This is a genomic window from Marinobacter shunpengi, assembly GCF_045449715.1.
GTDB lineage: Bacteria > Pseudomonadota > Gammaproteobacteria > Pseudomonadales > Oleiphilaceae > Marinobacter.
In genome coordinates this window covers 1-57421 of sequence record NZ_JBJJLA010000008.1, presented here as the reverse complement: position 1 = coordinate 57421, position 57421 = coordinate 1, and the positions used below count along the sequence as shown (strand labels likewise).

The 57421-nt window shown below is 61.4% G+C and carries 48 protein-coding genes, 3 tRNA genes and 3 rRNA genes (1 of these 54 cut by a window edge); 25 read left to right on the top strand and 29 right to left on the bottom strand.

The annotated features are described in order from the left end of the window. From lnt to ACJO3T_RS02915, 3 genes are all read left to right on the top strand, one after another. A protein-coding gene (lnt, locus tag ACJO3T_RS02925) for an apolipoprotein N-acyltransferase (RefSeq protein ID WP_406977723.1) crosses the window boundary here: on the top strand, positions 1–1564 show its 3' portion. The gene continues 29 nt to the left of window position 1, outside the view; 1564 of the gene's 1593 nt are visible here — the last part of the coding sequence; its start codon lies beyond the left edge, outside the window; its stop codon occupies positions 1562–1564. A 212-nt stretch (positions 1565–1776) separates the two neighbouring features. Further along, positions 1777–2445 carry an SGNH/GDSL hydrolase family protein gene (locus tag ACJO3T_RS02920; protein ID WP_406977722.1) on the top strand — a complete coding sequence of 223 codons (669 nt, stop codon included), beginning with the start codon at positions 1777–1779 and terminating at the stop codon, positions 2443–2445. Positions 2446–2571: 126 nt separating this feature from the next. Then, positions 2572–3354, top strand: a complete 783-nt coding sequence (locus ACJO3T_RS02915; protein ID WP_406962437.1) for a formylglycine-generating enzyme family protein — start codon at positions 2572–2574, stop codon at positions 3352–3354. On the opposite strand, the gene ACJO3T_RS02910 is transcribed toward ACJO3T_RS02915, so the two are convergent. Next, positions 3355–4419, bottom strand: coding sequence for a lipase secretion chaperone (locus tag ACJO3T_RS02910; protein ID WP_406977721.1), 1065 nt, complete (start codon positions 4417–4419; stop codon positions 3355–3357). Between the two features lie 260 nt (positions 4420–4679). Here ACJO3T_RS02910 and ACJO3T_RS02905 point away from each other — a divergent pair, with 260 nt between their 5' ends. Next, the gene (locus tag ACJO3T_RS02905) at positions 4680–5402 is read left to right on the top strand and encodes a glutamine amidotransferase (RefSeq protein WP_406977720.1); all 723 of its coding nucleotides are present in this window, start codon (positions 4680–4682) and stop codon (positions 5400–5402) included. Between the two features lie 212 nt (positions 5403–5614). On the opposite strand, the gene ACJO3T_RS02900 is transcribed toward ACJO3T_RS02905, so the two are convergent. Then, positions 5615–6361 (bottom strand): outer membrane protein, encoded by a 747-nt coding sequence (locus tag ACJO3T_RS02900; RefSeq protein WP_406977719.1) that lies wholly within the window; start codon positions 6359–6361, stop codon positions 5615–5617. A 191-nt stretch (positions 6362–6552) separates the two neighbouring features. After that, positions 6553–7470: a siderophore-interacting protein gene (locus ACJO3T_RS02895; RefSeq protein WP_406977718.1), complete on the bottom strand. Its 918-nt coding sequence runs from the start codon at positions 7468–7470 to the stop codon at positions 6553–6555. Between the two features lie 138 nt (positions 7471–7608). On the opposite strand from ACJO3T_RS02895, the gene ACJO3T_RS02890 reads away from it, so the two are divergent. After that, positions 7609–8388 carry a type IIL restriction-modification enzyme MmeI gene (locus ACJO3T_RS02890; RefSeq protein ID WP_406977717.1) on the top strand — a complete coding sequence of 260 codons (780 nt, stop codon included), beginning with the start codon at positions 7609–7611 and terminating at the stop codon, positions 8386–8388. 102 nt (positions 8389–8490) lie between these two features. Here the strand turns inward: ACJO3T_RS02890 and ACJO3T_RS02885 are convergent, their stop codons facing one another. From ACJO3T_RS02885 to rpsU, 5 genes are all read right to left on the bottom strand, one after another. Next, positions 8491–9603: an integrase gene (locus ACJO3T_RS02885; protein ID WP_406977716.1), complete on the bottom strand. Its 1113-nt coding sequence runs from the start codon at positions 9601–9603 to the stop codon at positions 8491–8493. A gap of 138 nt (positions 9604–9741) precedes the next feature. Continuing rightward, a tRNA-Ile gene (locus tag ACJO3T_RS02880) sits at positions 9742–9818 on the bottom strand. Between the two features lie 265 nt (positions 9819–10083). Next, complete coding sequence (gene rpoD, locus ACJO3T_RS02875) at positions 10084–11928, bottom strand: RNA polymerase sigma factor RpoD (RefSeq protein ID WP_406977715.1); 1845 nt, start codon at positions 11926–11928, stop codon at positions 10084–10086. Positions 11929–12112: 184 nt separating this feature from the next. Then, positions 12113–13870: a DNA primase gene (dnaG, locus tag ACJO3T_RS02870; protein ID WP_406977714.1), complete on the bottom strand. Its 1758-nt coding sequence runs from the start codon at positions 13868–13870 to the stop codon at positions 12113–12115. A gap of 195 nt (positions 13871–14065) precedes the next feature. Continuing rightward, positions 14066–14281, bottom strand: a complete 216-nt coding sequence (rpsU, locus tag ACJO3T_RS02865; protein WP_007153483.1) for a 30S ribosomal protein S21 — start codon at positions 14279–14281, stop codon at positions 14066–14068. Between the two features lie 260 nt (positions 14282–14541). Between rpsU and tsaD the strand changes: the two genes are divergently transcribed. Then, positions 14542–15594, top strand: a complete 1053-nt coding sequence (gene tsaD, locus ACJO3T_RS02860; protein ID WP_406962451.1) for a tRNA (adenosine(37)-N6)-threonylcarbamoyltransferase complex transferase subunit TsaD — start codon at positions 14542–14544, stop codon at positions 15592–15594. Positions 15595–15610: 16 nt separating this feature from the next. Here the strand turns inward: tsaD and plsY are convergent, their stop codons facing one another. Beyond that, the gene (gene plsY, locus ACJO3T_RS02855; RefSeq protein WP_406977713.1) at positions 15611–16204 is read right to left on the bottom strand and encodes a glycerol-3-phosphate 1-O-acyltransferase PlsY; all 594 of its coding nucleotides are present in this window, start codon (positions 16202–16204) and stop codon (positions 15611–15613) included. Between the two features lie 85 nt (positions 16205–16289). Between plsY and folB the strand changes: the two genes are divergently transcribed. Together folB and folK (ACJO3T_RS02845) are read left to right on the top strand one after the other, a co-directional pair. Further along, the gene (gene folB / locus ACJO3T_RS02850) at positions 16290–16646 is read left to right on the top strand and encodes a dihydroneopterin aldolase (RefSeq protein ID WP_406977712.1); all 357 of its coding nucleotides are present in this window, start codon (positions 16290–16292) and stop codon (positions 16644–16646) included. After that, positions 16646–17143 carry a 2-amino-4-hydroxy-6-hydroxymethyldihydropteridine diphosphokinase gene (folK, locus tag ACJO3T_RS02845; RefSeq protein WP_406977711.1) on the top strand — a complete coding sequence of 166 codons (498 nt, stop codon included), beginning with the start codon at positions 16646–16648 and terminating at the stop codon, positions 17141–17143. Before folB ends, folK (ACJO3T_RS02845) begins: the two co-directional genes overlap by 1 nt. A 15-nt stretch (positions 17144–17158) precedes the next feature. On the opposite strand, the gene pgi is transcribed toward folK (ACJO3T_RS02845), so the two are convergent. The 10 genes from pgi to dksA form a co-directional block, all read right to left on the bottom strand. Then, complete coding sequence (pgi, locus tag ACJO3T_RS02840; protein WP_406977710.1) at positions 17159–18808, bottom strand: glucose-6-phosphate isomerase; 1650 nt, start codon at positions 18806–18808, stop codon at positions 17159–17161. Positions 18809–18832: 24 nt separating this feature from the next. Beyond that, a complete protein-coding gene (panC, locus tag ACJO3T_RS02835; RefSeq protein WP_406977709.1) occupies positions 18833–19681 on the bottom strand; it encodes a pantoate--beta-alanine ligase in 849 nt (282 codons plus the stop codon). Further along, on the bottom strand, positions 19681–20472 hold the full coding sequence (gene panB / locus ACJO3T_RS02830; RefSeq protein WP_406977708.1) for a 3-methyl-2-oxobutanoate hydroxymethyltransferase: 792 nt from the start codon (positions 20470–20472) through the stop codon (positions 19681–19683). Before panB ends, panC begins: the two co-directional genes overlap by 1 nt. 98 nt (positions 20473–20570) lie before the next feature. Next, positions 20571–21101, bottom strand: a complete 531-nt coding sequence (folK, locus tag ACJO3T_RS02825; RefSeq protein WP_406962465.1) for a 2-amino-4-hydroxy-6-hydroxymethyldihydropteridine diphosphokinase — start codon at positions 21099–21101, stop codon at positions 20571–20573. Beyond that, on the bottom strand, positions 21098–22405 hold the full coding sequence (gene pcnB / locus ACJO3T_RS02820; RefSeq protein WP_406962515.1) for a polynucleotide adenylyltransferase PcnB: 1308 nt from the start codon (positions 22403–22405) through the stop codon (positions 21098–21100). Before pcnB ends, folK (ACJO3T_RS02825) begins: the two co-directional genes overlap by 4 nt. A gap of 884 nt (positions 22406–23289) precedes the next feature. Then, positions 23290–24690 carry a sigma-54-dependent transcriptional regulator gene (locus ACJO3T_RS02815; protein ID WP_406962517.1) on the bottom strand — a complete coding sequence of 467 codons (1401 nt, stop codon included), beginning with the start codon at positions 24688–24690 and terminating at the stop codon, positions 23290–23292. Between the two features lie 8 nt (positions 24691–24698). Then, positions 24699–27668: an ATP-binding protein gene (locus ACJO3T_RS02810; protein ID WP_406962467.1), complete on the bottom strand. Its 2970-nt coding sequence runs from the start codon at positions 27666–27668 to the stop codon at positions 24699–24701. Next, positions 27658–27834: a hypothetical protein gene (locus ACJO3T_RS02805; RefSeq protein WP_328188831.1), complete on the bottom strand. Its 177-nt coding sequence runs from the start codon at positions 27832–27834 to the stop codon at positions 27658–27660. The genes ACJO3T_RS02810 and ACJO3T_RS02805 overlap by 11 nt, the downstream gene beginning before the upstream one ends. Positions 27835–27926: 92 nt before the next feature. Beyond that, positions 27927–28808: a tRNA glutamyl-Q(34) synthetase GluQRS gene (gene gluQRS / locus ACJO3T_RS02800; protein WP_406977707.1), complete on the bottom strand. Its 882-nt coding sequence runs from the start codon at positions 28806–28808 to the stop codon at positions 27927–27929. 57 nt (positions 28809–28865) lie between these two features. Further along, positions 28866–29306, bottom strand: coding sequence for an RNA polymerase-binding protein DksA (gene dksA, locus ACJO3T_RS02795; RefSeq protein ID WP_406962471.1), 441 nt, complete (start codon positions 29304–29306; stop codon positions 28866–28868). 181 nt (positions 29307–29487) lie between these two features. Here dksA and sfsA point away from each other — a divergent pair, with 181 nt between their 5' ends. Beyond that, on the top strand, positions 29488–30222 hold the full coding sequence (gene sfsA / locus ACJO3T_RS02790; RefSeq protein ID WP_406977706.1) for a DNA/RNA nuclease SfsA: 735 nt from the start codon (positions 29488–29490) through the stop codon (positions 30220–30222). Here the strand turns inward: sfsA and ACJO3T_RS02785 are convergent. After that, positions 30219–30563, bottom strand: coding sequence for a Rieske (2Fe-2S) protein (locus ACJO3T_RS02785; protein WP_406977705.1), 345 nt, complete (start codon positions 30561–30563; stop codon positions 30219–30221). The two genes, sfsA and ACJO3T_RS02785, sit on opposite strands and share 4 nt — an antisense overlap. Beyond that, on the bottom strand, positions 30563–32146 hold the full coding sequence (locus tag ACJO3T_RS02780) for a bifunctional aminoglycoside phosphotransferase/ATP-binding protein (RefSeq protein WP_406962477.1): 1584 nt from the start codon (positions 32144–32146) through the stop codon (positions 30563–30565). The genes ACJO3T_RS02785 and ACJO3T_RS02780 overlap by 1 nt, the downstream gene beginning before the upstream one ends. A gap of 123 nt (positions 32147–32269) precedes the next feature. On the opposite strand from ACJO3T_RS02780, the gene mrcB reads away from it, so the two are divergent. Beyond that, positions 32270–34591: a penicillin-binding protein 1B gene (gene mrcB / locus ACJO3T_RS02775; RefSeq protein WP_406962479.1), complete on the top strand. Its 2322-nt coding sequence runs from the start codon at positions 32270–32272 to the stop codon at positions 34589–34591. After that, positions 34591–35148: a tetratricopeptide repeat protein gene (locus ACJO3T_RS02770; protein WP_406962481.1), complete on the top strand. Its 558-nt coding sequence runs from the start codon at positions 34591–34593 to the stop codon at positions 35146–35148. The genes mrcB and ACJO3T_RS02770 overlap by 1 nt, the downstream gene beginning before the upstream one ends. Before the next feature lie 53 nt (positions 35149–35201). On the opposite strand, the gene ACJO3T_RS02765 is transcribed toward ACJO3T_RS02770, so the two are convergent. Continuing rightward, on the bottom strand, positions 35202–36125 hold the full coding sequence (locus tag ACJO3T_RS02765) for a DUF4382 domain-containing protein (RefSeq protein WP_406962483.1): 924 nt from the start codon (positions 36123–36125) through the stop codon (positions 35202–35204). Between the two features lie 248 nt (positions 36126–36373). Here ACJO3T_RS02765 and ACJO3T_RS02760 point away from each other — a divergent pair, with 248 nt between their 5' ends. The 4 genes from ACJO3T_RS02760 to ACJO3T_RS02745 all read left to right on the top strand — a co-directional run bounded on the left by ACJO3T_RS02760 (position 36374) and on the right by ACJO3T_RS02745 (position 39491). Continuing rightward, positions 36374–36952, top strand: coding sequence for an RNA polymerase sigma factor (locus tag ACJO3T_RS02760; RefSeq protein ID WP_406962519.1), 579 nt, complete (start codon positions 36374–36376; stop codon positions 36950–36952). A 14-nt stretch (positions 36953–36966) separates the two neighbouring features. After that, positions 36967–37650, top strand: a complete 684-nt coding sequence (locus tag ACJO3T_RS02755; protein ID WP_406977704.1) for an anti-sigma factor family protein — start codon at positions 36967–36969, stop codon at positions 37648–37650. Continuing rightward, positions 37647–38099: a hypothetical protein gene (locus tag ACJO3T_RS02750; RefSeq protein ID WP_406977702.1), complete on the top strand. Its 453-nt coding sequence runs from the start codon at positions 37647–37649 to the stop codon at positions 38097–38099. The genes ACJO3T_RS02755 and ACJO3T_RS02750 overlap by 4 nt, the downstream gene beginning before the upstream one ends. A 162-nt stretch (positions 38100–38261) precedes the next feature. Then, a complete protein-coding gene (locus ACJO3T_RS02745) occupies positions 38262–39491 on the top strand; it encodes a tetratricopeptide repeat protein (RefSeq protein ID WP_406977700.1) in 1230 nt (409 codons plus the stop codon). A 21-nt stretch (positions 39492–39512) separates the two neighbouring features. Here ACJO3T_RS02745 and hemL read toward each other — a convergent pair whose 3' ends face one another. From hemL to ACJO3T_RS02720, 5 genes are all read right to left on the bottom strand, one after another. Continuing rightward, on the bottom strand, positions 39513–40793 hold the full coding sequence (hemL, locus tag ACJO3T_RS02740) for a glutamate-1-semialdehyde 2,1-aminomutase (protein WP_406977699.1): 1281 nt from the start codon (positions 40791–40793) through the stop codon (positions 39513–39515). Between the two features lie 72 nt (positions 40794–40865). Then, positions 40866–41534 carry a thiamine phosphate synthase gene (thiE, locus tag ACJO3T_RS02735; RefSeq protein WP_406977698.1) on the bottom strand — a complete coding sequence of 223 codons (669 nt, stop codon included), beginning with the start codon at positions 41532–41534 and terminating at the stop codon, positions 40866–40868. Beyond that, complete coding sequence (thiD, locus tag ACJO3T_RS02730; RefSeq protein WP_406977734.1) at positions 41531–42298, bottom strand: bifunctional hydroxymethylpyrimidine kinase/phosphomethylpyrimidine kinase; 768 nt, start codon at positions 42296–42298, stop codon at positions 41531–41533. Before thiD ends, thiE begins: the two co-directional genes overlap by 4 nt. 47 nt (positions 42299–42345) lie before the next feature. Then, positions 42346–42774, bottom strand: a complete 429-nt coding sequence (gene hemJ, locus ACJO3T_RS02725) for a protoporphyrinogen oxidase HemJ (RefSeq protein ID WP_406977697.1) — start codon at positions 42772–42774, stop codon at positions 42346–42348. Continuing rightward, positions 42771–44546, bottom strand: coding sequence for a chloride channel protein (locus tag ACJO3T_RS02720; protein WP_406962497.1), 1776 nt, complete (start codon positions 44544–44546; stop codon positions 42771–42773). Before ACJO3T_RS02720 ends, hemJ begins: the two co-directional genes overlap by 4 nt. A 227-nt stretch (positions 44547–44773) precedes the next feature. On the opposite strand from ACJO3T_RS02720, the gene argC reads away from it, so the two are divergent. The 4 genes from argC to erpA all read left to right on the top strand — a co-directional run bounded on the left by argC (position 44774) and on the right by erpA (position 47557). Then, the gene (gene argC / locus ACJO3T_RS02715) at positions 44774–45811 is read left to right on the top strand and encodes an N-acetyl-gamma-glutamyl-phosphate reductase (protein ID WP_406962499.1); all 1038 of its coding nucleotides are present in this window, start codon (positions 44774–44776) and stop codon (positions 45809–45811) included. Positions 45812–45841: 30 nt separating this feature from the next. Continuing rightward, positions 45842–46582: a DUF6776 family protein gene (locus ACJO3T_RS02710; protein WP_406962501.1), complete on the top strand. Its 741-nt coding sequence runs from the start codon at positions 45842–45844 to the stop codon at positions 46580–46582. Positions 46583–46584: 2 nt separating this feature from the next. Then, entirely contained in the window at positions 46585–47103 is a 519-nt protein-coding gene (locus ACJO3T_RS02705) for a bactofilin family protein (protein WP_406962503.1), read from the top strand. Between the two features lie 100 nt (positions 47104–47203). After that, positions 47204–47557: an iron-sulfur cluster insertion protein ErpA gene (erpA, locus tag ACJO3T_RS02700; RefSeq protein ID WP_406962505.1), complete on the top strand. Its 354-nt coding sequence runs from the start codon at positions 47204–47206 to the stop codon at positions 47555–47557. 7 nt (positions 47558–47564) lie between these two features. On the opposite strand, the gene ACJO3T_RS02695 is transcribed toward erpA, so the two are convergent. Then, on the bottom strand, positions 47565–48665 hold the full coding sequence (locus ACJO3T_RS02695) for an anhydro-N-acetylmuramic acid kinase (protein WP_406962507.1): 1101 nt from the start codon (positions 48663–48665) through the stop codon (positions 47565–47567). 8 nt (positions 48666–48673) lie between these two features. After that, the gene (locus ACJO3T_RS02690) at positions 48674–50110 is read right to left on the bottom strand and encodes an OapA family protein (protein WP_406962509.1); all 1437 of its coding nucleotides are present in this window, start codon (positions 50108–50110) and stop codon (positions 48674–48676) included. A gap of 286 nt (positions 50111–50396) precedes the next feature. On the opposite strand from ACJO3T_RS02690, the gene tyrS reads away from it, so the two are divergent. The 6 genes from tyrS to rrf all read left to right on the top strand — a co-directional run bounded on the left by tyrS (position 50397) and on the right by rrf (position 57349). Continuing rightward, complete coding sequence (gene tyrS, locus ACJO3T_RS02685; protein WP_406977696.1) at positions 50397–51602, top strand: tyrosine--tRNA ligase; 1206 nt, start codon at positions 50397–50399, stop codon at positions 51600–51602. Positions 51603–51990: 388 nt separating this feature from the next. Continuing rightward, positions 51991–53531 (top strand): 16S ribosomal RNA (locus tag ACJO3T_RS02680). A gap of 107 nt (positions 53532–53638) precedes the next feature. Next, positions 53639–53715, top strand: a tRNA-Ile gene (locus ACJO3T_RS02675). A gap of 133 nt (positions 53716–53848) precedes the next feature. Then, positions 53849–53924: transfer RNA gene (locus ACJO3T_RS02670), tRNA-Ala, on the top strand. A gap of 338 nt (positions 53925–54262) precedes the next feature. Then, positions 54263–57157, top strand: a 23S ribosomal RNA gene (locus tag ACJO3T_RS02665). Between the two features lie 77 nt (positions 57158–57234). Beyond that, positions 57235–57349 (top strand): 5S ribosomal RNA (rrf, locus tag ACJO3T_RS02660). Together the 16S, 23S and 5S rRNA genes with 2 tRNA genes alongside form the textbook arrangement of a ribosomal RNA operon. Positions 57350–57421 lie beyond the last annotated feature (72 nt).

Here is a 57421-nt window from a genome sequence, read left to right as displayed (position 1 = left end):
GCTGGCGCCACTGCTGGGAGCGTTGGCCACTGGTATCATGTTGGCCGTGCCCTACAATTACGCGGGGTTCTACTTCCTGACCTGGGTGGCGTTCGTGCCGTTGCTGCTGGCGGCCCATGGTCGTGGCTACCGGGCCCATTACCTGCTGGGGCTGGCCACCGGCCTGGGCATGTACCTGGTGGCCACGCCCTGGATGGCGGAATTCCTGCAGCGCCTGAAGGACTATCCCCTGGCACCCGCCCTGGCCGGCGCCACCCTGTTCTGGCTGCTGACCTCGCAACTTCCGGCGCTGCTGATGGTCAGTTACCTCTGGCTGCAACGCCGGCTGGACCACCATGCGTTATGGGCCTTCCCCATACTGCTGATGCTGTTCTACGGCTGGTTCCCGGTACTGTTTCCCCTGCAGTTGGGGGAAAGCCAGAGTGCCTTCCTGCCCGCGATCCAGGGGGCGTCCCTTACCGGTGTCTACGGCCTTGATTTCATGATTGGTGTAAGCAACGCCCTGGTGACCGCCGCGATACTACTGCGTCTGGGAAGAGAGCCCGCGCTGGGAAGTCGCGGTAGCGTCCTGGCGGCCACTGCCGGGGTACTGGCACTTATGGTGTGGCTGGGCTTTGGCTGGTGGTCCCTGGCGCACTGGGATGGCCGTGTCGCCCAGTGGCCGAGGCTGCCGGTGGGCCTGGTACAGCCCAACGAAACGCCCAGTGCCTCGGTGCCGGATCCGGAGGCTGGCTATGCCCGGGCCTGGCCCCCGGAAATGGAGGTGAGCGAGCAACTGGTGGCTGCCGGGGCGGAGGTGGTGCTCTGGCCGGAAACCCGCTACAAGGGCTATTTCGAAGTGGACCACCTGCCTGACGCCTACCAGCGCAATGTATCCGCGCTTGGAGTGCCCCTGATCTTCCATGATGCGGAGCAGCAGCACCAGGAGGGGGATTTCCGGGAGTACAACACTGCGTTGTTCCTTGGCGGTAACGGTGAGTTGGCGGCACGATACCGGAAGCACCGTCTGGTGGCCTTCGGGGAAACCCTGCCGCTGTCCCGGGAGTTTCCCTGGCTGGTGAACTGGGCTGAGGACTACCTGGGGGACTTCTTTGCCAACCTGACCCCGGGAACGGAGCGGGTGACCTTCCCGGTTAATGGCGCCCACCTGGTGCCGGCCATCTGTTATGAGAGTGCCTTTCCCGGTCATATCGCCCGCTCGGTGGCAGCGGCCCCGGCCAGTCCGCTGCTGGTGGTGCTGTCCAACAACGGCTGGTTCGGTGACTCGCGCCAGCCCTACCAGCATGCCGGTGCTACGGTCCTGCGGGCCGTGGAAAACAGGGTGTCCCTGGTCCATGCCATCAACAATGGCCCCTCCACCGTCGTGTCCCCCTCCGGCCGGATCCTGGCGGCCACGCCCTTCCGGCAACGGTCCGGTCTGGTCAGTGATGTGCCCTATACCCCGCCGGCAGAGCGTTTCAGCTCCTGGTTTACCCGCTGGCCTGAGTGGTTTGTGGTGGCGTCCCTGGGCTTGCTTGTGACGGGGAGCACGGTCCTTCGCCTGCGCCGGCGGTCCCGGGGCTGAGCACGGATTGCCTGTGCTGTGAAACAGGTCCCGTTACCCGATGGCCAGCAGGCCCCGGGCCCGTCGGGGCTGGGTATATTGCCGGTCACGTTATAGCCACTCCAGCGTGCGCACCCATACACTTTTCCTGCCTGAAGCAGTAAGCAACCAGCTTCCCCACCCGACGGTGAAGCGACACTGAGACAAAAAATACAAGCAGGAGATTCGTCGTTATGTTCAAGAACAGCCTAAAGCGGTTCGGCCTTGTGGCCGTTGCCTCATGCGTGGCATTCAATGCCTGGGCGATTGGCGGTGGTGGCGGTTCCAGCGCCGACAAGATGATTATTGGTGACTCCATTTTCGCGTTGTCCGGGGATATCCACAGTTACCTGGAAGAGGACCTGGACGAGAACATTGACACCCATGCTCGTAGTGGATGCCAGGTGAACGGTGGCAGCCTGATCTGCAGCAGCCGCTATACCATTCCCAACCAGTACGACGATGCCGACAAGGATGGTATCGAAACCGTGATCATGAACGGCGGTGGTAACGACTTCCTGCTCGGTGACGGTGCTGACTGCGAAACCCAGGCCTGTATCGAGGAAGTGCTGGCCGGCATCGAGCAGACCCTGGCTGGCCTGTTCAACGACATGCAGAACGATGGTATCCAGGAGATTATCTTCCTGGGCTATTACGATACTGAGGATGAAAATAACGTCGCCATCAACACCATGTCCATGGCTTACAAGGCTGAAAACTATCCCCAGATGGGGGTTGATTTCATCGACACCCGTCCGGCCTTTGCGGGCAATGAGAGCCAGTACATCAGTTCCGACGGCATTCACCCGACTGCCGCTGGCTCCCGCGTATTGGCTGACCTGATCCTGCAGGAACTCGACTGATCCGCCAGGGTATTGACGCAGGAAAACACACAAACGCCGGGGTCGGTAACGACCACCGGCGTTTGTGCTACTGTCCCCTGTAAACATGTCGACCTTTCCAGAGTGAATCCAGCCCGGGATCGATCCATGCCAAAGTTCTTCGCGCCGTTCGTACTGGCAGTCCTGTTATGGTCGGGCCAGGGCGCCTGTTCCGAGCTGGAACAGGTGACCAATTATCTGGGTATGACGTTCAACAAGGTGCCGGCGGGTATCTTCATGATGGGCAGTGCACCGGATGCCCCGGGACATGAGCCGGACGAGGTGCGCCGTCAGGTCACTCTCACCGAGCCCTTCTACCTCCAGACCACCCCGGTCACCCGTGGCCAGTGGCTGGCGCTTGTCGATGGTGTGCCCTCCGCCTTTCCCGAGTGTGGTGAGGAGTGTCCGGTGGACGGTCTCAGACCTGAATGGGTGGACTGGTACATCAATGCCCTGAGCGAGCAGGATCCGAAGTGGGATTACCGCCTGCCCACCGAAGCGGAGTGGGAGTATGCTGCCAGGGCTGGCACCGACGGGCCCTACTACACCGGGGGGTGTCTCACCAACCGGCAGGCCAACATTTCCGGCAAGTCCGTACTGGCGGGATGCGAGAGCTTCCCTGGCTCCGATGGACCCGGACCCGTGGGGCAGTATGCCCCCAACCCCTGGGGGTTCCATGACATGCTGGGTAATGCCTGGGAGCTGTGCGCAGACTGGTACGGGCCCTACGAGAAGGGGCCAGTGACGGACCCCAGGGGGCCGGAGGAGGGCCAGCACCGGGTAATCCGTGGCGGGAGTTGGCACTTCCAGGCCGTCCATGCCCGGGCCGCCAACCGCTTCCGGGCCATCAGTGACATCGCGGGGTTTCGACTGGTGGCGGTTCCCGAGTAATCACTCGCGGTTGATTTCGGCCTTCAGGTACTGGGGCAACCAGTTATGGGCGGCTTCCAGCTCCTCATCCGTGAAGTAGGTCGCCATCAATCCCTCAACCTGCCGGGCCTTCTCATCCTCGGTCAGCCCGGCGCTGAGGATGGCATTCCGCTGTCGGGCAAACTGGTCATAGCGGTTCTGCCAGTCCTGCCGGTCACTGTCAGCCAGGTCCCGTGCGGCGACCAGCCCCAGGGTCTGCTGCTCCAGGTAGTTGCGGGTGTCCTCGCTCAGTCCCATGGATTGCCAGTCCTGGCGCTCCGACCGCAGATTTTCGACCGCGTCAGTGCCCTCACTATTGACCAGCAGGGCACCAGAGCGCAGGTCGTCCTGCAAGCGGGTTAGTGCCTCCTGGCGCTGCTCCCGGCTGAGGTCCGGGTTGGCACGTACTTCCTCCATGGCGATCAGGTAGCGCTGGTGGGCGTCTTCGCCGGCAAACAGTTGGCTGGCGGTGAGTGGCCCCATGTGCTCCCGGCGCAGTTCAATGCTGCGTTCCAGTTTCTCCCGGGGGCCAAGGTCCTCCAGCTCAGCCCACTCGGTCTCCGCCGCCGCCAGGGCCTTGCGGTAGCGGATATAGTCGCCCAGGATTCTCGCGGCCTGGGCCCCGGTGTCGCCCGCCAGGCCCGCCTCCACATAGAGTGTCAGTTCCTCGAGGGTCTCCGGGCCAGCGTCCTCCAGGCCCCGGAAGGCCTGTCGCAGGGACGCCAGGGCTATCTCGTCCAGTACCAGGTTGCCGTTCTCGTCAATGGCTATGTTGGCGAGGGCGTCCTGGAGCCGATCCAGGCTGATCTCGGGTTCGGCGGGGGCGGCCTGTTCCGGGGCCGGTGCCGTACTATCCGCGGGTGTGCCGGCAGAGGTTTCCGCTGTCTGCCACTGGCTGGCGATGGTCCGGTCGGGGCGGGCGGCGTCCTCCGGCGAGGTCCAGGCAGGTGTGGATCTGGGAGGATCAGGCCAGAGCATCCACGCCCCCAGCAGGAGCAATGGTGAAATCACGGCTGCCAGCCACCATCCATCACGATTTCGTGCCACATCCCTCTCCCGTTACTTTTGTTATGTCCACTGCCATTGTGGTGCCATGTCCGGACTGCTAGACCCATTTTACCTCCAGATTCCCGATGGTAGGAGGTCCCTTTCCGGGTGGCTATGACATGAGTGGCAGTTAAGTCATTAAATGGGGGCAACCAACTGGTGGCCATTGCGACAGATAGGGAAGGGATGGGACCGGAGGCGCATGTTATATTGAGGCTTTTCCACACCCTGCCACTATTAGCGAGGAGCCCAGTCAGTCCATGGCCAGCCTTCTGATTCTCAAGACCGGATCCACCTACCCGACCATCCGCCAGACGTTTGGCGATTTCGAGGACTGGTTCCTGCGGCATCTGGAGGGCGCGGCGAATCTGGTGGTCAGGGATGTCACCCGGGAGAGGCCCCCGGATTCCGTAACCGACTGGCTGGGAGTGGTCGTTACCGGCTCTCCCGCCATGGTGACCGAGCAGGCGGCCTGGAGTGAACAGACCGCTGCGTGGCTGAGGGAGGCAATCGGACAGGGCGTGCCCGTGCTTGGCGTGTGCTACGGTCACCAGCTCCTGGCCCATGCCTTTGGCGGTCGGGTGGGTTTCCGGGAGCAGGGCAGGGAGTCCGGTACCTTTCAGATAGGACTGAATACCGATGGCGAACGGGACCCGTTGCTGGGCCAGTTGCCTGCCGAGTTTTCCGCCCACCTGACCCATGCCCAATCGGTGTTGGAATTACCCACAGAGGCCAGCCTGCTGGCCCGATCCGACGGAGAGCCCCATCAGGCTTTCCGTATCGGCCAGCACGCCTGGGGTGTGCAGTTCCATCCGGAGTTTGATGAACGCATCATGAAGGGTTACCTGGAAACCCAGGCCAGGGACCTGGAAGGGGAAGGGCAGGACCCCGTCGCGCTACTGGCCAATGTCAGGCAGACCCCACAGGCCACCAGCCTGTTGCGACGGTTTGCGGACTACGCCTGCTCCCGGGACAGCGCCTGAGAAAGCTCCTGTCCGGTCGTGGTGCGGGTATCCGCATCGTTGTAGGTACTTATTGATCCGAAATTGGTTAGCTACGTATATTACTTCCATACAGTCATTGCGGCGATCTGCATGTGATTGTTGGACGATAGTTTCTGGCCGGCACCTTGCCGGCCTTTTTTATGGGTGGGAATCGCCGTAACCGCACGGCACACTGGTGTCGAAAGGTCGGTCTACCAATGTATGCCGATGCCCAGGTAGGGGCCGGCGTTGGTCATGTCGTATTCGAAATCGCTGTCTTCGTAGTCGTTGTCGATGTGCCGGTAGCCCAGCTTGGCGATGAAGCGATCATTGATGGCGTAGTTGGCGCCTATCAGCAACTGCCAGCTCATATTGGAGCCCGGGTCAAACCCGCCCATGTCGGCGTAGCCCGTCAGGGTCCAGCGGGGGTGAACAGGCGCAATAATGCGAGCGCCCAGGTAGGGCAGGAACCAGTCTTCCCTGTGATCGAAATCCCGGTCGATCTGCCCCCCAATCGGCAGGCTGGCATCACCATCGATAGACACATCCCAGGACACGGCGTTGTAGCGCAGACCGCCGACCACATCGAGGGTCTGTGGTGATTCCGTGAATCGGTAGGTGACCGCTGCGGCGTACTGCTCCTGCGTCACTTCGGCTTTGCCGCCCACACTGGCAACGCCTTCTACTTTCAGGATGTTGCCACTTTCCTCAACCTGGAAGTAGATCGCATCGAGCATCAGGCCCCAGTTCCCCCTCCGCACCTCGAAAGCGCCCATAAACGCGGCTTCCAGGTTTCTCCAGATATCAGAGAAAGTCTGTTCCACCTCGGCGCCCTCGGTGGGCCGGTCCTGGATCCGCATGTCGCCGTCCAGGCCAGCGGCCCAGAAATAGGGTGTGAACTCGTAGTGGTAGTCGTCCGAAGACTCAGACGCAAACGTAGTGCTGAGTGGAACGCCCATGGCCAGGACAGCGGCGGATGCGAGTCGAGCTGGGAGAGTCGTTGCCGGACACGTCCTCATATCTGTCTCCTTCCCCATTGATAGGTCCTGTGTCAGTTCCCGCCCAGACATCGGTCACACCGGGTCGTGCAGTATCTATCTCAGAGTAGAAGGAATCTGGCAGCTTGCCATTTGGAGACGGTTCGCGGGTGTCAGCTCTGAGTCCAGTAAGTTGCGGCCACGAATTCGCCCTTGGCGAGACCACGATCCATCAGGATTGAGCGGGCGGATAGCGCTTCGGCTTTCTCCGCGGCAAAGAACACATGCCGACTGGTCTGCGGAAGCGTCATTGCCGAGAGTGCGTCGAGCGGGGTTTCACCGCTGCTCCGTAGCAGCCAGTGGACATTTACGCCCTTTGGGTGGGAAAGCGACCGGATGTCCGCTTGTTCAGGTACGAAAATCACCGCTTCTCCCTGCAACGAATCCGGTGCCGCGGCCAGCATCCGGGCGATGGCGGGCAGGGCGGTTTCGTCCCCGACAAACGCTCGCCACTGGGCGTCTCTCTGCCCGTTTTCTCCGCCCGGCCCGGTCAGCGCAATCTCATCCCCCGGCTGCACCTGATTCGTCCATTCGGTCACACGACCGCCTTCATGGAGGAAGACATCAAAGCTCAGCGTTGCGGCTTCTCCCCTGCAGACGATGTCCCGCGTGGTGTAAACGGGTCTGTGCCAGCTACCAGGGCCGCCGGGCCACTGGGTCACGCCCCGCTCATTCACCTCGGGCCACCCCGCGCCTTCCGGACCAAACAGCAGCCGGAAATGAAGCCCGCCATGGGCGAAACGGGCAAGATCCGGCCCATCCAGGACAACCCGCCGATAGGAAGGGGACAGGTCCAGGATTTCCACCACCCGCGCAATGGACAGGTTTGCCGGCTGCCGGCCAGCGGATGCACCTTCCCACGACGGAGAGAGACCGTGGGCGCCAAGCTGCTCGGTGAGCAGGTCACGAAGCATCTGCAGGTCGCCCGCATCCGCCGACGCGATCCGAACACTCGTGCCCGACTTCTCGGGGCCCACGCGAATCTCGCCGTGGTCAAGGGTGACCAGAAGTGTGCCATCGTCATCAGACACGGGGAGTTCCCAGGCGGTCGCCATCTGCCGGAAAGCAGGGATGGCCTGATCTGCGGGAAAGGCAAGAAAGGTGGAAGTGCTGTTCATGGACGCGTCGCTATATCGGGAGGATGTCTGGAGCCCAGCGGGATCGCTTTATTGCCATGGGATGATACGCAAGAAATTACGCAAATGACAATCAATGCTATTGACTGCTTGGGCGGTGAGGTAACAGCAAGCGGACGGAAGACTCTAATCAACGGTGCAACTAAAACAGGGATGTTTACACGTAGAAGAGTTGATGCGGTTCGGGCTTGGCGTCAAAAAAGAGATAGGGCAGCCACGAGAGAACTTGCTAACACACCAAGCACATTCGCAGAGGTCCGTCAGCCAACTTCAGATTATTTGGCATTACCAACTGTTTCGTCAATTCGACGTCGTTATATACCGGTGGCGATGCTATCATCGGACGTAATTGCGTCAAATCAAGTCTATGTTTTTCCGAATGCAACCTTGTACGATTTCGGCATTGTTTCATCTGAAATGCACATGGCTTGGGTTAGAAGTGTTGGTGGTCGCTTGAAGAGTGATTACCGATATTCAGCCGGTATTGTGTACAATAATTTTCCTTGGCCTATAGATGCGACAGGCAAAGATAAAGCCGCAATAGCAGCTGCTGCCCAAGAGGTATTAAGGGTTAGAGGACAGTTTTCTGATTCTTCATTGGCTGATTTATATGATCCCCTGAGTATGCCCCAAGCGCTTCTAAAAGCACACCATAAGCTTGATAAAGCAGTGGACAAGGCATATATATCGAGTGGTGGAAAACGCAGTTGGCCGACGGAGGCTCAGCGTGTCGCCTTCCTCTTCGCATTGCACCAAAAGATTGCGTCGATGCTGCCGCCGAAAAAAGTTTCCCGTAAGGTTGGGCTCATATAGAGGAAGTTAGTAGCGACCAGTTACCTTCTCTGTAATGCTTAGCAAAATTGTGGATATATGGACGAGCGTCTCGGAGCAGGATGAACGATCGCTGGACATGGGTCAATGCGATGATTGTGTGCTGGCTCTAACACGACGACCTTCGATGGCATCGAGTTCATTCACTAGATCTTCAGCTCTCAGGTGTGTATAGCGGCGTAGCATCTGCATTGACTTATGGCCACTGATTGCTGCTACCTGCTGGTCGCTCAAGCCCCCCTCCACGAACCGACTAACGGCCTCATGTCGCAGGTCGTGAAATCTCAGGTCCTTTAGACCGACCTCGGCCTTAACGCTCAGCCATACCTTGTTGAAGTTGTATGGTCGACGCTGGCCATCTTTGCCGGGTTCTCCGAAAAATACCAGGTCGGTATCAATAGGGCGGACTGGATTGGAAAGCGCTTGCCGGAATAGTTCAGCAGCTCGATTGCTGAGTGGCACTGTGCGGGGCTGGGTGTTCTTGGTCTCCAGGAGCCTGACAATGCGTCTGCCAAGGTCTACCTGGGTTCGGCGTAGGGTGGTTATCTCAGACGAGCGCATACCGGTTTCCAGGGCGATACGCACGATCCAGCCGAGCATCGGATTGGAGTGTGCGTCCACGGCGGAGAGAAGGCGGTTTTCCTCTTCAGCGGTAATTCGACGGTCTCTACCTGGCGATGGGGCAGGGCGGCGAATATTCTGGACAGGGTTACTAGGCAGTCCGATGCCCCATTCTTTGATGGCAATATTGAACATATGACCCAGCAACGCCAGGTCCAGGCGGACGGTGTTCGTTGATCGAGGCCTTGGGTCTGGCTTGCCCCTGGCGTTCTTTCGGTCCAGGCCTGCCAGCCGTTGGTCACGAAACTTGGCAATGATCTCCGGCGTCAGGGCAGCAAGCGAGTACTTGCCCAGGGCCTTGATCAAGGGCTTGGAATGTTTCAGGTCACTCGCAGCAGAGGCTGGACGTTTGGTCGGCGAGACTTCTGCCAGGTAGCGTTCGAGAGCCTCTGCTACTGTCATTCGCTCTGCAGGTGCGCGCTGGATATAGACTCCCCGGACCATCTCGTCTTCAGTCCGACGTGCCCAGTCTTCCGCGTCTCGTTTGGTTCGAAAGGTTTTTGCTGTAGTGGGGAAGCCTGTCTTTCTGATGACGGCTTTCCAGGTCTTCGAGGGGGTCTTTACGATGGTTGCCATGATGCCTTCCTAGACGGTCCTTGTACTGTGACTGTACCGGAAATGTACCGAATCACAATCCAATGGATCGCAGGAGGAGCCCATGACGCGCCTTCTAATCGTATTATTTTGATCTAAAAGGACTTTATTGCTTGGTAATGGTGGGCCCAGCTGGACTCGAACCAGCGACCAAGGGATTATGAGTCCCCTGCTCTAACCAACTGAGCTATAGGCCCTAATTCTGATCTTGCGATTGCCTGCGGGCAGGCTGTCTCTCGGGCCTTGCGCCCTCAAGACAGCGGGATTATGCCTTCCTTCGGAAGGTCCGGGGCGCAAGCGCCCGTTCACCCCGCTGCGATGTGCCACTGGCACATCGGTCGGGCCTCACCCCCAGCTCTAACCAACTGAGCTATAGGCCCTTTCTGTGATTTTGCCTTGCCGGAAACAAAGCGGGCGCCATTATACCGTTGAGGCATGGCGCCCGCTACTGTGTTGGCCGGTTTAACCGTTGCCCTGGTCGTCGATAAAGCCGCGCAGGTGGTCAGAGCGTGACGGGTGGCGCAGCTTGCGCAGGGCCTTGGCTTCGATCTGACGGATCCGCTCCCGGGTGACGTCAAACTGCTTGCCGACTTCTTCCAGGGTGTGGTCGGTGTTCATCTCGATACCGAAGCGCATGCGCAGTACCTTGGACTCCCGGGCGGTGAGGCCGGCGAGGACCGAGCGGGTGGCTTCCCGCAGGCCTTCGGCGGTGGCGGAATCCACCGGTGAGAGGGCCTGGATGTCCTCGATGAAATCCCCCAGGTGGCTGTCTTCGTCGTCGCCGATGGGGGTTTCCATGGAGATCGGTTCCTTGGCGATCTTCAGCACCTTGCGGATCTTGTCCTCGGGCATTTCCATGCGCTCGCCCAGCTCTTCCGGGGTCGGCTCGCGGCCCATCTCCTGCAGCATCTGGCGGGAGATGCGGTTGAGCTTGTTGATGGTCTCGATCATGTGCACCGGAATCCGGATGGTGCGGGCCTGGTCCGCGATGGAGCGGGTGATGGCCTGCCGAATCCACCAGGTGGCGTAGGTGGAGAACTTGTAGCCGCGACGGTATTCGAACTTGTCCACCGCCTTCATCAGGCCGATGTTGCCCTCCTGGATCAGGTCCAGGAACTGCAGGCCGCGGTTGGTGTACTTCTTGGCGATGGAGATAACCAGACGCAGGTTGGCCTCCACCATTTCCTTCTTGGCGCGACGGGCCTTGGCTTCACCGATGGACACGCGGCGGTTGATTTCCTTGATGTCCGGGATGGCCAGGTCCACTTCGCTCTGCACGTTGGCAATGCGCTTCTGCAGACGGACGATCTCGTCCAGGCGCTCGCTGATGGCGGCGGCATAAGGCTTGCGGGAGCGGGCGATCTTCTCGGCCCAGTCCAGGTTGGTCTCGTTGCCGGGGAAGGTTTTGATGAACTCCTTCCGGTCCATGCGGCACTCGCGCACGCAGATCTTCATGATGGCGCGTTCATTCTCACGCACCAGCTCGTTGGTGGAGCGAACGACGTTAACCAGTTCTTCAAACGCCTTGTTGCCCAGCTTGAAGGGGGCGAATACCTGACCGAGTTCGTTCAGGGCCTCCTGGGTCTTCTTGTGGGCGCGACCGTGCTTCTCAAGATTCTTTTCGGCAGCGGCCAGCTTTTCCCGGAGCAGTTCGAAACGCAGGCGGGTTTCCTCGGGGTCCGGGCCGCTTTCCTTCTCTTCTTCGGAATCGTCGTCATCGTCGTCGCTGGACGAGGTGTCATCATCGGAAGAGGTGTCGGTGGTGTCCTCGCCCATGAACGGCTCGGCATCGTCCGGATCAAGAAAGCCGGATACGATGTCGCTGATACGGCCTTCATTCTCGATAATGCGATCATAGGCCTGGATCACGGTGCCAGCGGTGCCGGGGAAGTGGGCGATAGCGGCCATCACGTCGCGGATGCCTTCCTCGATGCGCTTGGCGATAACGATCTCGCCTTCCCGGGTCAGCAGTTCCACGGTGCCCATTTCGCGCATGTACATGCGCACCGGGTCGGTGGTGCGACCGGCATCGGATTCAACGGCGGCGAGGGCAGCGGCGGCTTCGGCGGCAGCGGCTTCGTCGGCGGTGGAGTCGCCCTCGGTCATGAGCAGGGTGTCAGCGTCAGGGGTTTCCTCGCTGACCTGGATGCCCATGTCATTAATCATGCGGATAATGTCTTCTACCTGATCCGGATCCGCGATATCCTCAGGCAGATGGTCATTGACCTCGGCGTAAGTCAGGTAACCTTGCTCCTTTCCTCGGGCAATGAGGTCTTTCAAACGGGATTTCTGAGAATTGCCTGACATAGACACCCTGTGAACTTGATGGTAAAAAGGAAAAAAGTTAAACAACCATTATAGCTGTCGCGAGAAACGACTGCCACCGGATGGTTAGATGGTGACCAGTGGTTTCGGTTTCAAGTCGTGGCTGAAAAAAATCCTTTGCTTCCAACCTTCTTTGCTCAATCACTCTGATTTCACTGGCACTTTTTCAATTAATGTCAGTGTTTTTGCTGATGCGCTGAAAATGCGCCTTGAACTGCTGGCGCTCCTCCTCTGTTAGCTCAGAAGCCTTAACGAGATTTTTTCCTCTCAATGCACCTGAGTGACGCTTTTTGCGGTTCTCGTCGTTAGGCGAGAGCATTGCGCGAGCACTATCTATTGCGTCGTGGCGAGTAGGCAGGTGCTCGATGCCGTCGAATAACGACTGGAATCGTTGCTGTTCCTCCGGTGACCGGGCCAGGTGCTGGTACACCTGGCGGCGCGTTTTCAGGCCGTGGCGGCTGAGCCAGTCGGCAAAGTTGGCGGCCTTGTCCAGTTGCCGGTCCTGGCGGCACAACTCCGCCAGCTCAGGGGCCATTTCCGGGGCTTCCAGCATGGCCAGGCACAGCATGTGGTTCTTGCTCAGCCGTACCGGTACCCGTTCCTGGGGCGTGGCTGGCGCACTGTTCCGGCCCTGCCGGTAGCCATCACGGCCTTTGCCGTTGTTCTGCCAGGCGTTCGGCGGCCGGCAAAGCCGCATCATCTCCTGCCACATGGCATTGCGCAGACTGCCCATGGGCATGCGGCTCAGCAGCGGTTCCACCCGGGAACGCAGCTCCCCCTGGTTCTCCGGCAGGGACAGGTCGAGACCTTCCTTCATCCGGTCGAACAGGTACCGGGACAGGGGCTTGGCCTGGCCGATGCGTTTTTCGAAGGCCTCGGCCCCCTCCTTGCGGATCAGGGTGTCCGGGTCTTCCTTGTCCGGCAGCATCAGGAACTGCAGGTGGATGCCGTCGGCCAGCAACTCCAGGGCATTCTCCATGGCCCGGTCAGCGGCCCGGTAGCCGGCGGTGTCGCCATCAAAGCAGAACACCAGGTGCCGGGTCTGCTTCAGCAGTGCCGCCAGGCTGTCCTGGTTGGTGGCGGTGCCCATGGCGGCCACCGCGTAGTGGATGCCGAACTGGGCCAGGGCGATGACATCCATGTAGCCTTCCACCACCAGCAGTTTGTCGATGCGACGCAGTGCCTGGCGGGCCTCGAACAGGCCGTAGATCTCCCGGCTCTTGTGGAACGCGTCCGACTCCGGGGAGTTGATGTACTTGGCCTTGTCGTCCCCCAGGGTGCGGCCACCGAAGGCTACGGTCCGGCCCCGGGTGTTACGGATCGGGAACATCACCCGGTTGCGGAACAGGTCCCGTGGACGGCCGTACTTGTCCGATACCGTGCCGGTCTCGATCAGCGGTTTGCGCAGTTCGTCGCTGGCGGCGTTGTACAGGGCCGTGCCGGCGCCGGGGGCGAACCCGATCTGGTACATCTCGATGACCTGCGGGTCCAGGCCCCGTTCGGTCAGGTAATCCCGCGCCAGTGAGCCTTCCGGGCTGGCCAGGCGGTTGCGGTAGAACTGGTTGGCGAAGTCCAGTGCATCGGTCAGGGTCTTCGCCTGTTTGATCTGTTCGCTGGCGACCCGGTCATAGGGTACTTCCAGGCCGGCGCGGCGGGCCAGTTCCTCCACCGCGGCAGTAAAGTCCAGGCCCTCGAATTCCCGCACGAAGCTGATGGCATCGCCATGGGCCCCGCACCCGAAACAGTGATAGAAGCCCTTGTCCGGCCGGACATTGAACGAAGGGGTCTTCTCATCGTGGAAAGGGCAGCGGGCCTTGTAGTTGGCGCCGGCCTTCTTGAGGGTGATGCGGGAACCAATGAGTTCGGCAAGATCCGTCCTGTCCAGCAGGTCTTCGATAAAACGCTGGGGGATCAGTCCGCTCATGCCTACTCCGTCTTGGATCTGAAAGGCTGTTGCTGTGCCAGTTACTTATATCGGGCACAGCGCAAAATGCCGTCGGAGCCATGCCCCGACGGCATTTCAATGTGCGCTCATCTCTCGGTTTTCCCAGTATGGAGTCGACAGATGTGTCGCGCCATGAACGGGTTCAAAACCCTGCGGTGCAGGGGCTGACCGTTCTCAGTACAGGCGCTCGAACTTGCGCTGTTCCCGCTGAAGCTTCTTGAGATGACGCTTGACGGCAGCGGCAGCCTTGCGCTTGCGAACAGCGGTCGGCTTCTCGTAGTGCTCGCGACGACGCACTTCGGAGAGCACACCTGCTTTCTCGCAGGAACGCTTGAAACGACGCAGCGCTACGTCAAACGGTTCATTCTCTTTCACTTTAACAGCTGGCATTAACAATCACCTACCTTGAATTCGGTTAGAAATATTGGACAAAAATCGGCCAGTCCTATTTAAGGCCGGCAATGATAGCGCCTGGACTACACCACCGTCAATTACCTGGTGAAATTATCGGCAGGCTTTTATTGGACAGGGGAGCCTCCGGAAAGGTCCGGATCTACTGATGTATCCGGGCCGGCATTCAGGACTTTTCCGGGGGTTCCCTGCTAGAATGCCGCCAATTTCACCACCAAGTTACCCGAGGTACCGGCCCCATGCTGATTCTGGGCATCGAAACTTCCTGCGACGAGACTGGCGTGGCCCTCTATCACAGCGAGCGCGGCCTGTTGGCGGATGCGCTGTTCAGCCAGACCGATATGCACGCCGACTATGGCGGCGTGGTGCCGGAACTGGCCTCCCGGGACCACGTCCGCAAGCTGTTGCCCCTGTGCGATGAGGTCCTGGATAAGGCCGGCTGCCAGCGACAGGACATTGCGGGAATTGCCTACACCGCCGGGCCGGGCCTGGTGGGGGCGCTGATGGTGGGCGGTTCCGTGGCCCATGCCCTTGGACTCGCCCTGGATGTGCCGGTGCTGGGGGTCCATCACATGGAGGGCCACCTGCTGGCGCCGATGCTGGAGGACAACCCGCCGGCGTTCCCATTTGTGGCATTGCTGGTGTCCGGCGGTCATACCCAGTTGGTGAAGGTGGCGGGGATCGGCGAATACCGCTTGCTGGGCGAGTCCGTGGACGACGCTGCCGGAGAGGCCTTCGACAAGGCGGCCAAGATGCTGGATCTGGACTACCCCGGCGGCCCCCGCGTCGCCTCCCTGGCGGAACAGGGCCGGGAAGGCGTTTACCGGTTCCCCCGCCCGATGACCGATCGCCCGGGGCTGGAGTTCAGTTTCAGTGGCCTGAAGACCTTTACCCTGAATACCGTTACCGCCGAGAAGAAAGCCGGTAACTGGAACGACCAGACCCGGGCCGATATCGCCCTGGCGTTCGAGAGTGCGGTGGTGGATACCCTGGTGATCAAGTGCCGCCGGGCCCTGGAGGCGGCGGATTGCGACCGCCTGGTGATGGCTGGCGGCGTCAGCGCCAACCGGCGACTACGGGCGGCACTGGAGGCCATGGCTCGCAAGCGGCAGGCAACGGTCTTCTACGCCCGGCCGGAATTCTGTACCGACAACGGTGCCATGATCGCCTATGCCGGTTGCCAGCGACTGCTGGCCGGCCAGCGGGACGGCGACCGTATCGTGGCGAAACCCCGCTGGCCAATGGATACCTTGCCCGGGCTTGCGGAAGAGCGTTTGGAGGGTTTGGGTTAATTAACCAGGCGGCACACTAGAAGCGGCTTTCCCGCCCCTGGGCCAGGCGGATCAGGTTGTTGCGGTGGCGTATCACGATAACGATGGCAAGCAGGCCGAACATGGGCAGGGTTTCAGGTTCCAGCAGGGCGCTGATCACCGGCCCGGAGCCCAGGGCAATGATGGAGGCCAGGGCGGAAATCCGCCAGCGCCACACCACCAGCAGCCAGATCAGGGCCAGCAGGATGGTGGTAACTGGTGCCAGCACCAGGCCACAGCCCAGGGCCGTGGCCACGCCCTTGCCGCCCTGGAAGCGGTACCAGAGGGGTACCATATGACCGGTGACGGCACACAGGGCCACCATGGCCTGGGCGAACACCGAGAAGTCGAAATATTGGGCCAGCCATACCGGCAGGGCGCCCTTGAGGGCGTCCAGCAACAGGGTGAGGGCCGCCGGCAGCGGGCCGCCGCTGCGGTAGACATTGGTGGCGCCGGGGTTGCGGGAGCCAAGCACCCGCGGGTCCGTCAGCCCGGACAGCCGGCAGATGGGAATGGCAAACAGTACCGACCCCGCCAGGTAGGCGAGGGCGCAGATGGCAATAAGCAGGAGTGGCTGGTTGGCTACGTCCATGGTCTGTGGGGCTGCTGAAGTCCGAAACCCACGACCTTATCCCGTTGGCGACGGCGGTTCAATCGGATTCTGGAGAGACAAGGGTTTGACCGACAGTGTATTGATCGAAGGCCTGGCCGTGGAGACGGTGATTGGCGTCTACGACTGGGAGCGGGAGGTGCGCCAGGAGCTGCGCCTCGACCTGGAAATGGCCTGGGACAACCGCCCGGCGGCGGCCTCCGATGACGTGGGGCAGGCGCTGGACTATGCTGCCGTGAGTGACCATGTGCAGCGCTTCTTCGAACAGTGCCAGCCGGCGTTGCTGGAGACCGCGGCCGAGAAGCTGGCCGGCGACCTGATGGCCACCTTTGCCATTCCGGCAATCCGCCTGACCCTCTGGAAACCGGGGGCAGTGCCCGCGGCCCGTCAGGTGGGTGTACGGATCCAGCGGGGTGACTGGTGATGAGTGACACCGTGGAAGTGTTTATCGGTGTGGGCAGCAACGTGGACCGGGAGCGCCATATCCGTGCCGGCCTGGATGCCCTGGCCCGTACGTTCGGCGAGTTGCGGGTGTCGCCGGTCTACGAGAGCGAGGCGGTCGGGTTCGACGGTTCGCCCTTCTTCAACCTGGTGGTGGGGCTGACTACCGACAAGACGGTGGCGGAGCTGAGCCAGTGCCTCAAGGCCATTGAGGTGGACCACGGGCGCAGGCCCGACGCCAAGCGCTTCAGTCCCCGCACCCTGGACCTGGACATCCTCACCTACGGCGACCTGGATCGGCCCAGGGATGGTGTTGATATTCCCCGGGCGGAAATCCTCGAAAATGCCTTTGTACTCAGGCCCCTGGCGGACCTGGCGGGGGACCGCACCCATCCGCTGGATGGGCGCAGCTACCGGGAACTGTGGAACGCCTATCGCGGTGGCCAGAAACTATGGCCAGCGGATTTTCGCTGGCGCTAGCGCAGGGCGGCCCTGTCACTCGCCCCGGAAAAGGCGCATCAGGCCGGCGGTTGAGCTGTCCAGGCCGTTGTCGCTGATCCCTTCATTGAGCTGCTGCAGGATGGGCTTGCCCAGCTGCTTGCCCAGCTCCACCCCCCACTGGTCAAAGGAATTCAGGTTCCAGATCACCCCCTGCACAAAGGTGCGGTGCTCGTAGAGGGCCACCAGGGCGCCGATGGTTTCCGGCGTGGCCTTGTCGAATACCAGGGTATTGGAGGGCTTGTTGCCAGGGATCACCTTGTGGGGCACCAGCCGCTCCACCTCCTCCGGTGGCAGTCCCTGGTCCTGCAGTTCCGCCCGGGCCTCGGCTTCGGTCTTGCCCTGCATCAGCGCCTGGCTCTGGGACAGGCAGTTGGCGAACAGGGTGGCGTGGTGGTTGGCTACCGGGTTGTAGCTCTTCAGGGGAATAATGAAATCCGCCGGCGTCAGCACAGTGCCCTGGTGCAGTAGCTGGTGGTAGGCGTGCTGGCCGTTGGCGCCGACGCCGCCCCAGATCACCGGGCCGGTGGCATAGTCTACGGTGTGCCCGTTGCGGTCCACGCGCTTGCCGTTGCTCTCCATATCCAGTTGCTGGAGATGGTTGGGTAACTGCTTAAGGTATTCGTCGTAGGTGAGGATGGCGTGGGTATCCGCACCCCAGAAGTTCACGTACCACACCCCCAGCAGGGCCATGACCACCGGCATGTTGTCCTCGAGTGGCGCCTGGCGGAAATGCTGGTCCATGTCACGGGCGCCGGCCAGCAGGCGGCGGAAGGCGTCCATGCCCAGGGTCAGGGCAATGGGCAGGCCAATGGCGGACCACAGGGAGTAACGACCGCCGACCCAGTCCCACATGGGGAAGATGGCGTGATCCTGTATGCCGAATGCCCTGGCCGCCGCGCCATTGGCGGTCACCGCCACGAAGTGGTGTCCCAGGTCGGCCTCGCTGGCGCCGGCATCCAGCAGCCACTGGCGGGCAAGCTGGCTGTTGGCCAGGGTCTCCTGGGTGCCGAAGGACTTGGACTGCACCAGGACCAGGGTGGTCTCCGGATTGACCTGCCGCAGCACTTCACTGATATCGGTGCCATCGATATTGGCCACGTAATGGCAGTGCACGCCGTTCCGGGTCAGGGGCCGGAGGGCCTCGGTCACCATGCAGGGACCCAGGTAGGAGCCGCCGATACCGATGGACACCACGTCCGTCAGGGCATCGCCCCTGAACCCCGTCAACTGGCCCTGGTGAACCTGCTCCACGAAGGTTTCCATACGATCGAGGGTGGCCTGCACCTCGGGCACGATATTCTCGCCGTTGACACGGATGTCGCTGTCGGCGTCAGCCCGCAGGGCGGTGTGCAGGGCGGGACGGTTTTCGGTGTTGTTGATGGCGGCACCGGAGAACATGGCCTCGGTGGCCTCCGGCAGACCGCAGGCCCGGGCCAGGGCCGTCAGCAGGGGCAGGGTGTCGCCACGGATGCGGTTCTTGGCGTAGTCCAGCCTGAGGCCGGCGGCCTCGATGGAAAAGCGCCGGAATCGCTCCGGGTCCTCCCGGAACAGTGTCCGCATATGGGTTGTCGCGAGTTCGGCCTGGTGCTCACGCAGCGCCAGCCACTCCGGTTTGCGGACCAGGGGTGAACTTTCCTTTGCCATGTCGCTTCCTTTCGCTACAGGGAGTCAGCGTTCAACTGACAGGTTGTCTATCAATCGCGTGGTTCCCAGGAACGCTGCCGCCAGCACGGTAAGCTGGCGGTCTCCGGGTACTGCCGGTTTCAGGGTCAGGCTGTTGACGATGTTGAAGTAGTCCGGGCGGAAGCCTTCGGCGGCCAGGGTGTCGCGGGCGGCCGCTTCCAGGCCGGCAAAGTCGTCGTTGCCATCGGCCAGGGCCCTGCCAGTCTCCGAGAGGACCCGATGCAAGGCCGGTGCCACCTCCCGTTCCGAGGTGGACAGGTAGCCATTGCGGGAGCTCATGGCCAGACCATCGTGCTCCCGGATGGTGGGCAGGCCAATGACATCCACCGGGATGAACAGGTCCCTGACCATCTTGCGGATCACCGCGAGTTGCTGGAAATCCTTCTCGCCGAACACGGCCACGTCCGGCTGCACCATATTGAACAGCATGGAGACCACGGTGGCCACGCCATCGAAGTGGCCGGGGCGGCTTGCACCGCAGTGGCCCTCGCTTACCTCTGGTACCGCCACCTGGGTCTGTCGGGCCAGGCCGTCCGGGTAGACTTCCTCCACCGTGGGGGCAAACAGCAGGGTGTTGCCCTCGGCCTCCAGCCGGCGCTGGTCTTCCGCCAGGGTGCGGGGGTAGGCATCCAGGTCCTCGCCGGCGCCGAACTGCATCGGGTTAACGAAGATGCTGGTGACCACCACATCCGACGCTTCCAGGGCCCGGCGCACCAGGGCCAGGTGCCCCTCGTGGAGGTTGCCCATGGTGGGCACCAGCCCCACCCGCTTGTCCTGGGCCCGATAGCTGCGGATAACGGCACGCAGTTCCTTGATGGTATGTACGGTACGCATTACTTGAACGTATGCTCCTCGCCGGGGAAGGTGCGTTCGCGGACGGCCTTGACGTAGGCCTCGATGGCGCCGGGAATGCTGCCACCTTCGGCCAGGAAGTTCTTGACGAACTTGGCCTTGTGGCCATCGGGAATGCCCAGCATATCGTGGAGGACCAGTACCTGGGCGTCGGTGTCCTTGCCTGCACCAATACCGATCACGGGCGCGGTCACGGCCTGGGTGATGCGGGCGGCCAGGGGCGCCGGCACGCATTCCAGCAGGATGACATCGGCGCCGGCCGCCACCAGGTCGCTGGCGTGCTCGATCATCAGCTCCGCCTGCTTGTCGTCACGGCCCTGTACCTTGTAGCCACCGAACTTGTTGACGAACTGCGGGGTCAGGCCCAGGTGGGCGCATACCGGCACTCCGCGCTCGCTGAGGGCGGTGATGGTGTCCTTCATCCAGTCGGTGCCCTCGAGCTTTACCATGTGGGCGCCGGCCCGCATCAGCTCGGCAGCATTGTCCAGGGCATCCGGGATGGTGCCGTAGGTCATGAACGGCATGTCGGCCATGATCAGGGAGCCACGGTTACCAGCGGCCACGCAGCGGGTGTGGTAGCAGATTTCCTCAAGGGTAACCGGCAGGGTGCTGTCATTGCCCTGCAGCACCATGCCCAGGGAATCGCCGATCAGGATAACGTCCACGCCGGCTTCACTGACGACCTGGGCGAACGCCGCATCGTAGGCGGTGAGGACCGCAAAAGCCTCGCCCTTGTCCTTATAGTCACGCAGGGTATTGATGGTAACAGCCATAAAAGACGCCTTTACTGGAAAGTGGCGGGTTGAGCGTTCTGTCCCGGGACCTTACGGCAAGTTGCTGTGGTCCAGAATTTTTCAGAGGCTCCCTAAGGTTAATGGCGGGGCGGGGGCGAGGCAAGAGGTGCGCCGGCCACCGGCTCCAGTCGCTGCAGATGGTTATCGGTGCATTCGTCAAGTAGTTGCTGGCAGCGGCGCCCGTCGGGCAGGGCGACATCGCGGTCAATGTCCAGCATCGGGCGCAGCACAAAGTCCCGTTCAGTGACGCCGGGGTGGGGCACTGTCAGGCGGTCGGTGGCGATTATCTCTTCGCCATAGAGCAGCAGGTCTAGGTCCAGGGTCCGGGGGCCCCAGTGGCGCAGCCGTACCCGGCCGTGGTCCTGCTCCAGCCGTTGCAGGTGGTCCAGCAGGTCGTGGGGGGACAGGCTGGTTTCCAGGAGCGCCACGCCGTTGACGAAATCCGGCTGGTCCTGTGGGCCCATGGGCCGGCTGCGATAGAAGGGGGACTGGTCGAGCAGGGTGGACCGGGGCAGGGTTGCCAGGCCTGTCACGGCCCGGGCCAGTTGCTGTAGCGGGTCTTCCAGGTTGCTACCCAGACCGACCCAGGCCCTGACCCCGTTGCTCATCCGTCCTGCCTCTGGGGGGCGGGCTTGCGGCGCCGGCGCCGCTTGCGAGGCCCCTGTTGCCCCAACTGGCTGAGCATCCGCTCCCGCTCGCGGTCATCCGCCTCCTGGAAGTCGGTCCACCACTGGCCCAGGCCGGGTTCGATCTCACCAGCGGCCTCGCGGACCAGAAGGAAGTCATAGGCGGCCCGGAACCGGGGGTGCTCCATCAGGGCATAGGCACGCTTGCCCTGGCGCCTGGGCAGGCGCATCTGCAGTTCCCAGATTTCCTTCATGGGACCGGAGAACCGCTTGGGAATGGAGGTAGCCTGCACCTGCCGGCCAATCACCTTGCTGATGGACTGGTGCAGGGCCGGCTGTACCGGCTCGCCATTGTCCTGGCGGCGCTGCCATTCCGACTGTAATGCCGGCCACAGCATGGCGGCATACATGAAGTAGGGAGTGACCGACTTGCCCCTTCGGAGCCGGTCGTCGGTGTTCTGCAGGGCCTTGAGTATCAGGGTGTCCGGCTGGCCCTCATCAATGGCCCGGACGGTTTCCGGGAACAGCGGTGCCAGCAGGCCATACTGTTGCAGCAGGTACCAGGTGGCCTCGCCGTAACCGGCGGAGAACAGCTTGAGGACCTCCTCAAACAGCCGGGCCGGGGGGATGTGGGTCAGCAGCGGTGCCAGTTCGCGGATGGGGGCTTCGGTAACCGGTTCGATGGTGAAGCCCAGCTTGGCGGCGAATCGTACCGCCCGCAGCATACGCACCGGGTCCTCACGGTAGCGGGTCTCCGGGTCGCCGATCAGCCGGAGCTGGCGGTTGTTCAGGTCGTCCATGCCGCCGGCGTAGTCGATGACGGTGAAATCGCGGATGCAGTAGTAGAGGGCGTTGACGGTAAAGTCCCGCCGCAGGGCATCCTCCTCCTGGTTGCCATAGACGTTGTCGCGCAGCAGCAGACCATGCTCGTTGGTCCGGCGATCGTCGTCATCGTCGGCGTCGTCCGTGTTGGCATTGCCACGGAAGGTGGTGACTTCGATAACTTCACGCCCGAACAGCACATGAACGATGCGGAAGCGTCGGCCAATCAGGCGGGAGTTGCGAAACAGCTCGTGTACTTCCTCGGGGGTGGCATCGGTGGCGATGTCGAAATCCTTGGGCTGTTCCCCCAGCAGGATGTCGCGAACGCCACCGCCTACGAGGTAGGCCTCATAGCCGGCCTTGTTGAGCCGGTTGAGCACCTTCTTGGCCGGCTCGCTGATCATTGAGCGCGAGACGTTGTGCTGGTCCCGGGGAATTTCGCGGCGCTCGTAAGCCGGCTCCATCGGGGCTTTGGGAGCAAGCAGGGCGCGAACTTTTTTCTGTATGTTTCTCAGCATTGAAATCCATGAACGGCGTATCGGCAGCCCGGAGCCGGGGCGTGCCATGGTTTGACGTTGCCTGGGCTGGCGCCGGAATGTCGCGGGCACCATCCACGCAGGAGGGAGAGTTTAACGGTTTGCGCAGGATTTGCCCATGTTGGTCTCGGTTTCGGACAGAGGGAGTACGCCGGCCAGATAATCAAAAGGCGGGAACGCTTGCGCGAACCCGCCTTGGAAGAGTAGACGATCTGCATTGTTTTTGTTGTTTGCGGTTTTTTTTATTGGCAGGCCAGTTGCCTGCTTTGACCTCAGGTGAGGCCCGAATCCTGTAAACGGAACGCTTTGAATACAGAGAGCGGTAGTGACTATATGATCACCTTGGGCAGCGGCAGCGACGTCTGGAAGACGTTTCTTCTCTACTACTGCGGTTCTCATAAAGCCAAGGCACCACTAAAAAGCTCAGCACCCAAAACACTCAGTTCACTCACGCCCTGTGCTTGTTTTTGTTACCGGGCGCTTTTTCTGCAGCTTTTTGTTCTTGTTGTTGGCGCTGCCCTGTCACATTGTTTTTGTTGTTGTGCGCTCTAGTTAAAGCAGTGCTTGTGCCAGTTTTTGCAAATCCTTTAAAAACAGCAGTTTGTGATTTTTTAATGGGTTTTAGGAATAAAAAAATACCGCTTAGTGTTACTCATGTCTCGGTTATCCATTATGTCGTGTTTCGTGCGGTAACACCGGGTAACACCCGGGGTGTTACCGGCGAGGTAACACTCGGGAAATTGAGAGGTAACACCTGCGTGGCCATGTAGGGCCCTGGGAACGAGGGAGGGGCGGAGTTAGGGAGGGGGCGGTCAGCTTTTCTTGCGGGGAATACCCAGGCGCTGGCGGCGTTCCCACAGCGACTTGCGGCTGATGCCCAGCTTCTGGGCCAGCTCGGTCTCGCTCATGCGGTCCTGGTTCTCCAGTACGAAATGCTGGAAATAGTCCTCCAGGGACAGGTCGCTGCCGCCATCGGATTCCCGGGAAGGAGGCGGTGTCTGCTCATTGTTACCCTCCACCAGGCTGCTGGGGATGGCGTAGTCATCGCCGGTTTCGATATCCAGGTCGAGCTGGTCCGGGGTGATGACATCGCCGTCCGCGAGGATGGAAGCCCGCTCTATGGCATTCTCGAGTTCCCGCACGTTACCCGGCCATCGGTGCCGTTCCATGGCCTTCATGGCTTCCGGGCTCAGGCTGAGGCCGGGCTTGTTCATCCTGTCCGCCTGCCGTGCCAGGAATCGCCTGGACAGCCCCAGCACATCCCCCTGGCGTTCCCGTAGTGGGGGAATGCGGATCTGCATGACGTTCAGGCGGTAATAGAGATCCTCCCGGAACTCACCGGTGCGGGTCATGGCCTTCAGGTTACGGTGAGTGGCGGCGATCATCCGCACGTCAACCTGGCGGCTCTGGGTGGAGCCCACCTTGCGGATTTCCCCCTCCTGCAGCACCCGTAGCAGCCGGGCCTGGGCTTCCGGGGGCAGTTCACCAATCTCGTCGAGGAACAGGCTGCCGCCGTCGGCGGCTTCGATCAGGCCGGTGCGGCCGGACACGGCACCGGTGAAGGCACCCTTTTCGTGACCGAACAGTTCCGATTCGATCAGGCTCTCGGGAATGGCGGCGCAGTTCACCGAGATCAGCGGATGGTTGGCCCGCGGCGACAACAGGTGCAGGGCGCGGGCGGCCAGTTCCTTGCCGGTGCCGGACTCGCCCTGGATCAGTACCGTGGTTTCCGTGGGAGCGACCTTGCGGATCAGTGTGAATACCCGCTCCATGGCGGAGCACTCACCGTACATGATCTCCGCCGGGTCACCGCTGTTACCGCCGGATGCGCCTGCATCGGCGGTGTCGCTGTCCGGCTGTCCGACGCTTTCCGCGAGGATGCCTTCCACCGCGGACAACATCTCGTCGTGATCGAAGGGTTTGGCAATGTATTCCACTGCCCCTTTCTTCATGGAGTCCACCGCCGAGCGCAGGCTGGCGTAGCTGGTCATGATCAGCACCGGGACGCCGGACGCCTGGCCGATCAGGCTGGTGCCGGCTTCCCCGGGCAGGCGCAGGTCGGAGATGATCAGATCGAAGGCGTTCAGGTCGTACTCGCCGGTGGCGCCTTCCACCGACTCGGCCACGGCCACGTCGTAGCCATTGTGCTGGAGCAGCTTGCGCAGGGCAGCGCGGATAATTTCTTCGTCTTCTACAATCAGTATGCGATGCATCGTATCTGTCATGACCCTTGATAGTCCCCCTCACTGCCGTCGTCGCTTTCGGGCTCGTAGGCGGGCAGTTTCAGCCGCACCAGAGTACCACGCCCGCTCTCCCTGTCGGCGGGACTTTCCACATTAATGGTGCCGTAGTGTTCCTCGACAATGCTGTACACCAGTGACAGGCCAAGGCCGGTGCCCTGGCTGGCGCCCTTGGTGGTATAGAAGGGCTCGAAGATATGATCGAGCTGTTCCGGGGGTATGCCTGACCCTTCGTCGGCGATTTCGATAATAGCGGAGTATTCGTCACGGTTTCCACTGACCCGGATCCGGCCGCCATCCGGTGACGCATCCCGGGCGTTGGCCAGCAGGTTGACGAAGACCTGCACCAGCCGTTGCTCGTCGCCCAGGACCAGCAGATCCTCCGGACACTCGTTGATGTAGTCAAGCCCTCGCCCCTTGTCGCTCAGGGACAGCAGGTTCACGGACTCGTCCACACAGCGGCGGATACCCACGGGTTCGTACCGGTTGGCCTGGGCGTGGTTGCCGGTGCGGGCGAAGTTCATCAGCGACTGCAGGATATTGGAGATGCGCCGGGTCTGCTGCTGGATCTGGTCCGCGGTTTCCAGGATGTCGGGGTTGTCGGTTTCCAGTTTCAGGTTCTGGGCCAGCGAGGAGATGCCGGTGACCGGGTTGCCCACCTCATGGGCCACCCCCGCGGCCAGCCGACCTACCGACGCCAGCCGTTCACTGTGCATCAGTTCGTCTTCCAGCAGCCGGGTTTCGGTCTGGTCTTCCACCAGGATAATGCTGCCGCCCTCGGGGTGGTCCGGCCCCGCCAGGGCGGCCTTGTGCAGGTTTAGCCAGTGGGGGCGACCCCTCAGGTCCAGGCGGTGCTTGTAGCGGCGCAGGTCCGGGCCGTGGACGAATTCTTCCATCAGGTCCCGCCAGTGGGCGGGCAGTGCCTGCAGGCGGGCCCCGACCACCTCGTCGGCGGAAATGCCGGTGAGTTCCGCGATGGCCTGGTTCCACATCAGGATCTCGCCGTCGTCCCCCACCGAGCAGGCCGGTATGGGCAGGTTTTGCAGGGTCTGCCGGTAGTGCCGGCGCAGGTTGTCCAGTTCGCCGGCGAGGCCGGTCAGGCGGTTCTCGTATTCCCCCAGGGCCCGCTCCACATACTGGATATCCTGGGCGGTGCGGCTGCTGGCCGCCATGGGTTTGAAGCCCAGATGGCGCTGTACCAGGTCCTGAGCCACCGAAGGGCCCATCAGCCCGGACAGGTTAATCTCGATCTGGTCCCTGAGCCGGCGGAGTTGGTAGGGGCGGTATTCCACCGGCGGCAGTTCCAGTTGTTCCTGGGCCCGGACCACTTCCCGCTTGGCCACGTTGTAACCCAGGGGTTCGGCCAGGTGCCGCACGAATTCCGATGACGAAGTGGCGATCAGTTCCCGCCGCTGTGGCCGGGACAGGGCGCCGAGGGAGCAGGCCTGGGCCGCGCTGATTTCTTCCGGGCTGGTCCGGCTGACAATGGAGACCAGGGCAAAGGTGACGATGTTCACGCCCAGGCTGATGAAGGTGAAGATGGGCCAGTTGTCGTATTCCGGGGTAACGGGCAGGACCGTGATCCAGTCCAGCGGGTCGGTGGCCCGGGACAGTGGCAGTACCAGGGTGGTGGCCCACAGGGTGAGCCCGGCGACCAGTCCGCTGATCAGGCCCTTGCGGTTGCCTTCCGGCCAGTAGATCACGCCCAGGGCGCCGGGCAGGAGTTGCAGCACCCCCGACAGCGACAGGATGCCCAGGGTGGACAGGTCCAGCTCACGCCCCAGCAGTTCATGGAATAACAACGCCGCGAAGATGATAACGGCAATCAGGAAGCGCTTGGTCCAGCGCAGCCAGCGGTAGATATCGTCCTGGTCCCGGGGCGTGCGCAGGGGCAGTACCAGGTGATTCAGCACCATACCGGCCAGGGCCAGGGTGCTGACGATCATCAGGCCGCTGGCGGCGGACAGGCCGGCCACGTACATCAGGATGGTCAGCCATGGGCTCCCCAGGGCCTGGGCGGTGCTGATGGCGAACATCGCCGGTTCGTTGGTCACCGGCATGGCCATGCCGCCCCAGAGGATCAGGGGCACCGGCAGACCCAGCAGCAGCAGGTACAGCGGCAACCCCCAACTGGCCCGGGACAGGGCACGGGGGCTCGGGTTTTCGCTGAAGATCATATGGTACATGTGGGGCAGTACCAGGGCGCCGGCGAACGACATCAGCATCAGCGCCCGCCAGCTTCCGTCCTCGATCTTCAGCGTGAGGGCGCTGACCCCGGTGGAGGGCAGCGCCAGCCATTGCTCCAGGCCGGCGAGGCCGTCGAACACCGAGAACAGGATGGTGGCCCCCAGCAACAGCATGGCCCCGAGCTTGACCAGCGAGTCGAAGGCGATGGCCACCACCAGGCCCTGATGGCTGCCGGAGGTCTGGTCCCGGCGGGAGCCGAACAGCATGGCGAACAGCACCACGATCAGGCTGAACAGGATGCTGATGGCGTTTGGCGAAGCGTTGGGAGTGAGCAGGCCGGCACTGTCGGATACCGCCTTGATCTGCATGCTGAGCAGGGCCATCAGCGACATGCCGGAGGTGATGGTCACCAGGGTGCCAGCCCACTGGCTGCGGTAGCGGAAGGCAAACAGGTCCGCCAGCGAGGTGAGCTGGTAGGCCCGCCCGATGCGCATGATCGGGTTGAGCAACACCGGTGCCAGCAGGAAGGCGCCACTGATACCCAGGTAGTAGGCGAGGAAACCATAGCCATACTCAGCGGCGACTCCCACCGCACCGTACACGGCCCAGGTGCCGGCATAGACGCCCAGGCTCAGGGTATACACCAGCGGGTGTCGAACCCAGCGGCCGGGCAGCCGGCCACGTTCGGTGGCATGGGCAATGCCGAACAGCGTCAGCAGGTAGGCCAGGCTGATCAGCAGCAAAACCGGCAGGCTAAAACTCATTGGGGTCCCGTTGCCATTCCAGCCACACGCCGACGGCGATCAGGCTGCTCCAGAAAAGGTAGGGGGAGTACCAGGCGTTATCCGGCGAAACCCACCAGTCCAGGATGTTGGGTGAAAAGATGTAAACAGCCAGAACCAGTAGGAAAACCAGGCGATAGATATACATCAGATGTTTATCCGGGCCGTTGATGTCCGGGGTTATACCATGGGCCGGGGGGCACTGTCAGGTTGGTTGCCAATCCCGCGCGGACTCCCGGATCAGGGTACCCGGCTGTGTTCCAGGGGGATGGCATCCAGTGCCCAGTGTTCCGTGGCCCAGGCCAGCACCTGCGAGGGAGTATCGGACGCCAGTGCCCGGGGTGGTCGCTGGCCCAGTGACGCCAGGGCATGCCAGAGGTTGCGGGCCGGCTGGCTGTCATCCACTGCCGGCGCATGGTTCTGTTTGCTGAGCTTCTGGCCCTGCTGGTTGAGGACCACGGGAATATGGGCCCAGCCGGGAAGGGTGCCCGCCAGGGCCCGGAAGATCTGGCGTTGCTGGGCGGTGGTTTCCAGCAGGTCGGAACCACGGACCACATCGGTCACGCCCTGGTCGATATCGTCCACCACCACGGCAAGCTGGTAGGCCACGAACCTTTCCTTGCGGATGATCACCGGATCGTCCACCTCGGCGCGGACGGACTGGTGCTGCCCGCCCAGGATGCGGTCGTGCCAGTGGGCGTGTTCGTCGTCCAGGGCAAAACGGATGGCCAGGGGGCGCTCACCCGGGGTGTTTCCGCCTTTACGGCAGTGGTAGGGGTGGCGGCCGTCGTTGGCCTTCAGTTCCTTGCGGGAGCAGCCGCAATAGTAGGCCCTGCCCCGATCCACCAGCCGGTCTGCCAGTTGTCGGTAGGTCTCCAGCCGTGATGACTGGTAGCGGACATCGCCGTCCCAGTGAAGGCCGTGGGCCGCCAGGCTGTGCAGGATCTGTTCGGTGGCTTCCGGGCTTTCCCTTAGCGGGTCCAGATCCTCGATCCGTACCAGCCACTCACCGTTGCGGGTGCGGGCCTCCAGATAGCTGGCCAGTGCAGTGACCAGTGAGCCGAAATGGAGGGGGCCGGTGGGCGAGGGGGCGAAACGCCCGCGGTACGCCGGAGTGGTCATGTAGGGAATCCCTGCGTGAGGGCCGTTTGACCCTCACGTTGAGTTGCGCTGGCGTGATCAGATGCCGGTCTGGCGCTCGCGGATTTCCGCCAGGGTCTTGCAGTCGATGCACAGGGTGGCCGTGGGGCGGGCCTCCAGGCGACGGATGCCGATTTCCACGCCACACTGGTCGCAGAAGCCGTAGTCGTCCTTGTCGATGCGGTCGATGGTCTTGTCGATTTTCTTGATCAGTTTCCGTTCCCGGTCACGGGTGCGGAGTTCCAGGGAAAATTCTTCTTCCTGGGAGGCGCGATCGCTGGGGTCGGCATAGTTGGCGGCATCTTCCTGCATGTGATGCATGGTGCGGTCGACCTCTTCCATGAGCTCCTGCCGCCACTGCATCAGCAGGTTGCGGAAGTGTTGCAGCATCTCGGGGCTCATGTATTCTTCACCCTTCTTCGCTTCATACGGGGTGAAGTTGGTAAAGCGCTCGCGTGTCTGTTCTGCGGTATTTGCCATGTGACCTGGCCTCTTTATGAAAACTCCAAAGGGACGCAGTGTTATTGCTTGTGTCTGCGCCCGTCTGAATCAGGAACCGCCCGGTTCCTCGGGAATCTGCGGAAAATAGCAGATCTGTTGCGGGGGCGCCAGCCTTCTTGTATCCACAATGTGCATCGTATCAATTGACCATGGAGACGTCATGAATTTCCCCGAAAACCTTGTCGAAGGGCGGCTGCTGAAACGGTACAAGCGGTTTCTTGCGGATATACGACTGGACGATGGCAAACTCGTGACGGCTCACTGCCCCAATACCGGCTCCATGATGGGCTGCCAGCCCGATAATGCCCGGGTCTGGCTGAGCCCGGCCACCAACCCGAAACGCAAGCTGCGCTACACCTGGGAGCTGGTGGAAACCGCGCCGGGCGCACTGGCCTGTATCAACACCGGCCGCCCCAATGCCCAGGCCCGGGCTGCGGTGGAGGCGGGTACCATAGCGGCCCTGTCCGGCTATGGTTCGGTGCGCCCGGAAGTCCGCTATGGCGAGGAGAAAAGCCGTATCGATCTGCACCTGTCCGGGCACCCGGAGCAGGCGGATGCCTGGGTGGAGGTGAAGAACGTCACCCTGTGCGAGGACGGTGTGGGGTACTTCCCCGACGCGGTTACCCTCCGTGGCCAGAAGCACCTGAGGGAACTGATGGCCCAGGTTCGTGCTGGCGATAGGGCGGTGCTGCTGTTCTGCGTCAACCATACCGGGGTGGCAGAGGTGCGTCCGGCGGACCATATTGACGCTGCCTATGGCGATCTGCTCCGGCAGGCAGCCGCCGCCGGGGTGGAGCTGATGGCCTGGCAGGCGGACCTGGTGCGGGACAACAACCCGTCCGGTAGCCTGGCCCTGGTGAGGGAGCTGCCTGTCGTGCTCGGGTCGGAGAACTAGAGCCGGGCCTCAATGGTGCCGTCGGCGATCCGCAGGGGCACCGACATCAGTCGGTCCCCCTGGCAGGGCCCGGCGATGCAGTCACCGGATTCCGGGGTGAACAGGGCGCCGTGGTTGACGCAATGGATAAAGCAGTTGTCCGGGTCCAGGAACCGCTCCGGCATCCAGTTGAGGGGGATGCCCAGGTGGGGGCAACGGTTGCGGTAGGCGAACAGTCGGCCGCGGCGGCGGAACAGGAAGCAGGGTTCCCCGTCCAGCTGGAATTCCTGGAACTGATCATTGGCCACCCCCGACTCCGGGCAGACCGGAGTCCAGCCATCGCCCATGGTTTCTTCCGGCATCAGGCGCTTTCGTCCATCCCGAAATGGGCCCGGATGCGATGGGCCAATTCGCCGGTCGCCAGGGTTTCATCCGTGCGGATATGGACGGTGTGGGACTTCTCCACCTCCGACAGCGGCTCCTCCCATTGCTTCTGCTGCTCCAGCAGCTTCTCGTCTGCTTCCGAGGCGTCGCCCCGGCGCTCCCGGATCCATTCCCGGCGGGTGGCTTCCGGGGCCTCGCAGTGGATCAGGCCGAACGGCACGCCCAGGCCCTCCGCCACGCTGGCCAGCAGCTCCCGCTCGTTTTCCCGCAGGTAGGCGGCATCCACGATCACCCCGAAGCCGCACTGCAGCAGTTGCTTCGACAGGTCCGCCAGTTGGCGATAGGTCTTGCGGTTGGCCTCTTCGGTGTAGAGGTTTTTGCCGATGTCGGAGCGGGAACTGTCCAGGGGGCCAAGACCGAACAGGCGCTTGCGCTCCACATCCGACCGCAGGCGTACCAGGCTCAGCTCGCAGGCCAGGGTATGGCTGACGGTGGACTTGCCGCTGGCGGACAGGCCGGTGGTGGCCAGCAGGTAAGGGTTGGGTATCCGGGTGTAACGCTCTGCCAGGTTGGCGTAGTCCCGGTATTTCTGCAGGAGCCCTTCCTTCTCCTGCTCCGGTAGGCCGTCATTGCCCCGGGTGAACAGGGAGATCTTGGCCCGCACCAGGGCACGGTAGGTCTTGTACAGGGGCAGCAGGGCGAGGCCGTCGAAATCGCCGCGCCACTCCAGATAGGCGTTCAGGGTGTGGCTGGCGAGGGCGAATTCCCGGCGGGACTCCAGGTCCATCAGCAGGAACGCCAGGTCGTTGATCACATCAATCCAGCGGAAAGGCTCGCTGAACTCGATGCAATCGAAGACGGTCACCTTGCCCTCATAAGTGGTGATATTGGCCAGGTGCAGGTCGCCATGACATTCCCGCACGAAGCCGTCCGCCCGGCGTTGGGCAATCAGGTACTGCTGGCGCTCGAAGGTGCTGCGGGTCCAGCCTTCCAGGGCCTCGAGCTGGTCGAGTAGGGCCTTGTCGCCGTCCAGCAGTGGCCGGATCTGGTCGAAGTTTTCCTGCATGGCGGCGAACACGGCCTCCGGCGTTCCCAGGGGCTTGTCTTCCGGCACCGGCGGCAGCGTGTCGTGGAAGCGGGCGGCCTGCTCGGCCAGCTCGCTGAGCAGGTCCGGCGTCAGTTGCCCCCGTTCCTGCAAGCCGTCGAAGAGCTGGTCCTGGCGGAACTGGCGCATGCGGATGGCGTATTCGAAGGGCTCGCCGCTGCCGTTGAGGACCGGTTCCTCCGGCGAGCCGGTAATGGGCACAACGTCCAGGTACAGGGTCGCGGCCAGGCGCTGGTTCAGGCGTACCTCCTCCTCGCAGAAGTGGCGCCGTTTCTCCAGGGTGGAGAAGTCCAGGAAACCGAAGTCCATGGGCTTCTTGATCTTGTAGGCATAGTCACCGGTAAGGATGACCTGTGAGATATGGGTTTCCAGTACCTGGAATTCCTTGACCGGATGGTCATACAGCGCCGGGTCTTGCAGGTTGTCGATCAGGATTGCAGCCGGTGCGTCGCTCACAGTGTGCTCCTTGGTCTGATGTGGGGCCGGGTGTCCGTGACGGCACTATCATAACGACGACATTACACAAATAACACCGACAGCGGATGACGGCCGATGGTGTTGTTTGGTTATAATCCGCGGATGCCCAAGAAATCGCCCCCCAAACGCAGAAAATCCCCCGCCCGCAAGTCACGCCCAACCTTCAGGCAACGCCTGTGGTCTTTAGGCTGGCGTCTGGGCCTTATCCTGCTGGTACTGCTGGCGGGCTGGACCGTCTATCTGGATGCCGTGGTGACCTCCCGCTTCGAGGGGCGCCGGTTTGAGGTGCCGTCCCGGGTCTACGCCCGGCCACTGGAACTCTACGACGGCGCCAGCGTGAGCCGATCTTCACTGCGCCAGGAGCTGGAGCTAGCCGGGTACAGGAGCGGCGATGGACGTCAGTCCGGAACCTGGCAGCAGAACGGCAGCCGCTTCGTTATCGCCACCCGTGGCTTCGACTTTGTGGATAGCGAGGAGCCCCGCCGACGGTTGTCGCTGACCATTTCCGGCAACCGGGTGTCGGGCCTGCGCGTGCTGGAGGGTGATCCATCGCCGGTGGTCCGCCTGGCCCCGGCGGAGATTGGTGGTATCTACCCGGCCCATCGGGAAGACCGGGTGCTGGTAAGCCTCGATGATGCCCCGCCCCTGTTCGAGGAGGCACTGCTGGTCACCGAGGACCGCGATTTCTACGACCACTTCGGGCTCGCCCCCCTGTCCATCGCCCGGGCCATGGTGGCGAACATCAAGGCCGGGCGGGTGGTGCAGGGGGGCAGTACCCTGACCCAGCAGTTGGCCAAGAACTTCTACCTGACCCGGGACCAGACCCTGATCCGCAAGGGCAATGAAGCCATCATGTCGTTGCTGCTGGAGTGGCACTACGACAAGCGGGATATTCTGGAGACCTACCTGAACGAGGTCTACCTGGGACAGGCCGGCAGCCGCAGCATCAACGGCTTCGGGCTTGCCTCCCAGTTCTACTTCCGCAAGCGGTTCCAGGATCTGGCGCTCCACGAATCGGCGTTGCTGGTGGGGATGGTTAAGGGACCCAGTTACTACGACCCCCGCCGCAACCCGGAGCGGGCGCTGTCCCGCCGCAACCTGGTGATTGACCTGTTGGAGGAGCATGGCGGTATTGATGCGGAAACCGCCAGCGAGGCGCGGGCCAGGCCCCTGGGTGTTACCAGCCGACCCTCCTGGTCGGAGAACCGCTACCCGGCCTTTATCGACCTGGTGAAGCGTCACCTGGCCCGGGACTACCGCCAGGAAGACCTGCAGAGTGAAGGCCTGAGAATCTTCACCACGCTGCATCCGGCGATCCAGGAGCAGGCGGAGACCGCCGTCACAGAGACCCTGGACGAACTGGACCGTGGTTCCTCGGACACCCGGCTGGAGGCGGCCATGGTGGTCACCTCCCGGGACAGCGGCGAGGTCCAGGCCCTGGTGGGTGGTCGTGATGCCACCTTCGCCGGTTTCAACCGGGCACTGGATGCGCGCCGGCCCATCGGCTCGCTGGTGAAGCCCTTTGTCTACCTGACGGCGCTGGCGGAGCCGGACCGTTACACCCTGATCACCCCGGTGCGGGATACCGGCCTGGCCCTGGAATTCGAGAATGGCCAGCGCTGGGAACCACGCAACTTTGATCGCAAGCAGCGGGGCGAGGTGCCACTGCACATGGCCCTGTCCCGCTCCTGGAACCTGCCGGTGGTGCGCGTTGGCCTGGATGTGGGCGTGCCGGCGGTCCGGGAAACCCTGCAGGACTTCGGGGTGACCTCCGAGATCAGTCCCTATCCCTCAATGTTGCTGGGGGCGGTGGCCATGGAGCCGGTGACGGTGGCGCAGATCTACCAGGGGCTGGCTACCTCCGGCTTCAATACGCCCCTGCGCACCATCCGCGATGTCACCGACGCCCGGGGCGAGGTGCTTAATCGCTACAACCTGGAGGTGAACCAGGTGGCTGACCCGGCGGCGGTTCACCTGGTGCAGTATGCGATGCAGGAAGTCATGCGGGAGGGAACCGGCCGGTCCGCCTATTACACCATCCCGGAGAGCCTGGGGCTGGCTGGCAAGACCGGCACCACCGATGACGGTCGGGATAGCTGGTTCGCCGGTTTCAGTGGCGACCTGCTGGCCGTAACCTGGGTGGGCCGCGATGACAACGGCCCGACCTCGCTGACCGGCTCCTCCGGTGCCCTGCCGGTCTGGACCCGGTTCATGGCGTCGGTACCGCAACACGGCTTTTCACCGGTGGTGCCGGATGGCGTACAGTATCAGTGGGTCAACAGTGAGAAAGGTGTGCTCACCGACGATCACTGTGAAAATGCGCGGCTGATTCCCTTTATCGTCGGCAGTGAGCCGACGCAGTTCGAGGGGTGTGGCAGTGATTTCTCAAGACGCCTGCGTGGCTGGTTTGAAGGATTGTTCTAATGAATCAGGGGTTACGGAAGTTGATGTTCCTGGGGGCTCTCTCAATGGGGCTGGCCGGTTGTGCGTCCGATATCTATGCACCGCCGGGCGGAGGTGACCGCTCGCCGGAGACTGCACCACAGCCGCCACAGGTGGAACGGGAGGATGACGAGCGGACGGAGCGCCTGTCCGAACAGCCGCAAACGCGGGAAGAGGACCGGGCGCCCAGCCCGGGCTACCAGGAGCAGGGCGACGACCTTTCCCCGGCGGCGGCCAGCCTGATCCGCAAGGCGGATGACCTGATGGCCCAGGGTAACCCCGAAGCCGCGTTGGGCCAGCTTGAGCGGGCCCAGCGTATCTCACCCCGGTCTGCCCAGGTCTACTTCAAGCTGTCCGAGGCCTATGTCCGGACCGGCAACCTGGGGGCGGCGGAGCAGTTCACCCTCAAGGGCCTGTCCCTGTCCGGCTCCGACACCAGCCTGCAAAAAGCCGGCTGGGAACTGCTGGCCGGTATCCGCCGGGAGCGGGGCAATGTGGCCGGTGCCGAGCAGGCGGAACGGCGGGCCCAGCAGCTTTGATAAAAAAAGCCCCCGCGGGGCGGGGGCTTCTCGGAACGGTTGACCTTACCTGATTACTGAATGATCTCAGCCGTTGTCTCCGCATTGGCGGTAACCGTCACATTCTGCGTGCCAACGAATTCGAGTGTCTCGGAGGCTTCGTTGTCATCCGGCTCACAGGTATAGCTGATGGTGTAGTCCCCGGCCGGCAGGAAGGCGGCCTTGTAGCTGTACAGGCTTGCCTGGTCCTCGTTGGATACCGTCACTGCCACCAGCGGGCCGCCTTCCTCGTTCACGTTGAGGTCCGTGGGTTCAACATCCGCGCCCTCGTAGACATAGACCGAGCCATCGTAGCCGTCATCCACCGCGCAACCCAGTTGCTGTTCAATGTTGACAACATCCACCTCACCCACGATGGCCCCTGATTCAGAATTGTCCACCAGGCGATGGGCCGGTTTCAGGATGTACTTGTCGCTGCCGGAGGGTGCATTGCCACCGGCATTGATAATGGACTTCTTGACATCAAAATCGATCGTGAACTCGGCGGTATCGCCGGCTGGAATGACAAATCCGCCCTGCAGTTTCAAGCCGGTCTGGCGACCGGAGGGCAGGAACAGGAAAATGGGGGTCTGGTTTGGATCAGAGGCCTCGATAACGTACGGGTCCTCGCCCAGGTGCAGGCGAATCCATTCATATTCGCCGGCGGGGAGTTCCTCTCCGTCAAAGAGCTGGGCTACCCTGCCACCCTGGAAATCCAGCAGGTTGATGTCGACGGCGGTTTCCAGGTCGATGGTGACACTGTCCGAATCCGCCGGCTTCAACTCCACCGATGTAATGTTCAGCTGTGCTGCGGAAAGGTCGGTAACGGGCGCATCGGTCAGGCTTAGCGAGGCCGTACCGGTCGATGAATCGCTGTCACTGCTGCCACTGCCACCGCAGGCGGCCACTGCCGCAGCCAGGGTTGCGATGCTGATGGTTTTAAGAACCGGATTGTTCATGGGCCTTCCTCCGAGCTGGAATCTAATGTCAGGTGTGTGCGTTCGTTTATCGGTTGTGGGGCGTTGTGGATTCGTCACCCCTGTTGATTTCACGTGGTCAGTTGGTCGGAGGTTCCCGTTTCCATATTACATAATGTAAAGAAAGGAACGGATTGTATCCGGCGAAAGCGGATCACCCTCAATCGGTGGTTTTTCTGGTATAACGCAGGATTGCAGCAACCACTCCAAGAGGCTTCATTGTGGTACTGATGCCTTTCCGGCGATCGAGACGTCAGCGCTTCGAGACTCGTGTACAGCCCCACCTGGGTACGATGTACCGGTTTGCCTATCGCCTGACGGGGCGCCGGGAGGACGCGGAGGACCTGGTCCAGGACGTTGTGGTGAAGCTGTATCCGAAACTGGATGAGCTGGAAACACTGGACAGGCCCGGAACCTGGCTCAATCGTGTTCTGTACCACCACTTTGTCGATATTAACCGTAAGCAGGCCCAGCGGTCGCTGAAGTTCGAAAGTGAATTTGCTGACCCGGATAGCCTGCAGCCCTGGCTCGAGACGGTGCCGGACCCGGGCTTCGGGCCTGACGAGAGGCTGGAGCTGGACCGGCTGGGGCCGGTCGTCAGGGGCCTGCTCGATGCGCTGCCCGCCGATCACCGGACCCTGTTGCTGCTCCACGATGTGGACCGCTGGCGGCTTGAGGATCTCTCCGAGGTGCTGGACCTGCCAGTCGGCACCCTGAAGTCACGGTTACATCGAATTCGTTCGGCCCTGAGACGGAAACTCGAAAGTAACGTGGAACCGTCCGAAGCAGACCAACGTCTTGTGAAGTAGTGGATGCACCCGATATGTCCAAACACACGGATTCCGAGATTGAAATGAACTGTGGCGAACTGCGAGCCAATGTGGACAGGTTGCTGTCCGGGGATTTGTCCCGGGAGGACCGTGTACGCCTGTTCAATCATGCGGCCCGTTGCCGGTCGTGTGGGGAGTATCTGGACTGGGCCCACGAGGTGCAGCGCCTGGTAATCGAGGCTGCGCCGAACGAACCCCCATCGGACGACTTTGAAACACGGGTGTTCGATGCGGCCAGTGGCGGCCGCGGCAAGGTTTCCGTGAAACCTAGGTCTATCGGGTTTGCCGTGGCTGCGGCGGTCGTGTTGGCGGTGGTGCTCTGGCCGATGGCGTCCTGGAAGCCTGGGGATACCGCGAACGGGAACGCCGCTGCCCTTGCGGTCCTGGAGCCGGAGGTCCGCCAGGTTCGCGTGGCGTTTGCCTCCGAGGAGGCGCTGGAGAACGTTCAACTGACCCTGGAACTGCCCGACAATGTCGAACTGGAGCCGTTCCCGGGCCGGCATACCCTGAGCTGGCAGGTGGATCTCAGCCCCGGCGACAACGTGCTGACTTTGCCGTTGAGGGTGCTTTATCCCGCCGAGGGGGAGTTGGTGGCACGGCTGGATGACGGCGGTCGCCGTAAAACCTTTCGGGCCCCGATTCCGGTCGGGCTGGTGGACCCAGGAGCAACCGAATGAATGACAAGGTGAAATTCTGCAATAATGGGTGGAAGGCCTTTCCCCGGACGTTGCTGCTGTTGAACCTGGCGGCCTGTCTGGTGGCTCCGGCCGTGTTTGCCGACAACGACCTGGGCGTTACCATGCGGATGGTGACCGACGATGACGTGACGGAGAAGGTTACCCGTGAGATCAGCCTGCCCCGACCCACGGAAGCGACGGGTAACGACCGGGACAACCCGGGCAACTCAGGTGAGCAACCTGGTGGAGGTAACCCGCTGAACGAGGACGGGCCTCCGGGGCTGGAGCGTAATCGACCGGGCTTCAATCCGGCCGAGATGCGTGGTGACGCCTCGGAACGGGCCCGGGAACGCCGTTCGGATGCCGGCAGGCCCGACGCTCCGGGTAACCCTGACCGACCGGATAACCCGGAGCGCCCGGATCGACCGGACAATGACCGTCGGCCCTGATGGTCCCCGGCGGGACAGTCGATAGCGAACCGACACGGCGTTTTCTTCCATTGGTCGAGGCACGGCTTGCAGATCACCGCAACGATTTTCTCCACATTGTTTCTTCTGGGCTGGGCGGTCGTCTGTCAGGCCCAGGGATCGGTTCCCGCTGACGCGGAGGCTATGCTTGAGAAGGGCGTTCAGGCGTTCCAGTCCGGTGATGCCGAACAGGCCAGGCACTATCTCCTGGAGGCCAGGGCGTCGGGGCTGGAAAGCAATGCCCTGACCTACAACCTCGGTGTGGTGAACTACCGGTTGGCGCGATACGACGCCGCGGCCCGGGAGTTCAGGGCACTGCTGGACACCTCCCACCGGGACCTGGCCCGGTACAACCTGGGCCTGATTGCCCTGGCCACGGACAATCTCACCGATGCCCGTGATATTTTCCTGGCCCTGTCGATGGAGTCGGGGAACGAGAAGATCCGGGGGTTGTCTGCCCGTCAGCTTGAACGTCTCTCTGATACGCCCCCTGCCGGTGAACCGGAAGCGGGCCGATACCCGGTCGGTCTGGTCATGGTGGGTGCCGGCTATGACTCCAATGTCGACCAGTTGCCGGACAATGCGGCTTCCGGGCTGGGAGAGTCCTACTCCGATGTCATGTTCTCACTGGGCTCCGGTAGCGCCTCGACCGGGAATCACTGGATATGGAACGGTCTGGGTTACCACCAGCGCTTTCCCGGTAACCTGGAGTCGAACCTGAGCCTGCTGGAGGGGGACCTGGGCTGGCAGACCCGGGTGGCGGCCACGGATCTCCAGGCAACGATGTTCACCCGGCACTGGTGGCTCGACACCGGCCTTGTGGAATCCTATTACGGGGTACAGGGGTTAATCCGCCAGCAAGGCTGCGGTCCGCTTGATCACTGTTATGCCCGCCTGGAACTGGCGGCGGTATCAGGAGGATCTGGTTACCCGGAGTACGATGGCGGTCAGTATGACCTGGAGGTGGGGGGCTACCAGCATCAGTGGGGAGGGCGTCTGGGTGTGGAGCTGCGGCTCGGGTTGGCAGACCGGGACAATATCCGGGATCCGGACTACGCCGCCAGTGTTTCCCCCTTCCGGCAGGGGCTGGAGCTGAGTTGGCGTAAGGCGCTGGCGGAGAGGCTGGCGCTGACCCTGAAAGGCGCCTACCGGCACAGCGACTACGACGAGGATTACCAGTGGCAGACCTCCGCCGGCCCGGTCTCGGAACAGCGGCAGGACGACCGCTGGTCCGGCGGTATCCTGGTGGACTGGCAGTTGGCGCCTGACTGGTTCGTGAGCAGCGAACTGTCCTACGAGTCGAACGAGAGCTCGCTGGACGGTTACGACTACGATCGTTACAACCTGTGGGTAGGGGTCGGGAAGACCTTCTGAAGGTCTCCCCGAAAAAGTGCCCTACAGGGTCGCCATGACCTTTCCGGCGGCGGCGATGGTCTCGGCGATGTCGTCGTCACTGAGGGCAGCGTTGGTAAAGCCCGCCTCGAACGCTGACGGTGCCAGGTAGATGCCCTCCTTCAGCATGCCCTGGAAGAATGCCTTGAAGCGTTCCACGTCGCAGTTCATTACCTGGTCGAAACGACTGACTTCCGGCTCTTCGGTGAAGAACAGGCCGAACATGGCGCCGGCACTTTGTACCGTCAGCGGGATTCCGGCCTTCTTCGCCTCCTCACGGAAGCCGGCGCACAGGGCCCGGGTCTTTTCGGTCAGTCGGTCGTGGAAGCCATCCTCGGAGATCAGGTTCAGGGTGGTCAGGCCGGCGGTCATGGCCAGCGGGTTACCGGACAGGGTGCCGGCCTGGTAGACCGGCCCCAGGGGCGAAATGTGCTCCATGATTTCCCGCTTGCCGCCAAAGGCGCCCACCGGCAGGCCACCACCGATGACCTTGCCCAGGGCGGTCAGGTCCGGGGTGATGCCATAGTGCCCCTGGGCACCGCCCAGCGATACCCGGAATCCGGTCATCACCTCGTCGAAGATCAGCACCGAGCCGTGCTCGTCACAGACCTCCCGCAGGGTTTCCAGGAAACCGGGTGCCGGCGGGATGCAGTTCATGTTGCCGGCCACCGGTTCCACGATCACCGCAGCCACCTGGTCGCCCAGCTCCTCAAAGGCCTGGCGTACACCCTCGCTGTCGTTGTAGGTGAGGGTGATGGTGTGCTCCGCCAGGCTGGCGGGAATGCCCGGCGAGTTGGGGACGCCCAGGGTCAGGGCGCCGGAGCCGGCCTTCACCAGCAGCGAATCCACATGGCCGTGGTAGCAGCCCTCGAACTTGATGATCTTGTCGCGGCCGGTGTAGCCCCGGGCCAGGCGGATGGAGCTCATGGTGGCCTCGGTGCCGCTGTTCACCATCCGCACCAGTTCGATGGAGGGCACCAGTTCGCACACCTTTTTAGCCATTTCGGTCTCGATAGCGGTGGGCGCACCATAGCCGACCCCCAGGTCGATCTGCTTGTGCAGGGCCTGCTTGATGTGATCGTTGGAGTGGCCGACGATCATCGGTCCCCAGGAACCCACGTAGTCGATGTAGCGCTTATCGTCCTCGTCGTACAGGTAGGCGCCTTCGGCATGCTTGAAGAAAATCGGTGTACCGCCAACGCCGCGGAAGGCCCGCACCGGTGAATTGACACCACCGGGAATGTATTTCTGTGCCTGTTCAAACAGCGTTTCTGATTGTGTCATGTCAGCGGCTCCTCGGTTGTCGACTGAAACGGGTGTCCTGGCGGAACTCGCAGGATCGGGATGGCAATGCTATCAGAGATTGAAAAACGGGTGGTGGTCGGCGAACAGCCGGGTAAAGGCCCGGGCCCGCTCCTCCACCTGTTCCGGCGTGCCGCCGAAAAGGCCACCGACCACAGCCAGCAGGTCGGCCCCGGCGCGGATCAGGGGTTCGCCATTGTCCACCGTGACACCGCCGATGGCGGTGCGAGGCAGCCCCAGGGACGCGGCCTGGCGAAGAATGTCAGGGCTTGCCGGTGACGCCCCGGGTTTTGTGGACGACGGATAGAAGCGGCCGAACGCCAGGTAGTCCGCGCCCTCGTCGCGGGCCCGTTCAGCCAGATCCAGGCGGCCGTGGCAGGTAGCCCCGATGATGACATCGTCGCCGAGCAGGCGGCGGGCATCGGCCACAGAACCGTCCTCCTGCCCCAGGTGCACGCCGGCGGCACCACAGGCCCGGGCCAGCTTGGGATCATCGTTGATGATCAGTGGCACCTGGAAGGCCCGACAGCGTTCGTTCAGGGCGGTCGCCTGTCGCAGGCGGTCGGTGCGGGGCAGGCGCTTCTCCCGGTACTGGACCAGCACGGCCCCGCCCTGCAGGGCGGCCTCCACTGCCGGCAGCAAGGCGTCCTCCGGCAGCAGCGTGCTGTCGGTAATGGCGTAGAGCCCCGGTCGCAGGCCCTTGCCGAAGGTGGACGTGCTCATGATTTCCCGGACCAGGGCACGCCCCGGTCCGGCACTGGCTGGCCGTTGCCGACCCTGAGGGCGTGGTTGATGGCCCCTGCAACAAAGCGCTGGGCCTGCTCGATGGCGTCTTCCAGGGGCAGGCCCTGGGCGCGCCCGGCGGCGATGGCAGCAGCCAGGGTGCAGCCGGTGCCATGGTATTCGCCGCCCACCCGCGCGATCTGCCAGGACCGGACCGGTTGGCTCGGGCGGTACAGGGCGTTGGTGATGCTGGGGCCGGTGCCATGGCCTCCGGTAGCCAGGATGCCGGCGCAGCCCTGCCGGATCAGGGCATTCGCCGCCGTTTCCTCGTCGTCACTGGCGCCCAGCTGGGCCAGTTCGATACCGTTTGGCGTGATGACGTCGGCCCGTGTAAACAGCCGGGTCTTCATGGCTTCCAGCAGGGCCTCGTCGGCCAGGTCGCCACCGCCGGCGGCCTTGATGACCGGGTCCACAACCAGCGGCACATCCGGGTGCTGGTCCAGGAAGTCGGCGAGCACTCCGACCACGTCGGCGTTGCCCATGGCACCGGTCTTGACGGCGTCGATGCGGCAGTCTCCGGCCAGGCATTCCAGTTGCTGGCGGACCAGGTCGGCATCCACCGGGGCGGCGTTGTAGACGTTGCGGGTGTCCTGGACTGTCAGGCAGCTCAGCATCGGCAACGGATGGGCGCCCAGTGCGGTGACCGCCTGGATATCCGCCTGCAGGCCGGCTCCCCCGGACGGGTCCAGTCCTGAAACGATCAGTACCTGGGGGCGTTCATGAAGTTTGATGGCGCATCTCCTCGGAACAGTCAGAAGGGTTTGACCACGGCCAGGATCACGATGGCAACCAGCGCCAGTACCGGCAATTCGTTGAACCAACGGTAGAAGACATGGCTGCGCTGGTTGCGGTCATCCCGGAACACCTTCACCAGATGGCCGCAGTAGAAATGGTAGATGATCAGCAGGGCCACCAGCAGTAACTTGGCGTGGATCCAGCCCTGGCTGAAATAGCCCGACACATTGTAACTCAACAGCCATACCCCGAAGACCACTGTGGCTACCATGGAGGGCGTGCTGATACCTCTATACAGTTTGCGTTCCATGACCTTGAAGCGCTCGCGTCCCGCCTGGTCCTGGCAGGCGGCATGGTAGACGAACAGCCGGGGCAGGTAGAAGATGCCGGCGAACCAGCACACCAGGGCAATAATATGCAGGGCTTTAACCCAGAGCATGGTCAACTCCGTCGGTATTGGTAATAGCTTTCGATATCGGATTTCAGGACGATACCGTAGATTCGCTGGATCATTGGCGCCACATGTCGCTGTACGTACAGGGCTTCCGCCTTGGAGGACTCAAACTGGTCCAGGGCTTCCTCCAGGGTGGCCTGGTACTGGATCGGGGCCACATCCCGGCGGTTGGCCGGCATTTCCATCAGGTCGATGGTCTCCGGCAGGGGCCGGTCTTCCTCGGCTTCCCGGTTCCTGAGGTGTTCCAGGAAACGGACCAGGTCGACGGAAGGCAGCAGGGCGGCCGGGCCGTTGTTGCCTTCCACCACCAGCCACTTGGGTTCGTTCTTGAGCAGCTTGCGGGCATCCTCGTAACTGATCGTCCGGTCGGTGCGGGTCACGCTCCGTTCCATGATGGCACCCACCGACACCCTCCTCAGGGCCTGGATGATGGGAGAGTTGTGGTAGCTGAGGCCCTGGGTCTGGAGCATGGTCAGGAACACGGATTTCTTGCCAAATACCTCGCTGGTGACCAGGGTGGCGGTGGTGATGATCAGCATGGCAGGCAGGATGATATTGGGATTGCGGGTCAGTTCCAGCAGCGCCATCAGAGCGGCCAGTGGCGCCTGCAGAACCGCCCCCATCATGGCCCCCATGCCCAGCATGGCGTAAAAACCCACGGATGACGTGGCCGTCGGTGCTACGGCGGCACCGATCAGCCCCATGGCGCCGCCCAGGGTGGCGCCGATGAAGATGGTCGGACCGATGATGCCGCTGGGCATGCCCAGGCCGATGGTCAGTGCCGTGATCAGCAGTTTGGCGATGCCGGCACCCAGCAGCAGCCAGAATCCGATCTGGCCGTAGATGGTGCCGGTCACCGTGTCGTAACCGATCCCCATGACTTCCGGCACCAGGATCGCAAAGGGCACCATCAGCAGACCGGCGGCGCCCAGCCGCAACAGTATCGAATGGTGCTGGTACCGGCTGGTCCAGGACAGCAGGTGGATGAACCCCGCCGCTGCCACGCCAATCACGATGGCAATGGCGATGATCCAGGGGATCTCCAGTAGCGAGTTCATGGTCAGGGCCGGTACCGAGAAGGCCGGCTCGGTACCATAGACCGCGTGGGTGACAATGGCGGCACTGACGGCGGCCAGGATGATCGGGGTGAAGCCGGCGATGGTGTATTCCATCATCACCACCTCCATGGCGAAGATGACCCCGGCAATGGGTGTATTGAACGATGCCGAGATGGCGGCGGCGCAGCCACAGGCCACCAGGGTTCGGATGCTGTTGTTGGGCAGCCGCATGTACTGGCCCATCAGGCTGGAAAAGGTGGCCCCCAGGTGCACTGCCGGTCCTTCCCGGCCCGCGGACTGCCCGGTGACCACCGTGGTGATGCCGGTCACGAACTGGACCAGGGCACTGCGCAGGGGAATATAGCCCTGGTGATAGTTCAGGCGCTCCATGACATGGACCACGCCCACCTTGCGGTCGCGGGTGGCCAACTGGTTGAGGAACAGTCCCAGCAGCAGGGCCCCCGCCAGGGGCAGGGCGCCACGGGTCATCCAGTCAAGGGCCTCGAAGTTCTCGGCGTTGTCGCCGGGCAGGAAGTGGCTCAGCGGCCACTCAATGGCAAAACGGAACAGCAGGATCACACCGCCGGTGACCACGCCGGACAGCAGGCCAAGCAACGCCAGTTGCGGCAGGGCGTCCACGCCGGCAAGGCGCCGACGGAACCTGGACACCAGGTTGTCGGTCAACAGTTTCCTTAACTTCTCCATGGCGTCGCCATTGGCACTGAGCTCCTTGATTCACCGGACGGCGGATTAATCAATACAGTGGGTTATGTGGCATTGTAACCAGCCCGGTCGCTGCTGCAATAAGACACTGGTTTATCATGATAGACTAGGGGTTTGCCGGGCAATGGGGCGGCAGGCTCCTTAGGGTGACGCAGTGGTCTCCCGTCGGGGTTGGCCCATTCCACAGTTTCAAAGTACAGGAGAGATCGGTGATTAAAGCAGGCATAGTTGGCGGCACGGGGTATACGGGCGTCGAGTTGCTCAGGATTCTGGCTACCCATCCGGAGGTGGAGGTATCGTGCATTACCTCGCGCTCGGAGGCGGGTATGGCTGTTGCCGACATGTACACCAATCTCCGAGGCTACTACGACCTGGTCTTTAGTGAGCCCGACGTCGAAGTGCTGGCCCAGTGTGACCTGGTGTTCTTTGCCACACCCCACGGCGTGGCCATGCGCATGGCGCCGGAATTGCTTGCCCGGGGCGTGCGTGTGGTGGACCTGTCGGCGGACTTCCGCATCAAGGACCTGGAGGTGTGGGCACGCTGGTATGGTATGCCCCACGACACCGCCGAATGGGCGGCAAAGGCGGTTTATGGTTTGCCTGAGGTGGCTCGCCATGCGATCCGCGAGGCGGAGCTGGTGGCCAACCCCGGCTGTTATCCCACGGCGGTCCAGTTAGGCTTCCTGCCGCTGCTGGAGAATGGCCTGGTGCGTACAGGGCACCTGGTGGCGGATGCCAAATCCGGTGCCAGCGGTGGCGGTCGTCAGGGCAAGATCGGCATGCTCCATGGTGAGGTGGGCGAGAGCTTCAAGGCCTACGGCGCCTCCGGTCACCGTCACCTGCCGGAAATCCGTCAGGGCCTGGAGCAGGCCGCCGGCGGCAGGGTGGGGGTCAGCTTCGTGCCCCATCTGGTGCCGATGATTCGCGGTATCGAAGCCACGCTGTATGCCGAACTGGAAAATCCGTCCGATTTCGACCGCTTGCAGGGCCTGTTTGAGGACCGCTTCCGGGACGAGCCGTTCGTGGACGTCATGCCCTTTGGCAGTCACCCGGAAACCCGCAGTGTCCGGGGCGAGAATACCTGCCGCATGTCCCTGCACCGGCAGGAGGACAGCCCGATTGTGATCATCAGCTCGGTCATCGACAACCTGGTCAAGGGTGCCGCCGGTCAGGCGGTCCAGAACATGAACATCATGTTCGGCCTCGACGAGCGCGCGGGCCTTCGGGCCCCGGCGCTGTTGCCATGACCCTGACGTTCATCGTCGGAGGCAGGAACCTTGGCTGAAACCCGGAATGCCCAGGAAGAATTCGTTATTGTGCCCAGGCGGCGGACGTTCCGCCCCTATCGGGTGATCGGCGTGCTTTTGCTCTGCGCACTGTGTGGTCTGGTGGGTTATGGCGTCGGCTGGTCCCAGGGCGGTTACCGGATTGAGGACGTGGCCCAGAGCCGGCCATCACTGGCCAAGGAGCTGGCGGAGGTCAAGGCGGACTATGATCAGGTCCGACAGGAGAAGGTGCGCCTGGAGCGCAGCCAGGCCATTGACGGGGAGGCCCTTAATTCCGCCCGTAATACCATTGCCGACCTGGAGGCCACTATTGCGACCCTGGAGGCGGACCTGACCTTCTACCGGAATATCATGGCGCCATCGGAGGTGAGCAAGGGGCTGCAGGTGGACCAGCTCTCGCTCCGGGATGTCCGTGGCGAGGGCCGTTACGAGTTCAAGCTGGTGTTGACCCAGGTAGGTGACAACAAAAGCTACATTTCGGGCGTGGTGGCAGTGAATATCATAGGGGAGCTGGAAGGTGAACAGGAAGTCATTCCCTTGAGGGACCTGTCAGAGGATGTCGAGGATCTGGGTGTGCGTTTCCGCTTCCGCTATTTCCAGGATGTGGAAGGCACGCTGGCCTTGCCTGACAATTTTGAACCCTATGAAATCCAGGTGGTTGCCAAGGCGGAAGGAAGTAACGCCTCCCAGGCGGAGCGAACCTTCGAATGGCAGCCGCTCGCGGAGAATTAAACATGTTCAGCAACAAGAAGCAGAAAGCCAAGCGTCCCCAGGGCCGTTTCGATACCCTGATTTCGGCCAAGACCCGGGTAGAAGGGGATATCCATTTCACCGGTGGCCTCCACATTGACGGCCGGGTGAAAGGCTGCGTGGTGGCGGAAGAACAGGCGGACAACGCATTGCTCCGTCTGTCGGAGTGCGGTGAAGTAGAGGGCGATATCGTTGCCCCCAATATCGTTATCAATGGTACGGTGAAAGGCGACGTATATGCACTGGCGCACCTTGAACTTGCCGAAAAGGCCGCCATTACCGGTAATGTCTTCTACAACCTGATCGAGATGGAGGCTGGCGCTTCGGTAAACGGCAATATGGTCCACAGTAAGGACACTGTTAACCTGCCGCGTCGGCTGGCCGGTCCCGGTAAACCGGAACTGGTGGGCCGGGACGGCGATGACCTGCCGGAAGACTCCCCCGGCGAGCCCGGCGCCATCCCCATGGATGAGCGGAAGGCCGCGGGGGACAAGGCGGAGTAGCCTGATCCGGGAACCATGGCAGGGCCGGCAGGGTCTATAGTTGATCGGAATACTCGGGAATACCATAATGACATCATCAACGTGATGTCGGGAGGCAGAATTGAGCGCAGTTCAGGAACAGGTAGCAGTACCGCTGTTTTTCAGTGATAACGCGGTCGCCAAGGTGAAGGAACTGGTTGAGGACGAGGGCAACCCCGACCTCAAGCTGCGGGTGTTTGTCACCGGCGGGGGCTGCTCTGGCTTCCAGTATGGTTTTTCCTTCGATGACAGCCAGGAGGAAGACGACACCGCGGTTGACCGTGATGGTGTTACCCTGCTGGTCGATCCCATGAGCTACCAGTACCTGGTCGGCGCTACCGTTGATTACCAGGAAGGTCTGCAGGGTTCCCAGTTCGTGGTCCAGAATCCCAATGCCACATCCACCTGTGGCTGCGGTTCTTCCTTCGCCATCTGATGATCGTCTACGCGGGATAGATCCCGCCAAGCACCCTCGGCCCGCTGGCTCCGGTGACGGCAGGTACGTTGCCGGCCAGTCCTTCCATGGTTTGTCTTGCCAGCCAGGCAAAAGCCGCTGCTTCCACCCATTGGGGGTCGATCCCCAGGTCCGCTGTGGTGTATACCATACCCTGTGGTGCCAGCAACTCGCCGAGCCGCATCATCAACGCCGTATTCAGGGCGCCGCCCCCGCAGACGTAGACGGCCAGTGGGCGTTGTGATGGCAGTGCCCTGGCGATGGTGAGAGCTGTCAACTCCAGCAGGGTCCGTTGTACATCCTGCGGTGCGAATCCCGGTTCCCGGTCCACGCGGGCGTCCAGCCAATCCAGGTTGAAAAGCTCCTTGCCGGTACTCTTGGGGGGCGTCAGGCTGAAGTAGGGCTCCTCCATGAAGCGTTTCAGCAGGACGGGCAGGACTTGCCCCGTCAGTGCCCATTGTCCTTCCGCGTCATAGGTCTTCCCGGTATGCCGGTGGCACCAGGCATCCATCAATCCATTGCCCGGGCCGGTATCGAAGCCTCCGTGGGCGGAAGCGCCACCGGCGGGCAGCCAGGAGAGGTTGGCAATGCCGCCAATGTTTACCAGCACCCGGTTCTCGGAAGGGGATCCGAACACCGCGTGGTGGAAAGCGGGCACCAGCGGCGCCCCCTGGCCACCGGCGGCCATATCCCGCCGACGGAAATCCGCCACGGTGGTAATGCCGGTGCGCTCCGCGATCACATTGGGATCGCCCAGTTGCAGGGTAAAGGGATCGTGCCCGAGTGGCTGGTGACGAATGGTCTGGCCGTGGCTGCCTATGGCGGTCACCGGGCCCTGGTAGCCCGAGGATGCCAGGAGGTTCCGGGCGGCCCGGGCAAAGAGTTCACCCACGGCCCGGTCGCAGTGCCCCAGGTCATCGGGGGTACCGCGATTCTGGCTGAGATCTACAATTGACTGGTAGAGCGGGGCGGGAAAAGGCTCGGTGTGGGTGGCGGATAGTGATGCGCTACCGGCCCCATCCAGTTCCACCAGTGCGGCGTCGATGCCGTCCATGCTGGTGCCTGACATGAGGCCGATGTAGAAGGACACGGGTTACCTTACTGCTGCTCTTCGTCGGCGACGGCTTCCTCGGCCATGGCAACCTGGCGGAAGCCCTCCCCGAGGGTGTTCAGCTGCGCAACCTGCTGCTGGGTGGCGGCCTTGAACCGGGCCATCTCGCTTTCCGGTACCGGGTTGGCTTCCGGCAGATCGACGGTGCGGGAGTTCCTGGCGACACCATTGACCCGGAATTCATAGTGCAGGTGAGCGCCGGTCACCATGCCGGATGCGCCGACATAACCAATGGTCTGGCCCTGCTCGACCCGGGTGCCGTTGCTGATGCCTTTGCCCAGCTTGCTCATATGGGCATACAGGGTGGTGATGTTGTCGCCATGGGACAGCACGACGGTGCGGCCATAGCCGCCCTTCCAGCCAGCGAAGGACACCCGGCCATCGCCGGCCGCCTTGATGGGAGTGCCCGTTGGTGCGGCATAGTCGGTGCCTTCATGGGGGCGTACCACATCCAGTACCGGGTGGCGACGCTGCAAATTGAACGGCGAGGATACCCGGGCGTTGATGGGCGTGCGCAGGAAGGCCTTGCGCATGCTGTCGCCATCGGGAGTGTAATAGTCGCTGTCGCCGTTGCTGTCGGTATAGTGAAGGGCGATGACTTCCCGGCCGCGATTGACAAAGCGGGCGGCGATGATCTTTCCGTTGTCTATCTTTTCATCGTCCAGGTACAGTTCTTCGTAAATCACTTCAAAGGTGTCACCCTTGCGGACATCGTATACAAAATCGATATCCCAGCCGTAGATCCCCGCCAGCTCCATGGTGACCCGATCGTCCAGTCCGGCTTCCTTCCCGGCCAGATACAGGGAACCTTCGATTTCACCGGAGGCGAAGGCAACCCGGGGTTCCGGCTCGCGCAGGACGGTTTCACCCGCATAGCCTTCGTCAGTGCGTTCGATCACCAGGGACTCAAGCCGGTTGCGCTCCAGCCGTACTTCTTCCAGCTCGCCATCGGGAGAAGTACCGAAAGCCAGGGTTTCGCCAACATAGAGGTGCTGGAGCTTCTCGGCGTCACCATCACCATGGATAACGGAAAGCATCAGGCCGTCGTTAAAGCCGGCTTCGTTGAACAGGGTCGACAGGGTGTCGCCGCTTTCAACGTCCACTCTGGTCCACTCAAGGGCGGGTTCCGCAGGCGGGGCGGGTTGTTCGGGGGCGGCTGCTGTGGCCTGGTCAGGACTTGGCGGTGCTTCGGCACCCTCATGGGTAGCTGAGCCCGGCGCGGCGTCAGGTGCTGACCTATCGGTGTTGGCCACCGGTTGTTCAGGACCGTCGGTGGCTTTTCCGGACTCCTGTTGGAGGTCCAGGTCGATGGTCATGCGCTTTGCTTCGACGTCGGCGCTGGGGCTGAGCACCAGGGCTGAACCCACGACGAGGCTGATGCCGGCAACGGCAATCAAATGAATCTTGGGGAACGTTTTAATCACGTCAACAACCTGTTTTTATCGCTACTTCCGCAGCTTGTGTGATCTGGTTCAAGTGATGGCTCAAGTATAGAGCATGCTGATTCGTATAAAAAGCACGCACTTTCACGCCGAAATAAAAGAATCACGGCAGATTTTCCTGATTCGGCTGATATAATCTCCGGCCTGAATTTATACAGCCGGGAAGCCGGTAAAGGTCCAAATGTATCAGGGTTTGCGGTTACGCTCAGCTTACTTTTGTTGAGGACTGTAACGGGCCCGCCTGATTTTGCTATGGGGTTCAAGGTTTATGGCATCTGTTGAAGAGGCGCTGGCGGTCATCAAGCGTGGGGTGGACGAGCTGATTCCGGAGGAGTCCCTGTTGGAAAAGCTCCGCGAAGGGCGGCCGCTGAAGATCAAGGCCGGGTTTGACCCAACGGCGCCGGATCTCCACCTGGGGCACACGGTGCTGATCAACAAGCTCCGTCAGTTCCAGGACCTGGGGCATGAGGTGATCTTCCTGATTGGTGACTTCACCGGCATGATCGGTGATCCCTCAGGAAAAAGTGCCACGCGGCCGCCATTGACCGAGGAGCAGGTCAAGCAGAACGCGGTGACCTATAAAGAGCAGGTGTTCCGGATTCTCGACCCGGCGAAAACCACCGTGGTGTTCAACTCCGAGTGGATGAGTAAGATGACCGCGGCCGACATGATCCGGCTTGCAGGTCAGTATACGGTTGCCCGCATGCTGGAGCGGGATGACTTCGACAAGCGCTACCGCGCCGAGCAGTCGATCGCTATCCACGAATTCCTCTACCCGCTGGTCCAGGGGTACGACTCTGTCGCCTTGGAGGCAGACGTGGAGTTGGGAGGTACGGACCAGAAGTTCAACCTTCTGATGGGGCGCATCCTGCAGCGGCACTACGGGCAGGATCCCCAGGTTGTTCTGACCATGCCGATTCTGGAGGGGCTCGACGGCGTTCAGAAGATGTCCAAGTCACTCGGCAACTACGTCGGGGTTACGGATTCACCGGGCGAGATGTACGCCAAGCTGCTTTCAATTCCCGATCAACTGCTGTGGCGTTACTTTGAGTTGCTCAGTCTCCGCCCGTTGGCGGAGGTGGAGGAATACCGCAAGGCCGTGGAGGCTGGTGCCAACCCGCAGGACTACAAGAAGATTCTGGCGGAGGAGATTATCACCCGGTTCCATGACGAGGAGGCCGCTGCCAACGCCCACAAGTCCGCAGGTAATCGTGTGGCGCTTGGTGCGATTCCGGAGAATGTGCCGGAAGTGGAAGTGTCCCTGGGGGGGCAGGAAGAGCTCCCCATTTCTGCGGTACTGCGTCTTGCCGGGCTGGTAAAGAATGGTGCTGCGGCCCGGGATGTGCTTGGGCGGGGGGCTGTCTACATCAATGGCGAGCAGCTTGAGGATAGTGGTCGTCGTTTTGCGAAAGGCGAGGATGTGGTGATTCAGGCGGGCAAGAAGAAGATTGCCCGTGTTTTGATTGTCGATTGATCGATTTTAAAGAAAACGAAACTTTTTGTGATCTGGCCGTTGACAGGAATCGGTGAGGCTGTAGAATGCGCCCCACTTCGACGGACACGGCCCATGAGGCTTGAACGGGAAGGCGAAGTAAGCGGTTGTTTGATTTGGGTTTTTGCGGTTCAGGTCTTCTTCGGGAGCGGCGTTAAAAACCTTGAAATAATCGTTGACAAGGTGGCGATCTGATGTAGAATACGCGGCCTTGATTGAGCAGATGCTCAACGCTCTTTAACAAGTTGACCAAGTAATTCGTGTGGGCGCTGGCCGAGACTATCTGGCGACAGATAATCGAGGCAAGCGACTCGTCGAGAATGAGTTTTGTCTTGAGCAAGATTAGAGATCTTCGGATCTTGTATGATTTAAACTGAAGAGTTTGATCATGGCTCAGATTGAACGCTGGCGGCAGGCCTAACACATGCAAGTCGAGCGGAAACAGGGGGAGCTTGCTCCCCGCTGTCGAGCGGCGGACGGGTGAGTAATGCATAGGAAACTGCCCAGTAGTGGGGGATAGCCCGGGGAAACCCGGATTAATACCGCATACGCCCTTCGGGGGAAAGCAGGGGATCTTCGGACCTTGCGCTATTGGATGTGCCTATGTCGGATTAGCTAGTTGGTGGGGTAATGGCCTACCAAGGCGACGATCCGTAGCTGGTCTGAGAGGATGATCAGCCACATCGGGACTGAGACACGGCCCGAACTCCTACGGGAGGCAGCAGTGGGGAATATTGGACAATGGGGGCAACCCTGATCCAGCCATGCCGCGTGTGTGAAGAAGGCTTTCGGGTTGTAAAGCACTTTCAGCAAGGAGGAAAACGTGTTGGCTAATACCCAGCATGCTTGACGTTACTTGCAGAAGAAGCACCGGCTAACTCCGTGCCAGCAGCCGCGGTAATACGGAGGGTGCAAGCGTTAATCGGAATTACTGGGCGTAAAGCGCGCGTAGGCGGTTTGATAAGCGGGATGTGAAAGCCCTGGGCTTAACCTGGGAACGGCATTCCGAACTGTCAGGCTAGAGTATGGTAGAGGGTAGTGGAATTTCCTGTGTAGCGGTGAAATGCGTAGATATAGGAAGGAACACCAGTGGCGAAGGCGGCTACCTGGACCAATACTGACGCTGAGGTGCGAAAGCGTGGGGAGCAAACAGGATTAGATACCCTGGTAGTCCACGCCGTAAACGATGTCTACTAGCCGTTGGGACTCTTGAAGTCTTAGTGGCGCAGTTAACGCACTAAGTAGACCGCCTGGGGAGTACGGCCGCAAGGTTAAAACTCAAATGAATTGACGGGGGCCCGCACAAGCGGTGGAGCATGTGGTTTAATTCGACGCAACGCGAAGAACCTTACCTGGCCTTGACATGTTGGGAACTTTCCAGAGATGGATTGGTGCCTTCGGGAACCCAAACACAGGTGCTGCATGGCCGTCGTCAGCTCGTGTCGTGAGATGTTGGGTTAAGTCCCGTAACGAGCGCAACCCTTATCCCTAGTTGCCAGCACATCATGGTGGGAACTCTAGGGAGACTGCCGGTGACAAACCGGAGGAAGGTGGGGATGACGTCAGGTCATCATGGCCCTTACGGCCAGGGCTACACACGTGCTACAATGGCGCGCACAGAGGGCTGCAACCCCGCGAGGGTGAGCTAATCTCATAAAACGCGTCGTAGTCCGGATCGCAGTCTGCAACTCGACTGCGTGAAGTCGGAATCGCTAGTAATCGCGAATCAGAATGTCGCGGTGAATACGTTCCCGGGCCTTGTACACACCGCCCGTCACACCATGGGAGTGGATTGCACCAGAAGTGGTTAGTCTAACCTTCGGGAGGACGATCACCACGGTGTGGTTCATGACTGGGGTGAAGTCGTAACAAGGTAGCCGTAGGGGAACCTGCGGCTGGATCACCTCCTTAACGATAGCTGGAGGTTTCGGTCAGAGTCCACACGAATTACTTGGTCAATGAGAAGAGAGCAAAGGGTCTTTCGGGCCCGACTTGGCTTGTTTGTGACAAGCAAAACCGGGTCTGTAGCTCAGGTGGTTAGAGCGCACCCCTGATAAGGGTGAGGTCGGTGGTTCAAGTCCACCCAGACCCACCAAAATTGACCAGCTCGTCGTTGCGCCAGGACTCGCGTACTGATGTACGCTTCACCTTGGCGCGCCTAGATCTGATCAATTTTCCGAGTACGGCGAGTGAACACGGTTTGCCGGCTTGGTGAGTGGCTGATATTAGGGGCCATAGCTCAGCTGGGAGAGCGCCTGCCTTGCACGCAGGAGGTCGGCGGTTCGATCCCGCCTGGCTCCACCAAAACCTGGTCGACGATCCCTGAATACCTGACGCAAGTCAGTGTGCAGAAACAAGTGTTTCGAATTGATGACCATCGAAGCCCTTCTTTCTGATCACTGGGTCAGAATTGCTCTTTAACAATTCGGATGAGATTGAAACACGAGATTGATTCTTCTAGTTCAGAGTCAATCTCAGCGATAACGATCAAGCGTTATCCGGTGTGTCGTTGAAGTGGTTGTTTATAGCTTCAGTCGGCTGTCTCTGAATCTCGTCGAGAAGCGAGAAATGGTGAATCACTTCGGTGGTTGGCGATTTCCTGTTGAACGATGAGGCGCAGGTCAGTTGTCTTGGGGTTATATAGTCAAGCAACTAAGCGCATACGGTGGATGCCTTGGCAGTCAGAGGCGATGAAAGACGTGGAAGCCTGCGATAAGGCTCGGGGAGCTGGCAAACAAGCTGTGATCCGGGCATCTCTGAATGGGGAAACCCACCGACTTTCGGGTCGGTATCTTACACTGAATCCATAGGTGTAAGAGGCGAACCGGGGGAACTGAAACATCTAAGTACCCCGAGGAAAAGAAATCAACCGAGATTCCCTTAGTAGCGGCGAGCGAACGGGGACCAGCCCTTAAGCTGGACGACTGGTAGGAGAAGGTTCTGGAAAGGACCGCCATAGTGGGTGATAGCCCCGTATCCGAAACCTGAGTTCAGTGAAATCGAGTAGGACGGGTCACGTGTAATCCTGTCTGAACATGGGGGGACCATCCTCCAAGGCTAAATACTCCTGACTGACCGATAGTGAACCAGTACCGTGAGGGAAAGGCGAAAAGAACCCCTGTGAGGGGAGTGAAATAGACCCTGAAACCGTATGCGTACAAGCAGTCGGAGCCCCTTCGTGGGGTGACGGCGTACCTTTTGTATAATGGGTCAGCGACTTATGTTCAGTGGCGAGGTTAACCGTGTAGGGGAGCCGTAGGGAAACCGAGTCTGAATAGGGCGACTTAGTCGCTGGGCATAGACCCGAAACCGGGCGATCTATCCATGAGCAGGGTGAAGGTGCCGTAACAGGCACTGGAGGCCCGAACCCACTGTCGTTGAAAAGCCAGGGGATGACTTGTGGATCGGAGTGAAAGGCTAATCAAGCCCGGAGATAGCTGGTTCTCCCCGAAAGCTATTTAGGTAGCGCCTCGGACGAATACCACTGGGGGTAGAGCACTGTTTCGGCTAGGGGGTCATCCCGACTTACCAACCCGATGCAAACTCCGAATACCAGTGAGTACTATCCGGGAGACACACAGCGGGTGCTAACGTCCGTTGTGGAGAGGGAAACAACCCAGACCGCCAGCTAAGGTCCCCAAGTACCAGTTAAGTGGGAAACGATGTGGGAAGGCTCAGACAGCTAGGAGGTTGGCTTAGAAGCAGCCATCCTTTAAAGAAAGCGTAATAGCTCACTAGTCGAGTCGGCCTGCGCGGAAGATGTAACGGGGCTCAAACTGGTCACCGAAGCTGCGGCTGCATACGCAAGTATGCGGGGTAGGGGAGCGTTCTGTAAGCCTGCGAAGGTGTGTCGAGAGGCATGCTGGAGGTATCAGAAGTGCGAATGCTGACATGAGTAACGATAATGGGGGTGAAAAACCCCCACGCCGGAAGACCAAGGGTTCCTGCGCAACGCTAATCGGCGCAGGGTGAGTCGGCCCCTAAGGCGAGACCGAAAGGTGTAGTCGATGGGAAACGGGTTAATATTCCCGTACCTTGGGTAGCTGCGATGGAGAGACGGAGAAGGCTAGGTGAGCCGGGCGACGGTTGTCCCGGTTTAAGCGTGTAGGAAGGGGACTTAGGCAAATCCGGGTCCTCAATTCCGAGACGTGACGACGACTGCCCTTTCAGGGCGGGAAGTCATTGATGCCAGGCTTCCAGGAAAATCTTCTAAGCTTCAGGCTACTCGGGCCCGTACCCCAAACCGACACAGGTGGTCAGGGTGAGAATCCCAAGGCGCTTGAGAGAACTCGGGTAAAGGAACTAGGCAAAATGGTGCCGTAACTTCGGGAGAAGGCACGCCGGCGTTAGGTGAAACCCCTGCGGGTGGAGCCGAGGCCGGTCGAAGATACCAGGCCCCTGCGACTGTTTATTAAAAACACAGCACTGTGCTAACACGAAAGTGGACGTATACGGTGTGACGCCTGCCCGGTGCCGGAAGGTTAATTGATGGGGTTAGTCCTCGGACGAAGCTCTTGATCGAAGCCCCGGTAAACGGCGGCCGTAACTATAACGGTCCTAAGGTAGCGAAATTCCTTGTCGGGTAAGTTCCGACCTGCACGAATGGCGTAACGATGGGGGCGCTGTCTCTACCCGAGACTCAGTGAAATTGAAATCGCCGTGAAGATGCGGTGTATCCGCGGCTAGACGGAAAGACCCCGTGAACCTTTACTATAGCTTCACAGTGAACTTTGAGCATGTTTGTGTAGGATAGCTGGGAGGCTTTGAAACCGGGACGCCAGTTCCGGTGGAGCCAACCTTGAAATACCAGCCTGACATGTTTGAGGTTCTAACTTGGTCCCCTGATCGGGGATGAGGACACTGTGTGGTGGGTAGTTTGACTGGGGCGGTCTCCTCCCAAAGCGTAACGGAGGAGCACAAAGGTGGGCTAAGCATGGTCGGACATCATGCGGTTAGTGTAATGGCACAAGCCCGCTTAACTGCGAGACAGACACGTCGAGCAGGTACGAAAGTAGGTCATAGTGATCCGGTGGTTCTGTATGGAAGGGCCATCGCTCAACGGATAAAAGGTACTCCGGGGATAACAGGCTGATACCGCCCAAGAGTTCACATCGACGGCGGTGTTTGGCACCTCGATGTCGGCTCATCACATCCTGGGGCTGAAGCCGGTCCCAAGGGTATGGCTGTTCGCCATTTAAAGTGGTACGCGAGCTGGGTTTAGAACGTCGTGAGACAGTTCGGTCCCTATCTGCCGTGGACGTTGGAGATTTGAGGAAAGCTGCTCCTAGTACGAGAGGACCGGAGTGGACGAACCTCTGGTGTTCGGGTTGTCACGCCAGTGGCACTGCCCGGTAGCTATGTTCGGACGGGATAACCGCTGAAGGCATCTAAGCGGGAAGCCCCTTCCAAGATGAGATCTCCCCGGGCCCTCGAGGCCCCTGAAGAGCCGTTCAAGACCAGGACGTTGATAGGCCGGGTGTGTAAGCGCTGCGAGGCGTTGAGCTAACCGGTACTAATTGCTCGTGCGGCTTGACTATATAACACCCAAGACAACTGCGATAACCTTGATCGTAAAGCACTTCAATCTCATCCATCCCAGTGATCAACCGTTTTGCCTGACGACCATAGCGGTCTGGAACCACCTGATCCCATCCCGAACTCAGCAGTGAAACAGACCAGCGCCGATGGTAGTGTGGCGTTGCCCATGCGAGAGTAGGTCATCGTCAGGCTCTTAATCCCAAAACCCCGACAGCTAACGCTGCCGGGGTTTTTTATTGGCCGTTAGAAAGAGATGACCTACG

Coding starts and splice junctions, on each gene's coding strand:
- ACJO3T_RS02920 (WP_406977722.1), top strand. CDS start 1,777: ATGTTCAAGAACAGCCTAAAGCGGTTCGGCCTTGTGGCCGTTGCCTCA.
- ACJO3T_RS02915 (WP_406962437.1), top strand. CDS start 2,572: ATGCCAAAGTTCTTCGCGCCGTTCGTACTGGCAGTCCTGTTATGGTCG.
- ACJO3T_RS02905 (WP_406977720.1), top strand. CDS start 4,680: ATGGCCAGCCTTCTGATTCTCAAGACCGGATCCACCTACCCGACCATC.
- ACJO3T_RS02900 (WP_406977719.1), bottom strand. CDS start 6,361: ATGGGCGTTCCACTCAGCACTACGTTTGCGTCTGAGTCTTCGGACGAC.
- ACJO3T_RS02885 (WP_406977716.1), bottom strand. CDS start 9,603: ATGGCAACCATCGTAAAGACCCCCTCGAAGACCTGGAAAGCCGTCATC.
- rpoD (WP_406977715.1), bottom strand. CDS start 11,928: ATGTCAGGCAATTCTCAGAAATCCCGTTTGAAAGACCTCATTGCCCGA.
- dnaG (WP_406977714.1), bottom strand. CDS start 13,870: ATGAGCGGACTGATCCCCCAGCGTTTTATCGAAGACCTGCTGGACAGG.
- rpsU (WP_007153483.1), bottom strand. CDS start 14,281: ATGCCAGCTGTTAAAGTGAAAGAGAATGAACCGTTTGACGTAGCGCTG.
- tsaD (WP_406962451.1), top strand. CDS start 14,542: ATGCTGATTCTGGGCATCGAAACTTCCTGCGACGAGACTGGCGTGGCC.
- plsY (WP_406977713.1), bottom strand. CDS start 16,204: ATGGACGTAGCCAACCAGCCACTCCTGCTTATTGCCATCTGCGCCCTC.
- folK (WP_406977711.1), top strand. CDS start 16,646: ATGAGTGACACCGTGGAAGTGTTTATCGGTGTGGGCAGCAACGTGGAC.
- pgi (WP_406977710.1), bottom strand. CDS start 18,808: ATGGCAAAGGAAAGTTCACCCCTGGTCCGCAAACCGGAGTGGCTGGCG.
- panC (WP_406977709.1), bottom strand. CDS start 19,681: ATGCGTACCGTACATACCATCAAGGAACTGCGTGCCGTTATCCGCAGC.
- panB (WP_406977708.1), bottom strand. CDS start 20,472: ATGGCTGTTACCATCAATACCCTGCGTGACTATAAGGACAAGGGCGAG.
- folK (WP_406962465.1), bottom strand. CDS start 21,101: ATGAGCAACGGGGTCAGGGCCTGGGTCGGTCTGGGTAGCAACCTGGAA.
- pcnB (WP_406962515.1), bottom strand. CDS start 22,405: ATGGAGCCGGCTTACGAGCGCCGCGAAATTCCCCGGGACCAGCACAAC.
- ACJO3T_RS02815 (WP_406962517.1), bottom strand. CDS start 24,690: ATGCATCGCATACTGATTGTAGAAGACGAAGAAATTATCCGCGCTGCC.
- ACJO3T_RS02810 (WP_406962467.1), bottom strand. CDS start 27,668: ATGAGTTTTAGCCTGCCGGTTTTGCTGCTGATCAGCCTGGCCTACCTG.
- ACJO3T_RS02805 (WP_328188831.1), bottom strand. CDS start 27,834: ATGTATATCTATCGCCTGGTTTTCCTACTGGTTCTGGCTGTTTACATC.
- gluQRS (WP_406977707.1), bottom strand. CDS start 28,808: ATGACCACTCCGGCGTACCGCGGGCGTTTCGCCCCCTCGCCCACCGGC.
- dksA (WP_406962471.1), bottom strand. CDS start 29,306: ATGGCAAATACCGCAGAACAGACACGCGAGCGCTTTACCAACTTCACC.
- sfsA (WP_406977706.1), top strand. CDS start 29,488: ATGAATTTCCCCGAAAACCTTGTCGAAGGGCGGCTGCTGAAACGGTAC.
- ACJO3T_RS02785 (WP_406977705.1), bottom strand. CDS start 30,563: ATGCCGGAAGAAACCATGGGCGATGGCTGGACTCCGGTCTGCCCGGAG.
- mrcB (WP_406962479.1), top strand. CDS start 32,270: ATGCCCAAGAAATCGCCCCCCAAACGCAGAAAATCCCCCGCCCGCAAG.
- ACJO3T_RS02770 (WP_406962481.1), top strand. CDS start 34,591: ATGAATCAGGGGTTACGGAAGTTGATGTTCCTGGGGGCTCTCTCAATG.
- ACJO3T_RS02765 (WP_406962483.1), bottom strand. CDS start 36,125: ATGAACAATCCGGTTCTTAAAACCATCAGCATCGCAACCCTGGCTGCG.
- ACJO3T_RS02760 (WP_406962519.1), top strand. CDS start 36,374: ATGCCTTTCCGGCGATCGAGACGTCAGCGCTTCGAGACTCGTGTACAG.
- ACJO3T_RS02755 (WP_406977704.1), top strand. CDS start 36,967: ATGTCCAAACACACGGATTCCGAGATTGAAATGAACTGTGGCGAACTG.
- ACJO3T_RS02750 (WP_406977702.1), top strand. CDS start 37,647: ATGAATGACAAGGTGAAATTCTGCAATAATGGGTGGAAGGCCTTTCCC.
- ACJO3T_RS02745 (WP_406977700.1), top strand. CDS start 38,262: ATGCTTGAGAAGGGCGTTCAGGCGTTCCAGTCCGGTGATGCCGAACAG.
- hemL (WP_406977699.1), bottom strand. CDS start 40,793: ATGACACAATCAGAAACGCTGTTTGAACAGGCACAGAAATACATTCCC.
- thiE (WP_406977698.1), bottom strand. CDS start 41,534: ATGAGCACGTCCACCTTCGGCAAGGGCCTGCGACCGGGGCTCTACGCC.
- ACJO3T_RS02720 (WP_406962497.1), bottom strand. CDS start 44,546: ATGGAGAAGTTAAGGAAACTGTTGACCGACAACCTGGTGTCCAGGTTC.
- ACJO3T_RS02705 (WP_406962503.1), top strand. CDS start 46,585: ATGTTCAGCAACAAGAAGCAGAAAGCCAAGCGTCCCCAGGGCCGTTTC.
- tyrS (WP_406977696.1), top strand. CDS start 50,397: ATGGCATCTGTTGAAGAGGCGCTGGCGGTCATCAAGCGTGGGGTGGAC.